This is a genomic window from Pseudodesulfovibrio karagichevae (genome assembly GCF_041414475.1).
Classification (GTDB): domain Bacteria; phylum Desulfobacterota; class Desulfovibrionia; order Desulfovibrionales; family Desulfovibrionaceae; genus Pseudodesulfovibrio; species Pseudodesulfovibrio karagichevae.
In genome coordinates this window covers 1-55,551 of record NZ_JBGLYH010000003.1, presented here as the reverse complement: position 1 = coordinate 55,551, position 55,551 = coordinate 1, and the positions used below count along the sequence as shown (strand labels likewise).

57 protein-coding genes (1 of these 57 only partly in view) are annotated in these 55,551 nt (G+C 63.6%); 31 read left to right on the top strand and 26 right to left on the bottom strand.

Translation table 11 applies throughout. The features are described from left to right. The 3 genes from AB6M95_RS01895 to AB6M95_RS01885 form a co-directional block, all read right to left on the bottom strand. Nucleotides 1–209: the 5' portion of a peptidylprolyl isomerase gene (locus AB6M95_RS01895; protein WP_371385037.1), read on the bottom strand. It extends 901 nt beyond the left edge of the window; 209 of the gene's 1,110 nt are visible here — the first part of the coding sequence; the start codon lies at nt 207–209; its stop codon lies beyond the left edge, outside the window. A gap of 9 nt (nt 210–218) precedes the next feature. Next, nucleotides 219–3,704 (bottom strand): transcription-repair coupling factor, encoded by a 3,486-nt coding sequence (gene mfd / locus AB6M95_RS01890; RefSeq protein ID WP_371385036.1) that lies wholly within the window; start codon nt 3,702–3,704, stop codon nt 219–221. Nucleotides 3,705–3,807: 103 nt separating this feature from the next. Continuing rightward, complete coding sequence (locus AB6M95_RS01885) at nt 3,808–4,308, bottom strand: chemotaxis protein CheW (protein ID WP_371385035.1); 501 nt, start codon at nt 4,306–4,308, stop codon at nt 3,808–3,810. 324 nt (nt 4,309–4,632) lie between these two features. Between AB6M95_RS01885 and AB6M95_RS01880 the strand changes: the two genes are divergently transcribed. Further along, nucleotides 4,633–4,848, top strand: coding sequence for a hypothetical protein (locus AB6M95_RS01880; RefSeq protein WP_371385034.1), 216 nt, complete (start codon nt 4,633–4,635; stop codon nt 4,846–4,848). 75 nt (nt 4,849–4,923) lie between these two features. Here the strand turns inward: AB6M95_RS01880 and AB6M95_RS01875 are convergent, their stop codons facing one another. Continuing rightward, a complete protein-coding gene (locus AB6M95_RS01875; protein ID WP_371385033.1) occupies nt 4,924–6,261 on the bottom strand; it encodes a UDP-glucose dehydrogenase family protein in 1,338 nt (445 codons plus the stop codon). 178 nt (nt 6,262–6,439) lie between these two features. On the opposite strand from AB6M95_RS01875, the gene AB6M95_RS01870 reads away from it, so the two are divergent. The 7 genes from AB6M95_RS01870 to cimA are packed head-to-tail and all read left to right on the top strand — an operon-like array spanning nt 6,440 to nt 12,923. After that, nucleotides 6,440–7,165 carry a pyridoxine 5'-phosphate synthase gene (locus AB6M95_RS01870; RefSeq protein WP_371385032.1) on the top strand — a complete coding sequence of 242 codons (726 nt, stop codon included), beginning with the start codon at nt 6,440–6,442 and terminating at the stop codon, nt 7,163–7,165. A 19-nt stretch (nt 7,166–7,184) separates the two neighbouring features. Continuing rightward, nucleotides 7,185–7,559 carry a holo-[acyl-carrier-protein] synthase gene (locus tag AB6M95_RS01865; protein ID WP_371385031.1) on the top strand — a complete coding sequence of 125 codons (375 nt, stop codon included), beginning with the start codon at nt 7,185–7,187 and terminating at the stop codon, nt 7,557–7,559. A 24-nt stretch (nt 7,560–7,583) separates the two neighbouring features. Further along, a complete protein-coding gene (locus AB6M95_RS01860; RefSeq protein WP_371385030.1) occupies nt 7,584–9,134 on the top strand; it encodes an NAD(P)H-hydrate dehydratase in 1,551 nt (516 codons plus the stop codon). Next, nucleotides 9,128–9,577 carry a CBS domain-containing protein gene (locus tag AB6M95_RS01855; RefSeq protein WP_371385029.1) on the top strand — a complete coding sequence of 150 codons (450 nt, stop codon included), beginning with the start codon at nt 9,128–9,130 and terminating at the stop codon, nt 9,575–9,577. The genes AB6M95_RS01860 and AB6M95_RS01855 overlap by 7 nt, the downstream gene beginning before the upstream one ends. 16 nt (nt 9,578–9,593) lie before the next feature. Next, nucleotides 9,594–10,067: a tRNA (adenosine(37)-N6)-threonylcarbamoyltransferase complex ATPase subunit type 1 TsaE gene (gene tsaE, locus AB6M95_RS01850; RefSeq protein ID WP_371385028.1), complete on the top strand. Its 474-nt coding sequence runs from the start codon at nt 9,594–9,596 to the stop codon at nt 10,065–10,067. Nucleotides 10,068–10,097: 30 nt separating this feature from the next. Continuing rightward, a complete protein-coding gene (locus tag AB6M95_RS01845) occupies nt 10,098–11,327 on the top strand; it encodes an aspartate kinase (RefSeq protein WP_371385027.1) in 1,230 nt (409 codons plus the stop codon). Nucleotides 11,328–11,330: 3 nt separating this feature from the next. Then, complete coding sequence (gene cimA, locus AB6M95_RS01840) at nt 11,331–12,923, top strand: citramalate synthase (protein ID WP_371385026.1); 1,593 nt, start codon at nt 11,331–11,333, stop codon at nt 12,921–12,923. A gap of 379 nt (nt 12,924–13,302) precedes the next feature. Here cimA and gap read toward each other — a convergent pair whose 3' ends face one another. Together gap and surE are read right to left on the bottom strand one after the other, a co-directional pair. Next, complete coding sequence (gene gap / locus AB6M95_RS01835; protein WP_371385025.1) at nt 13,303–14,283, bottom strand: type I glyceraldehyde-3-phosphate dehydrogenase; 981 nt, start codon at nt 14,281–14,283, stop codon at nt 13,303–13,305. 91 nt (nt 14,284–14,374) lie between these two features. Next, the gene (gene surE / locus AB6M95_RS01830; protein ID WP_371385024.1) at nt 14,375–15,127 is read right to left on the bottom strand and encodes a 5'/3'-nucleotidase SurE; all 753 of its coding nucleotides are present in this window, start codon (nt 15,125–15,127) and stop codon (nt 14,375–14,377) included. A 147-nt stretch (nt 15,128–15,274) separates the two neighbouring features. Here surE and AB6M95_RS01825 point away from each other — a divergent pair, with 147 nt between their 5' ends. The 7 genes from AB6M95_RS01825 to AB6M95_RS01795 all read left to right on the top strand — a co-directional run bounded on the left by AB6M95_RS01825 (nt 15,275) and on the right by AB6M95_RS01795 (nt 20,465). Continuing rightward, nucleotides 15,275–16,315, top strand: a complete 1,041-nt coding sequence (locus AB6M95_RS01825) for a 3'-5' exoribonuclease YhaM family protein (RefSeq protein WP_371385023.1) — start codon at nt 15,275–15,277, stop codon at nt 16,313–16,315. Then, nucleotides 16,291–16,932, top strand: coding sequence for a dTMP kinase (gene tmk / locus AB6M95_RS01820; protein ID WP_371385022.1), 642 nt, complete (start codon nt 16,291–16,293; stop codon nt 16,930–16,932). The genes AB6M95_RS01825 and tmk overlap by 25 nt, the downstream gene beginning before the upstream one ends. Nucleotides 16,933–17,044: 112 nt before the next feature. Continuing rightward, nucleotides 17,045–17,860, top strand: coding sequence for an amino acid ABC transporter permease (locus AB6M95_RS01815; RefSeq protein WP_371385021.1), 816 nt, complete (start codon nt 17,045–17,047; stop codon nt 17,858–17,860). Nucleotides 17,861–18,013: 153 nt separating this feature from the next. Next, on the top strand, nt 18,014–18,877 hold the full coding sequence (locus AB6M95_RS01810) for a transporter substrate-binding domain-containing protein (protein WP_371385020.1): 864 nt from the start codon (nt 18,014–18,016) through the stop codon (nt 18,875–18,877). A 13-nt stretch (nt 18,878–18,890) separates the two neighbouring features. Continuing rightward, nucleotides 18,891–19,775 (top strand): amino acid ABC transporter permease, encoded by an 885-nt coding sequence (locus AB6M95_RS01805; RefSeq protein WP_371385019.1) that lies wholly within the window; start codon nt 18,891–18,893, stop codon nt 19,773–19,775. Between the two features lie 102 nt (nt 19,776–19,877). Continuing rightward, entirely contained in the window at nt 19,878–20,129 is a 252-nt protein-coding gene (locus AB6M95_RS01800) for a glutaredoxin family protein (protein ID WP_338666727.1), read from the top strand. A gap of 3 nt (nt 20,130–20,132) precedes the next feature. Next, entirely contained in the window at nt 20,133–20,465 is a 333-nt protein-coding gene (locus tag AB6M95_RS01795; protein ID WP_371385018.1) for a ferredoxin-thioredoxin reductase catalytic domain-containing protein, read from the top strand. Nucleotides 20,466–20,516: 51 nt separating this feature from the next. On the opposite strand, the gene AB6M95_RS01790 is transcribed toward AB6M95_RS01795, so the two are convergent. The 3 genes from AB6M95_RS01790 to trmFO all read right to left on the bottom strand — a co-directional run bounded on the left by AB6M95_RS01790 (nt 20,517) and on the right by trmFO (nt 24,824). Next, entirely contained in the window at nt 20,517–21,632 is a 1,116-nt protein-coding gene (locus tag AB6M95_RS01790) for a S1C family serine protease (RefSeq protein ID WP_371385017.1), read from the bottom strand. 297 nt (nt 21,633–21,929) lie between these two features. Further along, nucleotides 21,930–23,234, bottom strand: a complete 1,305-nt coding sequence (locus AB6M95_RS01785) for an O-acetylhomoserine aminocarboxypropyltransferase/cysteine synthase family protein (RefSeq protein ID WP_371385016.1) — start codon at nt 23,232–23,234, stop codon at nt 21,930–21,932. 261 nt (nt 23,235–23,495) lie between these two features. Beyond that, nucleotides 23,496–24,824, bottom strand: coding sequence for a methylenetetrahydrofolate--tRNA-(uracil(54)-C(5))-methyltransferase (FADH(2)-oxidizing) TrmFO (gene trmFO, locus AB6M95_RS01780; RefSeq protein WP_371385015.1), 1,329 nt, complete (start codon nt 24,822–24,824; stop codon nt 23,496–23,498). A gap of 78 nt (nt 24,825–24,902) precedes the next feature. Here trmFO and AB6M95_RS01775 point away from each other — a divergent pair, with 78 nt between their 5' ends. From AB6M95_RS01775 to AB6M95_RS01755, 5 genes are all read left to right on the top strand, one after another. Then, complete coding sequence (locus tag AB6M95_RS01775) at nt 24,903–25,871, top strand: ABC transporter ATP-binding protein (RefSeq protein ID WP_371385014.1); 969 nt, start codon at nt 24,903–24,905, stop codon at nt 25,869–25,871. A gap of 3 nt (nt 25,872–25,874) precedes the next feature. Next, on the top strand, nt 25,875–26,834 hold the full coding sequence (locus AB6M95_RS01770) for an ABC transporter ATP-binding protein (RefSeq protein ID WP_371385013.1): 960 nt from the start codon (nt 25,875–25,877) through the stop codon (nt 26,832–26,834). Nucleotides 26,835–26,926: 92 nt separating this feature from the next. Next, nucleotides 26,927–27,490 (top strand): HD domain-containing protein, encoded by a 564-nt coding sequence (locus AB6M95_RS01765; protein ID WP_371385012.1) that lies wholly within the window; start codon nt 26,927–26,929, stop codon nt 27,488–27,490. Nucleotides 27,491–27,586: 96 nt separating this feature from the next. Further along, complete coding sequence (gene cbiQ, locus AB6M95_RS01760; protein ID WP_371385011.1) at nt 27,587–28,357, top strand: cobalt ECF transporter T component CbiQ; 771 nt, start codon at nt 27,587–27,589, stop codon at nt 28,355–28,357. Further along, nucleotides 28,354–29,070: an energy-coupling factor ABC transporter ATP-binding protein gene (locus tag AB6M95_RS01755; protein ID WP_371385010.1), complete on the top strand. Its 717-nt coding sequence runs from the start codon at nt 28,354–28,356 to the stop codon at nt 29,068–29,070. The genes cbiQ and AB6M95_RS01755 overlap by 4 nt, the downstream gene beginning before the upstream one ends. Nucleotides 29,071–29,076: 6 nt before the next feature. Here the strand turns inward: AB6M95_RS01755 and AB6M95_RS01750 are convergent, their stop codons facing one another. Beyond that, nucleotides 29,077–29,466, bottom strand: a complete 390-nt coding sequence (locus tag AB6M95_RS01750; protein WP_371385009.1) for a response regulator — start codon at nt 29,464–29,466, stop codon at nt 29,077–29,079. A gap of 216 nt (nt 29,467–29,682) precedes the next feature. Here AB6M95_RS01750 and AB6M95_RS01745 point away from each other — a divergent pair, with 216 nt between their 5' ends. From AB6M95_RS01745 to AB6M95_RS01710, 8 genes are read left to right on the top strand one after another with little or no spacing between them, the layout of a single operon-like run. After that, nucleotides 29,683–31,074 (top strand): MATE family efflux transporter, encoded by a 1,392-nt coding sequence (locus tag AB6M95_RS01745; protein WP_371385008.1) that lies wholly within the window; start codon nt 29,683–29,685, stop codon nt 31,072–31,074. Nucleotides 31,075–31,083: 9 nt separating this feature from the next. Next, entirely contained in the window at nt 31,084–31,965 is an 882-nt protein-coding gene (locus tag AB6M95_RS01740) for a DUF2156 domain-containing protein (RefSeq protein ID WP_371385007.1), read from the top strand. A 3-nt stretch (nt 31,966–31,968) separates the two neighbouring features. Then, a complete protein-coding gene (locus AB6M95_RS01735; RefSeq protein WP_371385006.1) occupies nt 31,969–33,267 on the top strand; it encodes an alkaline phosphatase family protein in 1,299 nt (432 codons plus the stop codon). Next, a complete protein-coding gene (locus AB6M95_RS01730; protein ID WP_371385005.1) occupies nt 33,268–35,412 on the top strand; it encodes an ATP-dependent helicase in 2,145 nt (714 codons plus the stop codon). It abuts the gene before it with no gap. Nucleotides 35,413–35,429: 17 nt separating this feature from the next. Further along, nucleotides 35,430–36,377, top strand: coding sequence for a thiamine-phosphate kinase (thiL, locus tag AB6M95_RS01725; RefSeq protein WP_371385004.1), 948 nt, complete (start codon nt 35,430–35,432; stop codon nt 36,375–36,377). 11 nt (nt 36,378–36,388) lie between these two features. Further along, nucleotides 36,389–36,793 carry a tRNA (N6-threonylcarbamoyladenosine(37)-N6)-methyltransferase TrmO gene (gene tsaA, locus AB6M95_RS01720; RefSeq protein WP_371385003.1) on the top strand — a complete coding sequence of 135 codons (405 nt, stop codon included), beginning with the start codon at nt 36,389–36,391 and terminating at the stop codon, nt 36,791–36,793. Between the two features lie 4 nt (nt 36,794–36,797). Continuing rightward, nucleotides 36,798–37,664: an alpha/beta fold hydrolase gene (locus AB6M95_RS01715; RefSeq protein ID WP_371385002.1), complete on the top strand. Its 867-nt coding sequence runs from the start codon at nt 36,798–36,800 to the stop codon at nt 37,662–37,664. Between the two features lie 9 nt (nt 37,665–37,673). After that, complete coding sequence (locus AB6M95_RS01710) at nt 37,674–38,234, top strand: chalcone isomerase family protein (RefSeq protein ID WP_371385001.1); 561 nt, start codon at nt 37,674–37,676, stop codon at nt 38,232–38,234. A gap of 114 nt (nt 38,235–38,348) precedes the next feature. On the opposite strand, the gene AB6M95_RS01705 is transcribed toward AB6M95_RS01710, so the two are convergent. The 5 genes from AB6M95_RS01705 to AB6M95_RS01685 form a co-directional block, all read right to left on the bottom strand. Continuing rightward, nucleotides 38,349–39,137, bottom strand: coding sequence for a formate dehydrogenase accessory sulfurtransferase FdhD (locus AB6M95_RS01705; RefSeq protein WP_371385000.1), 789 nt, complete (start codon nt 39,135–39,137; stop codon nt 38,349–38,351). A 3-nt stretch (nt 39,138–39,140) separates the two neighbouring features. Beyond that, nucleotides 39,141–40,055 (bottom strand): formate dehydrogenase accessory protein FdhE, encoded by a 915-nt coding sequence (locus tag AB6M95_RS01700; RefSeq protein ID WP_371384999.1) that lies wholly within the window; start codon nt 40,053–40,055, stop codon nt 39,141–39,143. A gap of 77 nt (nt 40,056–40,132) precedes the next feature. Further along, nucleotides 40,133–40,867, bottom strand: coding sequence for a 4Fe-4S dicluster domain-containing protein (locus AB6M95_RS01695; RefSeq protein WP_371384998.1), 735 nt, complete (start codon nt 40,865–40,867; stop codon nt 40,133–40,135). A gap of 12 nt (nt 40,868–40,879) precedes the next feature. Then, entirely contained in the window at nt 40,880–43,921 is a 3,042-nt protein-coding gene (fdnG, locus tag AB6M95_RS01690; protein ID WP_371384997.1) for a formate dehydrogenase-N subunit alpha, read from the bottom strand. Nucleotides 43,922–44,069: 148 nt separating this feature from the next. After that, complete coding sequence (locus AB6M95_RS01685) at nt 44,070–44,459, bottom strand: winged helix-turn-helix domain-containing protein (RefSeq protein ID WP_371384996.1); 390 nt, start codon at nt 44,457–44,459, stop codon at nt 44,070–44,072. A 523-nt stretch (nt 44,460–44,982) separates the two neighbouring features. Here AB6M95_RS01685 and AB6M95_RS01680 point away from each other — a divergent pair. Together AB6M95_RS01680 and AB6M95_RS01675 are read left to right on the top strand one after the other, a co-directional pair. Then, a complete protein-coding gene (locus AB6M95_RS01680) occupies nt 44,983–46,260 on the top strand; it encodes a double-cubane-cluster-containing anaerobic reductase (RefSeq protein ID WP_371384995.1) in 1,278 nt (425 codons plus the stop codon). Next, on the top strand, nt 46,257–47,036 hold the full coding sequence (locus AB6M95_RS01675; RefSeq protein ID WP_371384994.1) for an acyl-CoA dehydratase activase: 780 nt from the start codon (nt 46,257–46,259) through the stop codon (nt 47,034–47,036). Before AB6M95_RS01680 ends, AB6M95_RS01675 begins: the two co-directional genes overlap by 4 nt. Nucleotides 47,037–47,067: 31 nt before the next feature. On the opposite strand, the gene AB6M95_RS01670 is transcribed toward AB6M95_RS01675, so the two are convergent. The 11 genes from AB6M95_RS01670 to AB6M95_RS01620 all read right to left on the bottom strand — a co-directional run bounded on the left by AB6M95_RS01670 (nt 47,068) and on the right by AB6M95_RS01620 (nt 54,669). Next, on the bottom strand, nt 47,068–47,640 hold the full coding sequence (locus AB6M95_RS01670; protein ID WP_371384993.1) for a DUF2179 domain-containing protein: 573 nt from the start codon (nt 47,638–47,640) through the stop codon (nt 47,068–47,070). Between the two features lie 355 nt (nt 47,641–47,995). Beyond that, nucleotides 47,996–48,985: a ketol-acid reductoisomerase gene (ilvC, locus tag AB6M95_RS01665; RefSeq protein WP_371384992.1), complete on the bottom strand. Its 990-nt coding sequence runs from the start codon at nt 48,983–48,985 to the stop codon at nt 47,996–47,998. Between the two features lie 119 nt (nt 48,986–49,104). Beyond that, a complete protein-coding gene (gene ilvN, locus AB6M95_RS01660) occupies nt 49,105–49,596 on the bottom strand; it encodes an acetolactate synthase small subunit (RefSeq protein WP_071547250.1) in 492 nt (163 codons plus the stop codon). A 9-nt stretch (nt 49,597–49,605) separates the two neighbouring features. Then, on the bottom strand, nt 49,606–51,297 hold the full coding sequence (gene ilvB / locus AB6M95_RS01655; protein ID WP_371384991.1) for a biosynthetic-type acetolactate synthase large subunit: 1,692 nt from the start codon (nt 51,295–51,297) through the stop codon (nt 49,606–49,608). A gap of 3 nt (nt 51,298–51,300) precedes the next feature. Continuing rightward, nucleotides 51,301–51,531, bottom strand: coding sequence for a DUF465 domain-containing protein (locus tag AB6M95_RS01650; protein ID WP_371384990.1), 231 nt, complete (start codon nt 51,529–51,531; stop codon nt 51,301–51,303). 29 nt (nt 51,532–51,560) lie between these two features. Then, nucleotides 51,561–51,860: a DUF167 domain-containing protein gene (locus AB6M95_RS01645; RefSeq protein ID WP_371385131.1), complete on the bottom strand. Its 300-nt coding sequence runs from the start codon at nt 51,858–51,860 to the stop codon at nt 51,561–51,563. Nucleotides 51,861–51,869: 9 nt separating this feature from the next. After that, nucleotides 51,870–52,373, bottom strand: a complete 504-nt coding sequence (locus AB6M95_RS01640; RefSeq protein ID WP_371384989.1) for a DivIVA domain-containing protein — start codon at nt 52,371–52,373, stop codon at nt 51,870–51,872. Nucleotides 52,374–52,397: 24 nt separating this feature from the next. Further along, complete coding sequence (locus tag AB6M95_RS01635; RefSeq protein WP_371384988.1) at nt 52,398–52,715, bottom strand: YggT family protein; 318 nt, start codon at nt 52,713–52,715, stop codon at nt 52,398–52,400. Between the two features lie 85 nt (nt 52,716–52,800). After that, nucleotides 52,801–53,481, bottom strand: coding sequence for an HAD family hydrolase (locus AB6M95_RS01630; protein WP_371384987.1), 681 nt, complete (start codon nt 53,479–53,481; stop codon nt 52,801–52,803). 17 nt (nt 53,482–53,498) lie between these two features. Continuing rightward, nucleotides 53,499–54,281, bottom strand: coding sequence for a hypothetical protein (locus AB6M95_RS01625; RefSeq protein WP_371384986.1), 783 nt, complete (start codon nt 54,279–54,281; stop codon nt 53,499–53,501). A 16-nt stretch (nt 54,282–54,297) separates the two neighbouring features. Then, the gene (locus AB6M95_RS01620; protein WP_371384985.1) at nt 54,298–54,669 is read right to left on the bottom strand and encodes a hypothetical protein; all 372 of its coding nucleotides are present in this window, start codon (nt 54,667–54,669) and stop codon (nt 54,298–54,300) included. A gap of 242 nt (nt 54,670–54,911) precedes the next feature. On the opposite strand from AB6M95_RS01620, the gene AB6M95_RS01615 reads away from it, so the two are divergent. Continuing rightward, complete coding sequence (locus AB6M95_RS01615) at nt 54,912–55,112, top strand: twin-arginine translocase TatA/TatE family subunit (RefSeq protein WP_371384984.1); 201 nt, start codon at nt 54,912–54,914, stop codon at nt 55,110–55,112. The last annotated feature ends 439 nt before the right edge of the window (nt 55,113–55,551 follow it).

Genomic DNA, 55,551 nt, shown 5'->3' with positions numbered 1-55,551 from the left:
ATCTCGCCGTACTCCCTGCGCAGCTTGGCCACGCTGGGGACGTAGGCCCCGACGCTGTCCTCCTGGAACTGGTCGTGCTGGAACTCCAGCTGGCTCAGGTAGATGGGCGCGCCGTTGACCCGGGCCACGATGCCGATGTCGTCCGTGTCGCCGGAGCATCCGGCCAGCAGAGCCGCCAAAATAAAGATTATCGCAATGTGACGTTTCATATTCACTCGTTATCGGCCGTCCGGCCGCACGGTTTCGGCATCGAGCATGCCTTCGAGGTCCGCGGCGGTGGATTCCAGCGCCTCCCGCATGGAGTGCGCGTCGTCGTATCGGATTTCCAGCTTGGCCGGGGGAATGAGCCGGGCCGTCTCCCCACGGTCATTGACCCAGCGGATCAGCTTCTCGGGGTTGACCGCGATGGCGTTGTCCTTCCAGGTTATGACAGCCCGGCCGGGATAGAGCTCGGCCCTGGCCGCCTGGAGCCGGGACAGGGTGCGCTTGATGCGCAGCACCCCGAAAAAGGTGTCCAGCGGTTCCGGCAGCGGCCCGAAACGGTCGCGAATTTCCGCCTCGAATTCGCGCAGTTCCATGTCCGTGGCGGCCGAGGAAAGGGCCTTGTAATAGCGCAGCCGCTCCCGCGAATCCGGGATGTATCCGCCGGGGATATGCGCCTCGAACACGAAATTGAGTTCCGTGTCCGACGCCCTGACGTGCTCCTCGCCGCGCAGCCTGGCGACCTCTTCCTCGAGCATTTCGAGAAAGAGCTCGAGGCCAATCTTGGCGATCTGCCCGGACTGGGCCTCGCCCAGGATATTGCCTGCGCCGCGAAGGCGCAAGTCCTCCATGGCCACCTTGAATCCAGCCCCCAGATAATCCATGTCCAGAATGATGCGCAAGCGTTTGCGGACGATTTCGGAAATATCCTTGATGGACGGGACCACGAAATATGCATAGGCCTGCCGCTCGCTGCGCCCCACCCTGCCCCGCAGCTGATAGAGCTGCCCCAGGCCGAAGAGCTGGGCCTGGTCCACGACCAGGGTGTTGGCGTTGGGGAAGTCCAGGCCGGACTCCACGATGGAGGTGCACACGAGCACGTCCAGCTCGCCGTGCCAGAAGCCGCGCATGGCGTCCTCCAGCCCCTTCTCGCTCATCCGGCCGTGAGCCATGCCCACCTTGGCGTCCGGGACCAGGCCGCGCACGTACTCGGCCACCCGCTCCAGGCCGTTGACCCGGTTGTACACCCAGTAGACCTGGCCGCCCCGGTCCAGCTCCCGGCGCAGGACCGCCTTGAGCTCCAGCTCGTCGCGCTCCATGATGCCCGTTTCCACGGGCTTGCGGTCCACGGGCGGGGTCTCGATAACGGACAGCCCGCGGATGCCCGAGAGCGACAGTTGCAGAGTCCGGGGGATGGGCGTGGCCGTCAGGGTCAGAACGTCGATGTTCTGGCGGAAATGCTTGAGCTTTTCCTTGTGCTTGACCCCGAACCGCTGCTCCTCGTCCAGAATGAGCAGGCCGAGGTTGGGCAGTTCCACGTCCTTGGAAAGAATGCGGTGCGTGCCGATGAGGATGTCGATCTCGCCCCGGGCGGCGGCCTCGAGCACGGTCTTCTGCCGCTTGGCCGTGACGAACCGGCTGAGCAGCCCCACGCGCACCGGGAACCCCTCCATGCGCTTGGTGAAGGTCTGGTAGTGCTGTTCGGCCAGCACCGTGGTCGGGCACAGCAGGGCCGTCTGGCGGCCATCCAGCGCCGCGCGGAAGGCGGCGCGCAGGGCCACCTCCGTCTTGCCGAAGCCCACGTCGCCGCAGACCAGCCGGTCCATGGGCTCGGCCTTCTCCATGTCGCGGAACACGTCGTTCACGGCCTTTTCCTGGTCCGGGGTCTCCTCGAAGCCGAAGGTGGCCTCGAACTCGGCATACATCTCGTCGAGCGGGCCGTAGCCGTACCCCTTGGCCACCCGGCGGAAGGCATACATCTCCACCAGTTCGAGGGCTATCTTCTCGATGGCCTTGCGGACCTTGGCCGTGGTCTTGGCCCAGCGCGAGCCGCCGAGCTTGTCCAGGGACGGCTGCTTGGCCCCCTCGGGCCCCTTGAAGCGCTGAACCAGATTGAGCCGGTCCACGGGCAGGTAGAGCTTGTCCTCGCCGGAAAAATACAGGAGCAGGTAGTCGTTGGCCCCCTCGCCGATGGCCATGTGGTGCAGGCCGCCGAACTGGGACAGGCCGTAGTCCCGGTGGACCAGCAGGTCGCCCTCGGACAGGTCGTCGTAGCGGTCGAGCCCCTTGAAGGCCTTGTCCCGCCCGGCCTGGGCCCGGGGCGCCTGGGGCTGGATGACCTCCTCGCCCAGGATGCGGGTCCGGTTCCAGCCGATGTCCATGCCCTTGCGCAGGGGCGAGACCAGGGCGTAGAGGCCCTGGCGGTCGGGCACGTATTCCAGGGTAATGGGCAGGCTTTCCTGCTCGGCCAGGTTCAGGAACTTGGCCCGCGAGCGCTGGGTGCGGAAACTCAAAATGGTGGTCTCGCCCGCGCTCTGCCACTCCTTGATCCCGGCCATGAGGGCCGCCCACGGCCGCCTGGTGGCCTCGGGCCGCCAGAAGATATCCGTGAAATCGCTGTACGGGGTCTCGGCCAGGTCGATGCCGCTCTTCTCCCGGCCGATGGTCAGCTCTTCGAAGACCAGCTGGCGGGCGGAGCTCCACGCCTTGCGGGCCACGTCGTGGGAGCGGACGATGAACCGCCGGGGCAGGCTGACGCCCTTGTCGCGCTCCTCGTCCTTGAGGTAGTCGCGCCACGACTGCTCGCGGTCCTCGAGCCGGGCCCGCAGGGTTCCGCCCGAGGAGAGCAGCCAGGCCGCGTCCCTGGGCAGGTAGGTTTCCAGGCCCACGGGCGCGTCATAGTACAGACCGGGCCAGACGAACCCGTCGTTGGCGTCCAGACGCTCGGACAGCGCCTGCTCCTGCGCGGCCGTGATCTCGCCGGTCCGGCGCAGCTTGTCCCACTGGTCGCGGGCGCGAAAACCCCGGTCCGGGGTGGTGATGGCCGGGGCCACGGGCAGGAGCACGGCCTCGGCCAAGTCCGCCTTGGAGCGCTGGGAGGCCGGGTCGAACAGCCGGATCTCCTCGAGCACGTCGCCGAAAAATTCAAACCGGAGCGGCAGCTCGTAGCCCGGCGCGTGGATGTCCAGGATGTCGCCGCGCATGGCCATGTCGCCGGGGTCCGAGACCAGCTTGCGGCGCACGTACCCCCAGGAGACGAGCTGTTCCAGGAGGATGTCCGGGGACATCTCCTCGCCCTTGGTCAGGGTGGCCCAGTTCTCGCGCAGGACCGTCTCGTCGGGCCAGTGCGGCAGGAGGTTGTCGGCGGTCATGAGCACGCCGCGCGGACCGTCCCGGTAGACCAGCCCGTACAGGGCGGCCCACCGCTCGCTCCACCCCTGCGACTCGGGCGTGCGCGGATGGTACGGCGGCAGGAAGACCCATTCCCGCTCCCAGGCGGGCTGTTCCGATCCGCCCCGCTCGCCGCGCGACAGCAGGGTCAGCAGGGCCTGCATCTCCCGGAACTCGGCCACGCCCGGCACCACCAGGACCACGTCGGTCCCGCCCGCCAGCAGAGACCCCGCCAGCAGGGCCTGGGAGCCCGGTCCGCTCTTGAAAATCCGGACCGAATCAACGGTCCCCTTCATGAAGTCGGCTATGTCCTTGGGGTAATTGGCTGGCATGGATTCGCTGTGAAAAGGGTTTCTCGGCCTCGCGTGAAAAAATGGAAAAGCCGCCTCTTCCCTAGCGGGACCAGGACGGCTTGTCACCAAGATTCTGTCGGGCCTAGACGGTGCCCAGGGCTTCCTTTTCCTCGTTGTCCAGAAGCGAATCCAGGTCGAGCAGGATCAGCAGGCGGTCTTCGAGCTTGCCCACGCCGTCGATGTAGTCGGCATCCATGCCCGCCACCACGGGCGGCGGCGGCTGGACCGAGTTGGCCGGAATGCGCAGGACCTCGGACACGGAATCCACCACGAAACCAACGATGATCATTTCGATCTCGATGACGATGATCCGCGTGTACTTGTCGTGCTCTTTCGACTGAAGCCCGAAGCGGCGGCGCATGTCCACGATGGGAATGACCTTGCCGCGCAGGTTGATGACGCCCTCGACGAACTCGGGAGCGCGGGGGACGTTGGTGATCTCCATGGTCCGGATGATCTCCTGGACCTGGAGGATGTTGACCCCGAATTCCTCGTCGCCGATGCTGAAAGTCACCAGCTGGGTCAACTCCTGATCGACTTCGCCCTCTTCGACGTCGGTGATGTCTTCAACTTCCATTCTCATGGCTACCCCGTCTAGGATGACCGGATGCGCCGAAGGCGCGTCCCGTTTTACAAGGTCCGAATCTGTCAACCAAGCCTGTTTTTGTCAATGAGAATATCCAGCCGGTCGAAATTGTTGGAAAGAAGTCGCCCGCACCCCCCTGCGGGCCGGCCATTTCGCCCGTCCTTCATTTTTCACCAATGAAAAGGCTTTGTTGTGGTTTTTCTCACGCTCCGGCCGCAAAGTGTTGTTGACGCTCTTGAGATAAAGGGCTAACGTAGGTCCCACTTCGACTCTATATGTTTGATTTATTTCACCTTTTGGAAAAGAGGCAGGCCATATCGCATGGGTCAGTACGCCAATTTCAAGGACCACGACACCCTGGAGGCCCAGGTCAAGAGCCTGGCCGATGATGAACTCCTGGATTTCTGGGAAGAAACGCAGCAACTTGCCAAAATGCTGGACCAAGCCGAGCAAACCGACCTGGAATACAATCCCGAATACGAACGGGTCATCCTCCAGGAGCTGCAGTACCGGACCTGCTTCAAGGGCCGCATCTGATTTTCCGGACACGAACGAAAAAACTCCCCGCCTCTGCCGAGACGGGGAGTTTTTTTTCATGCCTGATGGCGCCCTCTATTTCACCGGGGTGCGGCCGATGGAGAAGTAGGCGAACCCGGCCTTGCCCATGCGCTCGGGCAGGTACAGGTTGCGGCCGTCAAAGACCAGCGGCGCGGTCAGGGCGGCCTTGATGCGCTCGAAGTCCGGGTTGCGGAACTGGTTCCAGTCCGTGACCACGGCCAGGGCGTCCGCCCCTTCCAGCACGTCGTACTGGCTGTCCATGATCTCGAGGTTCTCCAGGTGGCCGATCTCCTCGCGGGCGCGGGTGTTGGCCACCGGGTCGAAGGCCCGGACCTTCATGCCCAGGCCGGTCAACGCCTTGATCACCTGGATGGCCGAAGCCTCGCGGATGTCGTCGGTGTTGGCCTTGAAGGCGATGCCCCACATGGCCAGGGTCCGGCCCGCCACGCCGCCCTGGGGCTCGAAATAGGCCTTGATCTTCTCGGCCAGGACGAGCTTCTGGGTGTTGTTGACCTCGTCCACGGAGCGGATGAGCTTGGCGTCGTAGCCGTGCTCGGCGGCCGTGTCGATGAGTGCCTTGACGTCCTTGGGGAAGCAGGACCCGCCGTAGCCCACGCCGGGGTAGATGAAGGAGTAGCCGATGCGCGAATCCGAGCCGATGCCCGCGCGGACCTCGGAGACGTCCGCCCCGACCCGCTCGCAGATGTTGGCCACTTCGTTGATGAAGGATATCTTGGTGGCCAGCATGCAGTTGGCCGCGTACTTGGTCATCTCGGCCGAGCGCACGCCCATGACGATGAGCTTCTCGCGGCTGCGGGCGAACGGGGCGTACAGGGACTTGATGGTCGTGGCCGAGTTCGCGTCGCTCGTGCCCACGATGACCCGGTCCGGCTTCATGAAATCGTTGATCGCGTCGCCTTCCTTGAGGAACTCCGGGTTGGAGACCACGTCGAAGGGAATGGACTCGCCGCGCTTCTCCAGCTCACCGGCGATGATCCCGCGCACCCGGTCGGCGGTGCCCACGGGCACGGTGGACTTGTCCACCACGATCTTGGGCGAGGTCATCCTCTGCCCGATCTCGGCGGCCACGGCGTCCACGTACTTGAGGTCGCAGGAGCCGTCCTCGCGCTGCGGGGTGCCCACGGTGATGAAGACCACCTCGGCATCCTTCAGCCCCTCGCCCAGTTCGGTGGTGAAGTGCAGGCGGCCCTGCTCGGTGTTGCGCTTGACCAGGTCCTCCAGACCAGGCTCAAAGATGTGGACCTTGCCGCTCTCCAGGGTTTTCACAACCTTGGGGTTGACGTCCACACAGAAAATATCGTTTCCCATTTCGGCGAAGCAGGCCGCGGAAACCAGTCCCACGTAGCCGGTGCCGACGATGCATACGTTCATATGGCATTGCTCCAGATTGAAAGTCTATTTCATAACAGGCCATGCGGATACCGTGTACGCGCACGCGCGTCAATTATGAATGCAAAACGTCACCTGGAGGCCGTGGCTATTGCCATTCCGCCCCAGGTATCTTAATCAATGAGGATATTACGCAATTACGCACTCGGAGGATGATACAATGCCGGTACTCGTTGTCAACGTCGATCATGTGGCCACCCTGCGCCAGGCCAGAATGGGCATCGAACCCGAGCCCGTGACCGCCGCCTACATGGCGGAAATGGCCGGGGCCACGGGCATCATCGTCCACCTGCGTGAAGACCGCCGTCACATCCAGGACCGGGACGTGGAGCTGATCAAACAGACCTGCAACACCCGGCTGCACCTGGAAATGGCCGCCACGGACGAGATGCAGGGGATCGCCCTGAATATCGAACCCGAGATGGTCTGCCTGGTACCCGAGAAGCGGCAGGAACTGACCACCGAGGGCGGCCTGAACTGCATCGGCCGCGAGGCGGAACTCAAGGACTTCCTGGCCCCCATCCACGAAAAGGGCATCCGCTCCAGCCTGTTCATCGACGCCGACCCCAAGCAGATCGAGGCGGCCGTGGCCACGGGCACGGAATTCATCGAAATCCACACCGGGCACTACGCCGACGCCAAGGAATACAGGCAGCGCAAGGTGGAGCTCGAAAAGATCCTCAAGTCCATCGCCCTGGCCCGGGACATCGGCCTCAAGGTCAACCTCGGCCACGGCCTGAACTACCGCAACGTCCTGAACTTCAAGGACGTGCCCGGCATCAGCGAATACTCCATCGGGCACGCCATCATGGCCCGGGCCATCTACGTGGGCCTGGACCGGGCGGTCCGGGACATGGCCGAACTGGTCCGGTCCTTCGCGGACTAGCCGGGCGGGACGACGCGGCATGATCAAGGGAACGGGCATCGACCTGACGGAGCTGGACCGCATCCGGGACCTCTGGGATCGGTTCGGACACCGGTTCGCCCGGAGAATCCTCACGGAGCGCGAACGCGCGCAACTCCCGGAGCGCAATCCCGTGCCGCGCCTGGCCGCCCTGTTCGCCTGCAAGGAGGCGGCCGTCAAGGCGCTCGGCACCGGATTCGCCAAGGGCGTGCACTTCAAGTGCATCGAGATCCTCCACAACGAGGACGGCAAGCCGGAGATTTCCTTCCTCGGCGAGGGGCTCGCCCGGTGCGAACGGATGGGCGTGACCGGAGCGCACGTGTCCATGACCCATTCCCGTGACACCGCCGCCGCCACCGTGATATTGGAAGGATAGACAAACCCCCATCCAGGAGAGCTCATGCTGCTGCCCCTTCCGACCCCCGCCGAAATGTCCGTGTGGGACAGGGAAACCATCCACACCGTCGGCATCCCCGGCGTCACCCTCATGGAATCCGCCTCCCGCGAGGCCCTCAACGTCCTGCTCGAGGAGTACGGCGACGTGGACGGCGCGGTCATTTTCTGCTTCGCCGGGTCCGGCAACAACGGCGGCGACGCCTTCGCCATGGCCCGCGCCCTCGCCGACCTCGGGGCCGAGGTCACGGTCTTCCACACCCGACCCAAGAAGGCGTACCGGGGCGAGACCCGGGCCAATCTCCTGTGGGCGCAGAAGCTCGGCCTCCGGCTGGTCCATCTGGCCGGGGTGAACCTCGACGCGCTGCCCCAGCCCGACGTCGTCGTGGACGGCCTGCTCGGCACCGGCTTTCAAGGCACCCTGCGCGAAGACATTCTGAACATGGTGCGGACCGTCAACCGGCTGGGCGAACGCGCCTTCGTCCTGGCCGTGGACATCCCCTCCGGGCTGAACGGACTGACCGGACTCGCCCAGCCCGAAGCGGTCATGGCCGACGCCACGGCCACTTTCCAGTCGCCCAAGCTCGGCCTGGTCATGCCCGAGGCCATGGAATACACCGGCGCGCTGCACGTCTGCCCCATCGGCATTCCGCTGAAGGTCCAGGAAGACAACCCCGTCCGGCACCACCTCATCACCGGCGCGGTCATGGAGACCCTGCCCGCGCCCGCCCGCGACATGCACAAGGGCACCGCCGGGCACGTCCTGGTGGTCGGCGGCAGCATCGGCCTGACCGGCGCGCCGCACCTGGCCGCGCTGGCCGCCCTGCGCAGCGGGGCCGGACTGGCCACCGTGGCCTGCCCCGACGGACTGGCCGACGCCGTCAAGGGGAGCTCGCCGGACATCATGACCCTGCCGCTCGGCTCGGGCGCGGTCTGGACACGGGACATGGCCGCCGAGGTCAGGGAGGAACTCCACCGCTTCGACGCCGTGGTCCTGGGCCCCGGCCTGGGCCGCGCGCCCGGGGCCATGGCCTTCGCCCTGGACCTGATCGCCTCCTGCGAGCTGCCCCTGGTCCTGGACGCGGACGCGCTCTTCGCCCTGGCCGCCAACCCCGAGCACCTCAAGACCCTGCCCGAACGAGTCGTGCTCACACCCCATCCGGGCGAGATGGCCCGGCTGCTCGACGTCTCCATCGCCGACATCCAGGCCGACCGGCTGGGCGCGGCGGACCGTTTCCTGGTCGTCTGCGACGCCACCCTGGTCCTCAAGGGCGCGGGCACGTTGGTGGCCGACCCGGACACGACCTGCGTGTCCCCCTTTGCCGAACCCAACCTGTCCGTGGGCGGCTCCGGCGACGTCCTGTCCGGCGTCGTCGGCACGCTCCTGGCCGGAGGGCTCGCCCCCCTGCACGCGGCCTGCGCCGGCGTCTTCTGGCACGGGCTGGCCGGGCGCGCCCTGAACAACGAATTTCCCGCACGCGGCAACCTCGCGTCCGAAATCGCCAACATGCTGCCCCACGCGGCGGCATCCTTCACCAAGGAGCTTGAACCATGCTGACAGCCAAAGACATCATGACCACCGACTGCATCACCCTGACCCCGGACACCGACATCACCGCCGCCGCCACGCTCCTTCTCGAGAAGAAGATCAACGGCGCGCCCGTGCTGGACGGCGACCAGGTGGTCGGCGTGCTCTGCCAGTCCGACCTGATCGCCCAGCAGAAGAAGGTCACCCTGCCCTCCTTCTTCACCCTGCTGGACGGCGTCTTCCCCCTCTCCTCCCACGACCAGCTGGAACGCGAGATGACCAAGATCGCGGCCCTCAAGGTCGGCGACGCCATGACCCCGGCCCCGATCTTCGTGCACCCGGACACCACCATAGAGGACGTGGCCACCATGATGGCCAACGAGAAACTCTACACCCTGCCCGTGGTCGAGAACGACAAGCTTGTCGGCGTGGTCGGCAAGGAAGACATCCTCAAGACCCTGGTCAAGGCCTAGGGACCGGACCCGGAACGTGAGCCTGAAACTGCACCTTCCCGACAGCGACGCCACCGTGGCCCTGGGCCGCGCCCTGGCCTCGATCCTGTCCCGAATGGACGCCCCACCGGCTTTGCTCTTGCAAGGCGACCTCGGATCGGGCAAAACCACGTTGGTCAGGGGTTTCGTGGAATCCCTGCCCGGCGCGGAGGCGGCGGAGGTCTCGAGCCCGAGCTTCAACATCTGCAACCTGTATCCGACCACGCCCGGCGTGGCGCACTTCGATCTCTACCGGCTCGAAGGCATGCCCCCGGACGACGCCCTGTTCGATTCCCTCGAGGACGCGGACACGATCACCATCGTGGAATGGATACAATTCCTGCCCAGGGGAATGTGGCCAGACCAGGCCCTTTTCCTGGAGTGGACCCCGTCGGACACTGGACGAAGCCTCGTATTGCATGCGATGGGAGGTGCGGCGCGGGACGTCGTCGACGCCCTGCGACCCAAGTGACAACCGTTTCCAGAGAGCAGAATCTAAAAAATGAACATCGTCGTACAAAAGTTCGGAGGCACATCGGTCCGCAACCTGGAGTGTCAACGCCAGGTCATGCAGAAGGTCCTGCGCCCCTACCGTGAGGGCAACAAGGTTATCGTGGTCCTGTCGGCCATGTCCGGTGAGACCAACCGCCTATTGGGCCTGGCCGAGGAGTGGTCGGACAATCCCGACCCCGCCGAAGTGGATTCCCTGGTTTCCACCGGTGAACAGATTTCCTGCGCCCTCTTCGCCATGCTGCTCAAGCAGCAGGGCGTCAAATGCCGTTCCGTGCTCGGCTTCCAGGCCCCGGTGAAAACCGACTGCTGCTACGGCAAGGCCCGCATCACCGCCATCGACGAGTCCCGGCTCAAGGGCATGCTCCAGGAGTACGACATCCTCGTGGTCGCCGGATTCCAGGGGTGCGACGACAGCGGCCGCATCACCACCCTCGGACGCGGCGGCTCCGACACCTCGGCCGTGGCCCTGGCCGCGGCCCTCAAGGCCGACGTCTGCGAAATCTACACCGACGTTCCGGGCGTGTTCACCACCGACCCGAACCTCTGCACCGACGCCCGCAAGATCGACCGCATCTCCTATGACGAGATGCTGGAAATGGCCAGCATGGGAGCCAAGGTGCTCCAGATCCGCAGCGTCGAGTTCGCCAAGAAATACAATGTAACCGTTCATGTCCGCTCCACCTTTTCCGACGAGCCGGGCACCATAGTCACGCAGGAGGATGAAAACATGGAAGCCGTCATGGTCTCTGGCATCGCATACGACAAGGATCAGGCTCGCATCACGCTGATACACGTCAAGGACAACCCCGGCGTGTCGGCCCAGATTTTCTCCCCCCTGGCCGAGAAGAAGATTCTCGTGGACATGATCGTCCAGAACCCGTCCAAGGACGGCTTGACCGACATGACCTTCACCGTGCCCCGCGCCGACGTGAAGCCGACCATCAAAACCCTGGAAAAGCTCCAATACGAAATCGGCTACGAAGAGCTATCCAGCAATCTCAACGTCGCCAAGGTGTCGATTATCGGCGTCGGCATGCGTAACCATTCCGGCGTGGCCTCCAAGGCCTTCCGGGCGCTTGCCGATGAGAACGTGAACATCCTGATGATCAGCACCTCGGAGATCAAGATCACCTGCTTGATCGACGACAAGTACACCGAACTGGCCGTACGCACACTCCATAAAGCCTTCAACTTGGAGGAAGGCAAACACATCGAGTAGCCGATGCAAAACATCACCATATATGACACGACCCTGAGAGACGGAGCCCAAGCCGAAGAACTGAACCTGACCACCCAGGACAAGGTCCGCATAGCGCAGAAGCTGGACGATCTGGGCATTCACTACATCGAGGGCGGCTGGCCCGGCTCCAACCCCACGGACAGGAGATTCTTCGAAGAAATAAAGTCCTGCACCTTCAAGAACGCCAAACTGGCCGCCTTCGGCTCCACGCACATGGCCAAGTTCACGCCCGAAAAGGACCCGAATCTGGCCGGGCTGCTTGAGGCCGAGACCCCGGTGGTGACCATCTTCGGCAAGACCTGGGACATCCACGCCACCATCGCCCTCGGCGTCCCGCTTGAGCGCAACCTCGAACTCATCGCCAACTCCGTGGCCTATCTCAAGGCGCGGGTGGACGAGGTCATCTTCGACGCCGAGCACTTCTTCGACGGGTTCAAACGCAACCCGGAATACGCCATCAAGGCCCTGACCGCCGCCTTCGAGGCCGGGGCCGACCGCCTCGTCCTCTGCGACACCAACGGCGGCTCCCTGACCAGCGAAATCGGCCGGGCCGTGGGCGAGGTCCGCAAACTCCTGCCCGAGGCCAGACTGGGCATCCACGCCCACAACGACTCCGAACTGGCCGTGGCCAATTCCCTGGAAGCGGTCCGCCTCGGCGCGGTCCAGGTCCAGGGCACCATCAACGGCTACGGCGAGCGGTGCGGCAACGCCAACCTCTGCTCGGTCATCCCCAACCTGGAACTCAAGATGGGCTTCGAGGTCATCGGCAAGGAAAATCTCGCCCGGCTCCTGCCCGTCGCCAACTTCGTCAGCGAAATCGCCAATCTGCGGCCGTTCATGCGCCAGCCCTTCGTGGGCGCATCCGCCTTCGCCCACAAGGGCGGCATCCACGTCAGCGCCATCCTCAAGGATGCCCGCACCTACGAGCACATCCCGCCCGAGACCGTGGGCAACGAGCGCCGCGTGCTCCTCTCGGACCAGGCGGGCAAGTCCAACATCCTGTTCAAGGCCCACGAGCTGGGCTACAAGCTGGCCAAGGACGACCCCACCGTGGACCGCCTGCTCAAGGAGCTCAAGATCAAGGAGTCCATGGGCTACGAATACTCCGTGGCCGACGCCTCCTTCGAACTCATGCTCCGCGAGGCCCTGGGCAAGCCCCTCGACTACTTCCACTTCCGCCACTTCTTCGTGGTGGACGCCAAGCGCGAGGAAGACGCCGAACCCATGTCCGAGGCCACGGTCATCGTGGACGTCAAGGGCCAGCAGGAACACACCGCGGCCACCGGCATGGGCCCGGTCAACGCCCTGGACAGGGCCCTGCGCAAGGGACTGGAACTGTTCTACCCCCGCCTGGGCGAAATCCGCCTGCTCGACTTCAAGGTCCGCGTCCTGTCCGGCGCGGTGCGCGACACCGGCGGCACCGCCTCCTTCGTCCGCGTCCTGATCGAATCCGGCGACGGAACCGACCGCTGGACCACCATGGGCGTGTCCCACAACATCATCGAGGCCTCCTGGCAGGCCGTGGTCGACGCCATCAACTACAAGCTCTTCAAGGACGAAATGGCGGAGGCGTAAGCAGCCTCCGGCGGCCGGGAGAAGGGGAAGAAAAAACCTTTCGAGAAAGGTTCTTTCCTTCCCCTTCCCCCGGACCCCCATCCCCATCCTTTTCCAAAGCTTTTTATAGCCGCTTCGCGAGGCGACAGCACAAAACAAGGCCCCCGACTCAGATTGAGTCGGGGGCCTTTTCTTGATTCTTTCTTTGGAGCGATTCGGGTGGCAAAGCCACCCGACAGCAGCTCTCTCCCCTGCCGCCAACCCACTCTCGGAATAGGCTTTCGAGAGTGGGTCAGCTGTGCATTTTCTTCCGGTGGGCTTTCACCGCAGTGTAGCCTTCTACATGAGGATGAAAGCCCGCCGGAAAAAATGTGCAGATGGCCCGCTATCGGAAGCCGCCCTACATCTTCGCAGCTTTCTTAATCAACCGCAGGAGCTGGTTGGTGAAACCGGCTTCATTGTCGTACCAGGCGATGACCTTGACCTGGGTGCCGCCCATGACGCGGGTCAGGGCGCTGTCGACCACGCCGCCAAAGGTGGAGCCCATGAAGTCCACGGACACCAGCGGTTCCTCGGTGTAGCCCATGGACTCGTTGGCCGCCGCCTTGAGGGCCGCGTTGACCTCTTCCACCGTGGTCTCCCGCTTCAGCTCGCAGACCAGGTCGATGAGCGAGACGTTGGGGGTGGGCACGCGGATGGACATGCCGTCCAGCAGGCCGTTCAGCTCGGGAATGACCAGGCCGACGGCCTTGGCCGCGCCGGTGGTGGTGGGGACCATGTTCACGGCGCAGGCGCGGGCCCGGCGCAGGTCCTTGTGGGAACCGTCCAGGATGCGCTGGCTCATGGTGTAGGAGTGCACGGTGGTCATGATGCCGTGCTTGATGCCGAAGGCGTCGTGGATGACCTTGGCCACCGGGGCCAGGCAGTTGGTCGTGCAGGAGGCGTTGGAAATGATCTTGTGCTCGGGCTTGAGTTCGTCGTCGTTGACGCCGATGACCACGGTTACGTCCGAATTCTTGCCGGGCGCGGAGATGATCACCTTCTTGGCGCCGCAGGCGAGGTGCTTCTCGCAGCTCTCGCGGTCGGTGAACTTGCCGGTGGACTCGACGACCAGGTCGCAGCCCATCTCACCCCAGGTCCATTCGCCGGGCGCGTTCCGGGTCACCTTGACCGGCTTGCCGGCCATGACGAATCCGTCCTCGGTGGGCTGCACGTCCGGGAACCGGCCGTGCACGGAGTCGTATTTCAGCAGGTGGGCGAGGTCTTCGTTGGAGGCGCGGGCGTTGACGGCCACCAGTTCCAGATCGGTCTCCTCCGCCAGCAGCCGGGCCAGATAACGGCCGATGCGTCCAAATCCGTTCAAACCTATTTTCGTCGCCATGCCGGGTCCTCCTGTGAGTATGCGATTTGTCTCTCGTACGGGTTTATAAGGCAACAACCATACTGTGCCTATGGTTTCACGTCAACGGGGTTCACGAAATCGTATGCCTGAGCATGTCCAGGGTATCGCGGTCCGTGAAATCGAAATGCAGCGGGGTCAGGGTGATGTGACCGGCCGTCAGCAGCGCGCGGTCGCGGTCCGGGCTGATGCGGCCCGGGGGGATGGCCCCGCTGAGCCAGTAATACGGCCTGCCGCGCGGGTCCTGGCGGGTGTCGTAGACGTCGTCGTAGGACGCCCGGGTGTGCGGGCAGAGGATCATTTCCCTGGCCTCCTCGATGGGGCAATTGGGGAAATTGAGGTTGAGCACGCGCTTGCGCGGCAACTCCGCCCAGGGAATCTTGGGCAGCAGCTCGGCGCAGAACCGGGCCTGGCCGCTCAGGTCCTCGGGGTTGAAGTTGTCCATGGACACCGCCATGGCCGGAATCTCCATGAGCGCCCCCTCGGTGGCTGCGGACACCGTGCCGGAATAGAGGATGTCCACGCCCACGTTGGCCCCCGCGTTGATCCCGGACAGGACCAGGTCGGGCTTTTCGTCCAGCAGCGTGGACAGGCCGAGCTTGACGCAGTCCACGGGCGTGCCGTAGACGCCCTGCCCCACGAAGCCGTTCTCCCTGAACTGCTTGACCCGGATGGGCAGGGCCAGGGTCACGGCGTGACCCACGGCCGACTGTTCGGTGACCGGAGCGACCACGTGCACGTCGTGGCCGGCCTCCTTGAGGGCGAAATACAGGGCGCGCAGGCCGATGGCCTGGATGCCGTCGTCGTTGGCGAGCAGAATGTTCATCGAATCTCCGCCTGCAAGCTAGGATTTGACAATACGTGTGAAATCAGGTTCATAACCCTGAGCGGGCCGAGCGACATTCGCGCCGGTCCGTTTTCCGCACATACTGTAGTGATACGCGTATGGGCGAGGTACCTCAACATCTCACCAATGGCAAGATCAGTGGGCAAAAAGTCGCAATATATCCAGTCTCTGTCGCCGGGCCAAACCGTGGACGACATCTTTCTCCTGGCCGGGGCCAACCAGGCCCAATCCAAGAACGGACCTTACTGGAACCTCTCGTTCCAGGACGCAACCGGGTCCATCGACGGCAAGATATGGAGCCCGAAGAGCCTTGAATACCCCATCCTCGAGCCGGGCAGCATGGTCCGCGTCCGGGGCTTCGTGGAGAGCTACCGCGACAAGAACCAGCTCAAGGTGGACCAGATGGAGGTGCTCGACGCCCCGGTGCCGGGCATCGACCTGTCCGATTTCATGCCCGCCTCCAAGACCCCGCCCGAGGAGTTGCTGGAGGCCCTGGAAGACATGATCACCGAGCACATGCGCCACAAGCCGTGGAAGACGCTCTGCCGCAAGGTCCTGGACAACGAGGACATCCGCGCCCGGCTGCTGGCCGCGCCCGGCGCCAAGACCGTGCACCACGCCTATGTGGGCGGCCTGCTCGAGCACACGCTGGGCGTGGCCCGGGCGTGCATGGCCCTGTGCGACGTCTACCCGAATCTCGACCGCCAGACCCTGCTGGCCGGAGCCATCTTCCACGACCTGGGCAAGGCGTGGGAGCTGTCCGGCGGACTGACCAACGACTACACCGACGAGGGGCGGCTCTTCGGCCACATCCAGATCGGCATGGAGAAGCTGGAACCGTTCCTGGCCCGCTGCCCGCGCCTGGAAGCGGGCCTCAAGATGCACCTCAAGCACCTGATCACCAGCCACCACGGCGAGCACGAATTCGGCTCCCCGGTGCGGCCCAAGACCCCGGAGGCGTTCGTCCTGCACTTCGCGGACAACATGGACGCCAAGCTGAACATCATCGACCAGGCCTACGCCGACATGGACAAGACCGGGGCCGACTGGTCGCCCTACATGCGCTTCCTCGAACGCAACGTGTTCCGGCCCGAGCCCACCCCCGACAACGCCAAGAAACAGAACGCGAAAGCGGAGAACCAATGTTTATTACCTTTGAAGGCATAGAGGGGACCGGCAAATCCACCCAGATCGCCCGAGTGCGGGACTATTTCGAGTCCCGGGGCCGGGAGGTCTTCCAGACCCTGGAGCCGGGCGGCAGCCGCATCGGCCGGGACCTGCGCAAGATGCTCCTGCACGTGGACAACAAGGAGATCACGCCCATCACCGAGCTGTTCCTGTATCTGGCCGACCGCGCCCAGCACGTGGGCCAGGTCATCCGGCCCGAGCTTGATGCGGGCAGGGTCGTGCTCTGCGACCGGTTCGCGGACTCGACCATCGTCTACCAGGGGTACGGGCGCGGCCTGGACACCGTCATGCTCCGGGAGCTCAACGAGGTGGCCGTGGACGGGCTGTGGCCGGACCTGACCATCGTCCTGGACATCGACCCGGAGATCGGCCTGAAACGGGCCACCCTGCGCAACATCGAGGACGGCAAGGCCAAGGAGGAGGGACGGTTCGAGGCCGAACACCTCTCCTTCCACAAGCGCATCCGGGAAGGCTACCTGACCTGGGCCGCCTTCAACCGGGAGCGCATGCGCGTGGTCAACGCCTCGGGCACGCCCGACGAGGTCTTCGAGCAGATCAGGGCCGTCATCGAGGCCCACGGGACCGGCGCGGCCTGATCCGTAGCCGGCCTTTTTTTGCATAATCGTTCCTGGAAACTTCCGGGCTTTGTGCTATGGTGCAACCAGAATGGCGGTTGTTCCTTTTTCGCCAACCAACCACCGGGACCGCATGTCGGCTGAATTCCTGAACAAGAAAATCGGGCCCCTGTCACTCTCCGCCATGGCGGACACGGCCAAAACGCTGCTGCTCCTGACCGGCATCGTCTGGCTGCTCGTCCTGGGCTCCCAGCGCCTGGGCTACAACTGGCAGTGGTACCGCATCCCGCAATATCTCTGGACGTTTACGGACCAGGGCTTCACCTGGGGGCCGCTCATGGAGGGCCTCGGGGTGACCTTCAAGATCACGGGCATCAGCCTGGTCCTCATGCTGGTCATCGGCCTGACCACCGCGCTCATGCGCATGTCGACCTCCTGGGCCGCCCAGGGCGTGGCCAGGGCGTACATGGAGCTGATCCGCAACACCCCCCTGCTCATCCAGATTTTTTTCATCTACTTCGTCATCGCGCCCATCCTGGACATCTCCGCCTTCCACTCGGCGGTCATCGCCCTGAGCCTGTTCGAGGGGGCCTACGCCTCGGAAATCTTCCGGGCGGGCATCACCTCCGTCGACAAGGGCCAGTGGGAGGCCGCCCAGAGCCTCGGCATGGGGCCGTACGCCATGTACCGGTACATCATCCTCCCCCAGGCCGTGCGCCGCGTCCTGCCGCCCCTGACCAGCCAGGCCGTGTCCCTGGTCAAGGACTCGGCCCTGGTCTCGACCATCGCCATCCTGGACCTGACCCAGCGCGGGCGCATGATCGACGCGGAAACATTTCTGACTTTCGAGATATGGTTCACCGTCGCCGCCATCTACCTCGTGGTCACCCTGGCCCTGTCCGGGGTGGTCTGGCTGCTGGAGCGACGGTTCAACGGCCTCAAGGCCTAACCGCAAAGGAGCTCGCATGACCATCTGGAGAGCCATGAAGATAGGCGGCGTGATCATCATCGCCATTCTCGGCGTGTCGCACGTCACCTTTGCCCAGGAATCCTGTAAATAACCCTCTGACCCGGCTTGAGACGCCGACCAAGGAGAAGCCCCATGAAACGCCTTCGCATCCTGGCCATCGCCACACTTTTCATCCTGCTCGCATCCGCCTTCGGGTGCAGCCAGGAACCCCTCCCGCAGAAAACGGACAAGAACGAAGCGGCCGCGACCGCCACAACCCCGGAATCCGGCAGCCAGCTTGACGTCATCCTCAAACGCGGCACCATCCGGGTCGGCTTCGACACCTTCAAGCCCTGGGCCATGAAGGACAAAAACGGCGACTACATCGGTTTCGAAATCGAGGTGGCCCGCCAGATCGCCCAGGACATGGGCGTCAAGGTCGAGTTTGTGCCCACCAAGTGGTCCGGCATCATCCCGGCCCTGCTGACCGGCAAGTTCGACATCATCATCGGCGGCATGTCCGTCACGCCCCAGCGCAATCTCAAGGTGAACTTCTCCCTGCCCTACGAGTATTCGGGCATGTCCATCGTGGCCAGCAAGAAGCTCGCCGAGGGACGCTCCACCATCGAGGACTTCAACAATCCCGGCACGACCATCGCCGTGCGCCTGGGCACCACCGCGGCCGAGGCGGCCAAGAACTTCCTGCCCAAGGCCAAGATCCTCTTCTTCGACGAGGAGTCCCAGACCATCCAGGAGCTGCTCAACGAGCGCGTCCACGCCGTGGTCGCCTCCAACCCGCTGCCGCTGAACCTGTCCAAGGAGTACGCGGATCAGCTCTACCTGCCGCTCAAGGACGACTTCACCAGAGAGCCCATCGCCTTTGCCGTGAAAAAGGGCGACCTGGACTTCCTGAACTGGCTGAACAACTGGGTCCGGGTGACCATGAGCAAGGGCTGGCTGCAGAACCGCTACGAGTACTGGTTCTTCACCAACGAGTGGGAAAATCAGATCCAGTAGCCGAGCCGACTACTTGTCTTCGAAAACTCAAAAACACCTGAAGATCACCCTGCTGGACGCCGTCATCCTGGCGGCTCTGGCAGGGGCCTTCGGCTACATCGTCTTCAAGGCCGCCACCGGGCTCAACTACCACTGGAACTGGTCGGTCCTCCCGCAGTTCCTGGTGCGCTTCGACCAGAAGAGCGGATCGTGGGCGCCCGGCCTGCTGACCCTCGGCCTGTTCACCACCATCCGCCTGTCCGTATGGTCCGGCATCCTGGCCGTCGCTCTGGGCGTCTTCATCGGGCTGTTCCGGGTCAGCCCGAGCCTGTTCAAGCGACAGGTGGGCGCGGTCTATGTGGGGCTCATCCGCAACACCCCGCCGTTGGTGCTCATCTTCGTCTTCTATTTTTTCATCGGCGACCAGATCATGTCCCTGCTCGGCGTGGAGCACGTCATCTACGGCCTGTCCGACGGGGCTCGTGAGGTCCTCGGCTGGTTCTTCGGGCCCATGAACCGCTTCCCCAGGTTCCTGTCCGCGCTGATCACCCTGGCCCTGTTCGAGGCGGCCTACATCGCGGAGATCGTCCGCGCGGGCATCGACTCCGTGGAGCCCGGCCAGTGGGAGGCATCGGCCGGGACCGGCATGACCCGTTTCCAGACCCTGCTCTACGTCATTCTGCCCCAGGCCCTGCAGCGGATGTTGCCAGCCCTGGCCGGACAGTTTATATCAATAATCAAGGACTCGGCCATCGTTTCCGTCATCTCCATCGAAGAGCTGACGTTTCAGGCCCAACAGCTCATGACGACCACGTACAGGAGCTTTGAGATCTGGATACTGGTCCTGGCCATGTATTTCGCGCTCACGTTCCTGTGCTCCCTGATAGTCCGCAAACTGGAACTCGCGCTGAGCAGGTGATGCGATATGTTCAAGGCATTGAAGAAAGTATTTGAAAAAAACCATGACGGATTGCCCAATACCGATGCACCCGCCAAACCGTTCGACATGGAGGCGTTTCATATGAACGATATCAAAGTCTATGCCCTCTCTACCTGCATTCATTGCAGGAATGCTAAAAAATATCTGGACGAATGCGGTGTGAAATACGAGTGCGTCCACGTGGACGAACTGACCGGCGACGAGCGCAAGAAGATCGTCCAGGAGGTCAAGGAGCGCAACCCCGCGGTCTCCTTCCCGACCATCGTCATCAAGGACAAGGTCATCGTCGGCTTCCACAAGGACCAGATCGACGAAGCCCTCAAGGAGGACTAGCCCATGGACGCCACGCAGCTCTATGAAATGCTGAAGAAGGTCCAGGAGCCCAAGGGCTACTACTTCAACGCGGACATGGACATGACCATGCCCCTGCTGGAAAGCCTGCTGACCAACAAGGAGCGCTTCGGCTACATGGCCTGCCCCTGTCGGCTGGCCAACGGCGAATACGAGGCGGACAAGGACATCCTTTGCCCCTGCGTCTACCGCGAGGAGGACGTCAAGGAATACGGCGCCTGCTTCTGCGCCCTGTACGTCAGCAAGGAATACAACGACGGCACCATCGAAAAGCAGGTGGTCCCCGAACGCCGCCCACCCGAAAAGATCCTCTTCTAGCCCCGCCGCCGGAGGAAAGGAAAAGGCCCGCTTGAAGCGGGCCTTTTTCATTTACTTGTCGACCATATTGATATTCAAGGCCGACAGCGCTTCCCTGATGGGAATGAACTGGTTGATGCCGATGGAACGTTCCCCGTAGCCGCTGACGCATACGCCGATGACGTTGCCGTTGACGTCGACCAGGGGGCCGCCGCTGTTGCCGGGCTGGATGTCGGCGTCGGTCTGGATGAAGTGCAGGCCGGTGTCCTTGTCCTCGCGGATGGCGCTGACAACCCCGCGCGTGATGGTCGCGCGCAACTCCAGTTCGAGAGGCGTCCCCACCGGGAAGACCGTCTCCATCACTTTCACTCCGGTACGGCGGATGGGGAAGGGTTTGGCCGACTTGACCGCCGCCTTGACCAAGGCGACGTCACGGGTGGGATGCACCTTGATGACCGTGCCGCTCAATTCGAACCCGTTGGAAAAGACCACGGAGACGTCCTTGCTCTGGCCCACCACATGCTGGTTGGTGATGATGTAGCCGTCATCGGTGACGATCAGTCCGGACCCGTGCCCGTAGGCAGTACGGATGGTCACGGTCGAGTCCGTCACCCGTGTGGGATCCTCGGCAAACGGAGTGATGTATTGCTCGACCGCCGGGATACTCATCTCGTCGCCGACGGATTTCTGCATGGTCAGGCTCGCCTTGACGCGCCGCCCGCTTACGAGATCGAAGAAGTCCTTGTCCGTGGACAATTCCTCCGCCGCACTGGCGAAGGACTCGAAGAGCAAAGACGTATACCCGTCGGCGCGCTCTTCCACGGACTTCTGATATCCGGTCGTGGTCACCTGAAGCAGGGTCTTCTTTTCCAGCGGGGAATAGACCGTCCACTGGACCTTCATCCAGACCTCTCCGTTTTCCGTGCCCAGGGAATCCCCGGACCAGAAGTCGTACAGCCTGCAGATGTTCGTCTTGATGTCCTTGATGTCCGCCGCCACCAGGTAACGAGCCCTGGTGAGCTCCTCCTGCCGGTCGAATATTTTCTTCGGATCGCCGACCACGTTGTACCCCCGAGCCGTCAGGGACTCGTAGAAGTACCGGGTGAATTCATCGTCGATGCCGCCGATGGTGGACCGGGACGACGTCCAGAAGATATCGGCCGAGGTATTCAGATTACACAGCTTCATGCTGCTGTCTGACTGCCCTGCGTAATATGCGCCTATCTTCTCCCCCCGTTTAACGGAAACTATGGTCTTGCTGAGACCTATGGGCTCCAGCCGGATATCGGGATCGATCTTCAATGCGGCATTGGTGGTGTGCTCGGGGATAGGGATTCTCTTTTTCCCGCAGGCAGGCAGAATCAACAGACAAATAGATAGAAAGACTACGCAGATACGCAAAACAAACTCCTCCGTTGAACGATAATGTACCGTTCATACACGGAGACAAATAGTTGTTCAACGAATTAATCCGCGTAGTTTTCCCTACCGCTGCGACAGCGCCAGCGCCCGGTCCAGGTCGTCGATGATGTCGTCCGCGTCCTCCAGGCCCACGGAGATGCGCACCAGGTCCAGAGGGACGCCGGCGGCCGCCTGCTCTTCCGGGGTGGACTGCCCGTGGGTGGTGGACGCCGGGTGGATGACCAGGGTCTTGGCGTCGAGGATGTTGGCCAGGTGCGAGCAGAGCTCCACGGACTCGATGAACTTGCGGCCCGCTTCGAGCCCGCCCTTGACCCCGAAGCCGAAGACCGCGCCCGGCCCGAGGGGGAAGGTGTTCTTGGCCCGGTCGAAGTCCGGATGGCTCGGCAGCCCGGCGTAGTTGACCCACTCCACGGCGTAGTGCCCTTCCAGGAAATCGGCCACCTTGCGGGCGTTCTCGCAGTGCTGGCGGGCGCGCAGGGGCAGGGTCTCCATGCCCTGGAGGATCAGGAAGGCGTTCTGCGGGGCCATGGCCGCGCCCGTGTCGCGCAGCATGCCGATGCGCACCTTGGTGGTGAACACGGGGCACGGCGCGCCCGAGGGGCCGCCCAGGGCCTCCCACAGATTCAGGTTGTTGTAGGTCGGGTCCGGTTCGGTCAGCTCGGGGTACCGGCCGCCTGCCGCCCAGTCGAAGCCGCCCTTCTCCACAATGGCTCCGCCCATGGCCGTGCCGTGGCCGCCCACGATCTTGGTCAGGGAATAGACAGCGATGTCGCAGCCGAAGTCGAAGGGATTGAAGATCGGCGGCGGAGCCACGGTGGCGTCGAGGATGAACGGCAGGCCGTGGCCGTGGGCAACCTTGGCGATGCCGAGCAGGTCGTCCACGTTGCAGCGCGGGTTGCCGATGGCCTCGGAATAGACCAGCCGGGTGTTCTCGTCGATGGCCGCCTCGAAGTTGGCCGGGTCGGAGGAATCCACGAAGCGCGCCTCGATGCCGAACCGCTTGAGGGTGTGTTCGAACAGGGTCTGGGTCCCGCCGTACAGGTTGGCCCCGGTGACGATGTTCTGCCCGGCGGACACGATGGTCGCGATCGCGTAGAAGATGGCGGCCATGCCGCTGGCCGTGGCCACGGCTCCGGCCCCGCCGTGCAGGGCGGCCAGCCGCTTTTCGAGCACGTCCGTGGTCGGGTTGTTCAGCCGGGTGTAGATGTAGCCCGGCTGCCGCAGGGCGAACAGGTCGGCCGCGTGTTCCGTGTCGCGGAACAGGTAGGCGGTGGTCTGGTATATGGGCACGGCGCGGGCGCCGGTCTCGTCCGGGGTGTGTCCCGCGTGCAGGGCCACTGTCTGGGGTCCGTAGTGATGATCGTTCATATTCTCTCTCCTTGGTCAGGGCGTAAACAACGCCCGTTTGACCCGTAAAATGCGCCTTCACCCCTGCCTTGGCAAGGGTGCGACACATAGCGATTCTTTATCCGGGCCATAAGGACCGGGGTATGGAACGGGTTTTGCCGATGTCCGGGGCGGGAACGATTTTCCGACGCGGCGCGCGGAGACCGTGCGCAAACGTTTCATATTCCGCCAACATGGAGGGCAGCGAAAGGCTCCCGGGTGCGGAGCGGACCGGAGCGGGGATCAGTCCTTCAGGCCGACCTGCTCGATCCAGGCCGCGAACGCCGCCTGGGCCCGCTTGCCGTAGGCTTCCTTCCTGAACTTCTTCTTGATCCTGCCCTCGAGGCCGGGCATGAGCCCGAAATTGACGTTGGACGGCTGGAACTGCTTGTCCGGCCGGGTCCGCAGGTGGTTCAGGAGCGCGCCCAGGGCCGTCTCCACGGGCGGCTCGGCCAGGGTTTCCCCGTGCAGCCTCCGTCCCATGGACAGCCCGAGCCACAGCCCGCAGGCCGCCGATTCCAGGTACCCTTCCACCCCGGTGATCTGCCCGGCCAGGTACACGCCGGGCCGGTTCTTCAGCTGCAGGGTCCCGTCCAGGACCTCGGGCGCGTTGACGTAGGTGTTGCGGTGGATGGACCCGAGCCGCAGGAACTCGGCGTTCTCCAGCCCCGGGATCATGCGGAAGATGCGCTTCTGTTCCGGATACTTGAGCTTGGTCTGGAAACCCACCAGGTTGAAGGCGGTCCTGTCCGCGTTCTCGGTGCGCAGCTGGACGATGGCGAAGGGCCGCTCGCCGGTCTTCGGGTCCGTGAACCCCACGGGCTTGAGCGGGCCGAAGGCCAGGGTCATCTCCCCGCGCTCGGCCATGGCCTCCACGGGCAGGCAGGCCTCGAAATGGACCTCCTTCTCGAACTCGCGCGGCTTGACCTTCTCGCCCGCCAGGAGCGCGGCCACGAACGCCTTGTACTCGGCCTCATCCATGGGGCAGTTCAGGTAGTCGTCGTCCTCGGGCTTCCAGCGGGAGCCCCAGAACGCCTTGTCGAAATCTATGGAGTCGCGCGACACGATGGGCGCGATGGCGTCGTAGAAGTACAGCCGCGCGTCGCCCACCGCAGCCATGAGGCTCTCGGTCAGCTCCGGGCTGGCCAGGGGACCGGCGGCAATGACCACCGCGTCGCATCCTTGAAGCGCGTCGTCGTCCAGGGAGGCTATCTCCCGGCGGACCACGGTGATCAACTCGTGATCTTCGATCTTTCCGGTAATGTATTCGGAGAACAGGGCGCGGTCCACGGCCAGGGCCCCGCCGGCGGGCACGCGGGTGGCGAAGGCCGCCTCCATGACCAGACTGCCCAAACGCTCCATCTCCTCCTTGAGCAGGCCGATGGCCGCCGCCGGGCCCGTCGCCCGGAAGGAGTTGGAACAGACCAGCTCGGCCAGCCCGTCCTCGGTGTGCGCTTCGCTGCGCTTTTCCGGCTTCATCTCGAAAAGGGTCACCGGCACCCCGGCGTTCGCCAGCTGCCAGGCGCAGTCGCAGCCTGCCAGGCCGCCGCCCACGATCACCACATGTGCCATTTTCCCCTCCCCGATATCGTTTACGTCCGCCGCAATATGCCGTATAGGTGGCCTGATGGCGAACCTGCGGAATTTCTTATGACAAAACCACTGCTGGACATACGCGAGCTGACAACCTGCTTTTCCTCCGCCCAGGGCATTGCCAAGGCGGTGGATAACGTCAGCCTTTCCTTTATGCAAGGAGAAACCCTGGCCATCGTCGGCGAGTCCGGCTGCGGCAAGACCGTGCTCGCCCTGTCCATCCTCGGGCTCATACCCGATCCGCCGGGCCGCGTCACGGACGGGACCATCCTGTACCGGGACAAGGACCTCCTGGAGATGTCCGAGCACGAGCTCATGCACATCCGGGGCAACGCCATCTCCATGATCTTCCAGGAGCCCATGACCGCGCTCAACCCGGTCTTCCGCATCGACGACCAGATCGCGGAGCCGCTGCGGCTGCACCAGGGGTTCGGCAAGCGGGAAGCGCTGGACAAGGCCGTGGACGCGCTGAAGCTGGTGGGCATCCCCAATCCGGCCAAGATCGCCAAATCCTACCCGCACGAGCTGTCCGGCGGCATGCGCCAGCGGGTCATGATCGCCATGGCGCTGGCCTGCAACCCGGACATCCTCATCGCGGACGAGCCGACCACCGCGCTGGACGTGACCATCCAGGCCCAGATCCTCGACCTCATGGACGAACTCAAGGCGCGCATGAACGGCTCGCTCATGCTCATCACCCACGACCTCGGCGTGGTGGCCCGCATGGCCCAGCGCGTGGCGGTCATGTACTCGGGCAAGATCGTCGAGCTGGCCGGGGTGAACGAACTCTACGCCGAACCGCTGCACCCCTACACCAAGGGGCTGCTCGCCTCCATGCCGTCCCTGGGCGAGACCAGGGAGCTCAATCCGATCCCCGGCATCGTGCCGTCCATCTTCGACCTGCCCGAGGGGTGCCGGTTCCATCCGCGCTGCCCCAAGGCGTACAAGAAGTGCTCGCTCATGCTCCCCCCACTGTACGAACCGAAGCCGGGCCGCAAGGTCCGCTGCTGGCTCTACGAGGACTAGGCAATGGCCCTGCTCGAACTGATCAACGTGACCAAGCACTTCAAGGTCTCCGGCGGGCTGCTGGGGCTGACCACCGGCACCGTGCGCGCCGTGGACGGCGTAACCCTGAGCGTGGAGCGAGGCCGGACCCTGGGGCTGGTGGGCGAATCCGGGTGCGGCAAGTCCACCCTGGCCAAGTGCATCATGGGGCTTTTGCCGGTCACCTCCGGCGAGGTCATCTTCGGCAACCGGTCCATCTCCGCCTGGGACGAAAAGAAGCTGCGCTCCAAGATACAGATGATCTTCCAGGACCCGTACTCCTCCCTGAACCCGCGCCAGAAGATCGGCTCCATCATCCGCGAGGGGCTGGACATCCACAACATCGGCACCAAGGAGGAGCGGCGCGAAAAGGTCCGGCACCTGCTCAAGCTGGTCGGCCTGCAGCCCGAGCACGGCGACCGCTACCCCCACGAGTTTTCCGGCGGCCAGCGGCAGCGCGTGGCCGTGGCACGCTGCCTGGCCCTGGATCCCAAGCTGGTGGTCTGCGACGAGCCGGTGTCCGCCCTGGACGTGTCGGTCCAGGCCCAGGTCCTCGGCCTGCTCAAGGACCTACAGCAGCGGCTGGACCTGACCTACGTGTTCATCTCCCACGACCTGTCCGTGGTCAGCCACATCTGTGACCGGGTGGCGGTCATGTACCTCGGCCGGATCATGGAGATCGGCGAAAGCCGGACCCTGTTCGCCGACCCCAAGCACCCGTACACCAAGGCGCTGCTGTCCGCCGTGCTGAGGCCCGACCCGACCGACCGGCCCGAGCGCATCGCCCTGACCGGCGACCTGCCCAGCCCCATGAATCCGCCCGCGGGCTGCCCATTCCACCCCCGCTGCCCCGAGGCCTTCGACAAGTGCCGCAACGGCCGCCCCGAGCTCATGGATCAGCCCGACGGCGTGCGCACCGCCTGCTGGCTCTACGGCGGACAATAACTGTACCGCCCCGCGCGCCCGCCATCTGTATCTGGACCGCGCCGCGCTGTTGGGGCATGATGCCCCCTCAACCCCTGCGCCAAGGAGCGAACATGATAACCCGAGACGAAGCCTTTGCCCTGCTCAAGGCCCACAACAGCGAAATCAGCCTGATCAACCACGCCCTGGAGTCCGAGGCCGTCCTGCGCGGCCTGGCCCGCAAGCTGGGCAAGGACGAGGAGCTGTGGGGCATCACCGGCCTGCTGCACGACCTGGATTACGCCGTGACCAAGGAACTGCACGATCGCCACGGCCTGGACACCGTGAAGCTGCTCGACGGCAAGCTCCCGGCCGAGGCCCTGGACGCCATCCGCCGGCACGCGGCCGAGATGAACGGGGCCGAGGCCCCTCAGACCGATTTCGACTACGCCCTGCGCTGCGGCGAGACCGTCACCGGCATGGTCCACGCGGGCGCCCTGGTGCGGCCCACCAAGATCGAGGGCATGAATCCCAAAAGCCTCAAGAAGAAGATGAAGGACAAGGCGTTCGCCGCCTCGGTCAATCGCGACTGCATCCGCGAGTGCGACAAGATCGGCCTGGAGCTCGGCGAATTCCTGCAGATCGCCATCGACTCGGTGTCCGGCATCGCCAGCGAAGTGGGGCTGGCCGAGGACTAGCCCGGTTGCACGGCCACCGGTTTTGTATTACTCCTGTGACCCCGGTCCGAGTGCCGGTTTGAACATCCCCAACATGCACCCGAAACAGGAGCTTGCGTGGCCTCACTGACCGAGCCGTTCGCCTCGGGCGATTCCTTTCTGCACGGCATGGACCCGCGCATCCGGCTCCTGGCCGCGCTGGTCCTGACCGTGCCCGTGGCCGTGCTGCCCGCGCTCCGGCCCGCCTGGCTCGCCCTGGCCGCCGGGCTGATCCTGGTCAAGATGGCCCGGCTGAACATGCTGCACGTGCTGAACCGGCTGGCGGTGGTCAACCTGTTCATCGTCTTCCTGTGGCTCTTCCTGCCCTTTTCCGTGTCGGGCGAGCCGGTCTTCGACCTCGGCCCGCTGCACGCCACGGCCCAGGGCATCGACCGCGCCCTGCTCATCACGGTCAAGTCCAACGCCGTCGTGGTCAGCCTGATGGCCCTGCTCGGGACCATCTCCATCCAGAACCTCGGCCCGGCCATGCAGCAGCTCGGCATGCCCGACAAGCTGTGCCACATCCTGCTCTTCACCCACCGCTACATCTTCTCCATCTACCAGGAGTACACGACCATGCGCCAGGCCATGCGGGCGCGCGGATTCAAGCCGCGCACGGACACGCACACCTACCGCGCCTACGCCTGGTTGGTGGGCATGCTCCTGGTCAAGAGCTGGGACCGCGCGGAACGGGTCCACGGGGCCATGCTCTGCCGGGGGTTCCGGGGCCGCTTCTACAGCCTGGCCGCCTTTAAGACCCGGTCCGCCGACTACCTGTTCCTGCTCGCCTGCGCCGCGCTGAGCGCAAGCCTGATCTATATGGGATTCATTCAAGGGAGACCGCTGTGAGCCACGCCGTCATCGAGCTATCCAATATTTCCTATGCCTTCCCGGGGCGCGGGGAGACCCTCAAGGGGCTGACCTTCCACCTGCATCCCGGCGAAAAGCTCGGCCTGTTCGGGCCCAACGGCGCGGGCAAGTCCACCATGCTGCACATCCTCATGGGGCTGCTCACCCCGGACCGGGGCGAGGTCACCCTGTTCGGCGCGCCCATGGCCGACGCCAAGGCGTTCGACGCAGCCCGGCTGCGGATCGGCTTCCTGTTCCAGCACTCGGACGACCAGCTCTTCTGCCCCACGGTCCTCGACGACGTGGCCTTCGGCCCGCTGAACCAGGGGTTGAGCCGCGAGAAGGCAAGCGAGCGCGCCCGCGAGGCGCTTGAGACCGTCGGGCTGGCCGGGTTCGAGGACCGCGTGCCGCACCGGCTCTCCGGCGGCGAAAAGAAGCTGGTAGCCCTGGCCACGATCCTGTCCATGCGCCCCGAGGTCCTGGTCCTGGACGAGCCGACCACCGGGCTCTCGCCCGAGGCCAAGGATCGGCTGGTGGATATCCTGAAGAGACTGGACATGGCCCGGCTGGTGGTCTCTCACGACCCGGACTTCCTGGCCGCCACCACGGACCGGCTGCTGGCCATGCGCGACGGGCGCATCCGGCCCGGCGAGCTCAAGCCGCACAGTCACGTCCACGTGCACGCGGAAGGGGACGTGCCCCATCAGCATTGAGGTGAATCAGCAGACCGCGCCGCAGACCTTCTCGATCTTTTCCCGCAACTGCTGGGCGCTGAAGGGCTTGACCACGTAGTTGGAGACCCCGAGTTTGATGGCCCGCAGGACGTTCTCGCGGAAGGCTTCGGCCGTGACCATGATGAAGGGCAGGCACTTGTAGTCGGGGTGCTTGCGGACGAGGATGAGCAGATCCTGGCCGGTCATGCCGGGCATCTTGTGATCCGACAGGATAAGGTCGATGGAATCCCGCTGGATGATCTCCCAGGCCGAACGGCCGTCGTCGGCGGTGATCACGTTCCGGAACCCCAACTCCTTCAAGTCATTCTTTATGATCCGCCGCATGGTGCTGGAATCGTCCACCACCAGAATCCGCATGTCCATGTTCAAATTCATTTTCCCCATCGTCATCCGGGCCCGCCCGAAAGGCGCGCCGCCCCCCCTTTGGAATGGAAATTTCATCGTACAATGAATTGTCTCCTCGAACAAGCCAATTAGAATCCCGCGCGGAGCAAAAAAATAAGCCCAGAACCCTTGGCTTTCTGAAATATGAACCTATTATGAAGCAGCGGCCCGCCAAATCCGGTCAGCCCGAAAACGAAACCCCACACCATGGCGAACAACGATCTCACTGCGCAGATGTCGCACTCCCCTACCCGAACCATCTGGAAGCTGGCCTGGCCCCAGCTGATCATGACCATGTTCCACGTGCTCATCGGCATGACGGACGTGTGGGTGGCGGGGTACATTTCCCGTGAGGTCCAGGCCTCGCTGGGCATCATCACCCAATCCCTGTTTTTTCTGCTGGTCGTGGCCATGGCCGTGGCCAACGGCGCGGTGGCGGCCATCAGCCAGTCCATCGGGGCCGGGCTGGAGAAGCGGGCCATGCGCTACGTGGGGCTGTGCCTGATCCTGGCCTGCCTGCTCGGGGCCGTGTTCCTGGTCGTGGGCCTGCCGCTCAAGGACCTGCTCCTGTCCGCCCTGCAGGTGCCGGTGGCCATGCGCCCGGTGACCCACTATTTCCTGACCGTGTTCCTGCTCCTGCTGCCGCCCTACTACATGCTGCTCATCACCAACGCGATCTTCCGGGCGCGCAAGCAGGTCTTCTACCCGCTCTATTGCATGATCATCGTCACCAGCCTGAACACCGTGCTCGACCTCGGCCTGGGGCTGGGCTGGTTCGGCCTGCCGGACATCGGCTACAAGGGGCTGGCCTGGGCGACCTTCGGCTCGGTCACCTGCGGCGCGTTCTTCAACCTGGCGCTGCTGGCCTGGCAGGGGCAACTGAACCCCTCCTGTTTCGCGCCCTGGCGCTGGATGAAGCGGGCCACGCCCTACCTGGTCAAGGTGGCCTGGCCCTCCGGGCTCATGCAGGTCGTCTGGCAGTCCGGCTATCTGGTCCTCTACGCCATCACCGCCAGCCTGCCCGGCGGCGCGGTCAACGCCCTGGCCGGCATGTCCATCGGCCTGCGCATCGAATCCCTGCTGTTCATGCCCGCCATGGCCTTCAACATGACCGCGAGCATCCTCATCGGCCACTATCTCGGGGCGCGGCAACCCCTGGAGGCCAAGCGGTTCGGCTTCCGCATCCTGGCCCTGGGCCTGGTGTCCATCTCTCTTTTCGCCCTGGTGGTCTGGCAGTTCATCAACCCGTGGGTGGCCCTGCTCACCCGCGACCTGACCGTGGCGGCCCAGGCAGTCAGCTACCTCAAGTGGAACATGCTGGCCATCCCCTTCACCCTGACCAGCATGATCCTGGCCGGAGCCTTCAACGGGGCGGGCGCGACCATGTACAACATGCTCATCATGGGCGGCGCCACCTGGGCCCTCAGGCTGCCCCTGGCCTACCTCCTGGGCCACGAGGTCATGGATGGGGCCGAGGGCATCTGGATCGCCATGTTCTGCTCGCAGGTGGTCCAGTCGTCCATCCTGTTCTATTTCTTCACTTTCAAAAACTGGCAGCGTTTCGCCATGATCAAGCACAGAAACGGCCAAAAAGGATAAGGATTGTCCATGACCCTGAACTTCGAACCCATCTCACTGGACCGGCAGGACGAATACCACGAGGCCCTGACCGGCTGCCCCCAACTGCTGACCAGCGACTTCTCCTTCGCCAACATCTTCGGCTGGGCCGACCACTACGGCCTGGAGTGGGCCTTCCACAGCGGCCTGTGCTTCATCCGCCAGACCAAGCCGGAAACGATCTGCTGGGCGCCCGTGGGCCCGTGGGAAGACTATGACTGGGCCGGTTGCCGGGCCATGACCGAAGGGAAGAAATTCGTCCGCGTGCCCGAGGCCCTGACCCGGCTGTGGTCCATCGCCTACGGCAACAAGATGACTATCACCGAGAGCCGCGAACACTGGGACTACGTCTATTCGGTGGAGGAACTGATCTCCCTCAAGGGCAAGGCCTTCCACAAGAAGAAAAACCTGCTCAACCAGTTCAAGAAGAGCTACCTGTACACCTACGAGTCCATGGCCCCCGAGTGCGTGGAGGAGGTCCTGGAGATGCAGGACGAATGGTACAAGTGGTACGAGGAGAACAACCCGTCCGAGGCGCTCAAGGCCGAGAACCACGCCATCACCCGCGTGCTCCAGCACATCGACCAGATCAAGGGGTTGATGGGCGCGACCATCCGGGTGGACGGCAAGGTCATCGCCTACACCGTGGCCGAGCCCCTGTGCGAGGACTCCCTGGTCATCCACTTCGAGAAGGGCGACATCCGCTTCAAGGGCGTGTACCAGGCCATCAACCAGATGTTCCTGGAAAACGACGGGGCGGAGTACACCAACGTCAACCGCGAACAGGACCTCGGCGACGAGGGGTTGCGCAAGGCGAAGATGTCCTACAATCCCTCATTCTTCCTCAAGAAATTCGAGGCGGAACTGCTCTAGGCCATGTCCCTGCTCCTGCCCTCCGAGCCACGCCCGAGGCTCGTCGTCCTCGGCCTGGACGGCCTGCCGCTCGACCTCGCCCGCTCCCTGGGCGCTTCCCTGCCCAACCTGCGCAGGCTGGCCGAGGACGCGGTCACGGTCCGGGCCGAGCTGCCCGAGCTCTCCCCGGTGAACTGGACCTCCTTCCACACCGGGGAAGGCCCGGAGGCGCACGGCATATTCGGCTTCTCCCACCTGGACCCGAAGACCTACGCCCTGCGCGTCACCCAGGCCACGGACGTGGCCTGCCCGACCCTCTTCGACCGCCTCGGGGAGCGCGGCCTGGTCTCGCGGGTGGTCAACCTGCCCAACACCTACCCGGCCCGCCCCCTGCGCGGCATGCTCGTGGCCGGGTTCGTGGCCCCGGAGCTCAAGGGCGCGGCCTATCCGCCGTTTTTGGCCGACAAACTCCACGAGGCGGGCTACAAGCTCGAGGCCTACACCAGCCGGGGCCGGGCCGACCTTGAATATCTCCTGAGCGAGCTGCGCGCCACCCTCGACTCCCGACTGGCCGCCCTGGACATGCTCTGGCCCGACCTGGCCTGGGACCTGTTCGTGCACGTCTTCACCGAGACCGACCGGCTCTTTCATTTTTTCATGGACGCGGTGCTCCACGCCGACCACCGGGACCATTTGGCGTGCATGCGCTTCCTTGCGGCCTGGGACCACGCCCTGGGCCGGTTCCTGGCCCGATACGACGAACTCCCCGGCCCCAAGCGGCTCCTGGTCCTGGCGGACCACGGCTTCACCGAGTTGAAAACCGAAGTCTGCCTGAACACCTGGCTCATGCGCGCCGGGCTGCTCTCCCTGTCCGGGCCGCCGCTGGACGAATGGGACGCCTCCAGGATCACCCCCGAGTCCAAAGCCTTCGCCCTGGACCCCGGCCGTATATACCTGCATGAGCGGGGCCGGTTCGCGCGCGGGCACGTGGAGTGCGTCGAACGCGAAGGCCTGCTCGCACGCATCACGGACGGGCTCATGGAACTCAACTACGAGGGCGAACCGGTCCTGAGGGCGGTGCACCGGGGCACGGACCTCTATCCGGGCGCGGCCTCGGACCAATGCCCGGACCTGGTCGTCGAGGCCCGGCCCGGCTTCGACCTCAAGGCCAAATTCGACCGTCGAAATATTTTTGGTTTGCATGGACGCACCGGGACACATACGGTGGACGGAGCCATTTTCGCCGACACACGCGGCGCGCGCCCCGAACGGATGCGGGACGTCGGGCGCATCATACTGCAACACTTCGACATCATGGAATAAATGAATATCGACTTCGAGAACGAACTGAACGAGGCGCAACGCGAGGCCGTGACCGCCACCGAGGGGCCGGTGCTGGTCATCGCCGGAGCCGGATCGGGCAAGACCCGGACCATCGTCTACCGGCTGGCCCACCTGGTGAACCAGGGCGTGGACCCGGCCCAGATCCTGCTGCTGACCTTCACCCGCAAGGCCGCGCAGGAGATGCTCGCCCGGGCCGAGGCCATCCTCGGCCGCTCCCTCCACGGAACCTCGGGCGGCACCTTCCACTCGTTCGCCTACGCCACCCTGCGGCGCAACGCGGCGGACATCGGCTTCGACGGGGGCTTCACCCTCATGGACCGGGCGGACAGCGAGAACATCTGCAAGGAGGTCCGGGACGTCCTCAAGCTCGGCAAGGGGGACCGCTCCTATCCCAAGAAGGCCACCCTGCTGGACATGATCACCAAGTCCCGCAACAAGGAGCTGACCATCGAGGCGATCATGGAGCGCGAGGCCTACCACCTGAGCCCCTACCTTGAAGACATCCAGCGCATCAGCGACGGCTACGCCCGGTTCAAGCGCGAGCACGCCCTGGTGGACTACGACGACCTGCTCTTCCTCCTGGACGAATTGCTGGCCAAGAACGAGCCCCTGCGCAACCAGTTGCAGGCCCGCTACCGCTACATCATGGTCGACGAATACCAGGACACCAACCTGGTCCAGGCGCGCATCGTCAAGCACCTGGCCGGGACCAAGGGCAACGTCATGGCCGTGGGCGACGACGCCCAGTCCATCTACGCCTTTCGCGGGGCCAACGTCGCCAACATCCTGGAATTTCCAAGGATATTCGAAGGCGCCAGGGTCATCCGGCTGGAAAAGAACTACCGTTCGGTGCAGCCCATCCTGGATTTGACCAACGAAATCCTGAAAGGCGCGACCACCAAGTTCGACAAGCACCTGTACTCGGACCTCAAGAGCGACAAACTGCCCCAGGTCGTCCATCCCCTGAGCGACCAGACCCAGGCGAGGCTGGTGGTGGACCAGATCCTGGAACTGGGCCGCAAGCACATGCTGCACGACGTGGCCGTACTCTTCCGAGCGGGCTACCAGTCCTTCCCGCTGGAAGTGGCCCTGACGCGCATCGGCATCGACTATCAGAAATACGGGGGCATCCGCTTCCACGAGGCCGCCCACGTCAAGGACGTGCTCTCCTACATCCGGCTGATCCTCAACCCCCACGACCTGCTCGCCTGGCAGCGGGCCATGGAGCACATCAAGGGCGTGGGCGCCAAGACCGTGGCCAAGATCTACCAGGCCATGCACTCGGGCGACAAGAAGTACATGGCCAAGATGGTCACGAAGCACGAGCAGCTCAAGGAGCTGCTGACCGAACTGGACCGGCTGCGCGGCGGGCCCATGAAGCCGTCGACCATCCTCGAGGCCGTGCTCGCCTTCTACCAGCCCATCCTCATCGAGAAATACCCGGACGACTACCCCAAGCGGCAGGCCGGGCTGGAACAGCTCAGCCAGATCGCGGCGGGCTACCAGGACATGGAGCAGTTCATCGGCGACCTGTCCCTGGACGGCGACCCCGAGGACGAGAAGCGCAAGGAGAACGCGGTGGTCCTGTCCACGGTCCACTCGGCCAAGGGGCTCGAATGGGCGGCTGTGATCATCATCGACCTGGTGGAGGACCGCTTCCCGTCGCGCAAGGCCATGCAGCGGGCCGAGGACCTGGAGGAGGAGCGACGCCTGATGTACGTGGCCTGCACCCGGGCCAAGGAGGAGCTCAAGCTGTTCGTGCCCGGCTCGGTCTACAACCGGGCCAGCGGCATGTCCGACCCGACCCTGCCCAGCCCGTTCGTGCTGGAGCTGCCGGACACGGTCTTCGAACGGGTGAACGAGTCCTACGGCGGCAACCTGGAGACCCGGCGGCGGTCCGTGTACACCCTGCCCGAACCTGCCGTGCCGTTTGATGACGGCGAGAATCCGGGGGGCGCAAAAACCGCGCGGCCCAAGGTCGATCCGTCCAAGCTTGGGTTCTGCAAACACAAGATTTTCGGCAAGGGCAAGATCGTCGCCCAACTGGAACCGAACAAGTACAGGGTCAATTTTCCCGGTTTCGGCCTCAAGGTCATCATCGGGGACTACCTGGAATTCCTCTGATGGAGTATGAATAGACCATGCGAAGCGAAGCACACTTTCTGGAACTGATCGACAGCCACTTTTCCCGCGAGCACGATTTCCTGGCCCTGGGCCGGGGAGACGACTGCGCCGTGCTCCGGGGCGGCACTGACTACTGCGTGACCTCGGACCTCTTCCTGGAGGGCGAGCACTTCCGGCGCGACTACTTCTCTGCGGCCGACATCGGCTACAAGGCCCTGGCCGTGAACATCAGCGACATCGCGGCCATGGGGGCGAAACCCGTGGCCTTCACCATGGACCTGATGGCCCCGGTGGACCTCCCCGACGAGTTCTGGGACGAATTCCTCAAATCCATGGCCGGACTGGCCCGGCAGAACGACATGGTCCTGGCCGGCGGCGACCTGAGCCGCTGCGACCGGCTGGGCATCTCCATCTCCGCCTTCGGCGCGCCCGGCTCCAACGGGTTCCTGCGGCGCGGCAACTGCGCCTTCGGCGACATCCTGTTCACCGTGGGCGACATCGGCCTGGCCCGGACCGGGCTCATGGCCCTGGAGGCCGAAGGCATCAAGGCGCGCGAGACTATGCCCGCCGCGGTCATGGCCCATCTGCGGCCCAAACCCAAGGTCATGATCGGCACCCTGCTCAACGCCGCGGGCGTCAAGGGCCTCATGGACCTGTCCGACGGCCTGGCCCGCGACCTGCCCCGCTTCACGGGCCCGGACCTCGGCGTCAACCTGACCATCGACCCCGAAAGCCTGCACGGCGACGTGCACGCCTGGTGCAAGGGAGCCGGCCTCGACCCGGTGGAGTTCGCCGTGCTCGGCGGCGAGGATTACGCCCTGCTCGGCGCGGTCTCCCCATTCGAAGCAGGCAAGGCGAAATCCGTGCCCGGCTTCATGGAGATCGGTACGGTCACCAGGGAACCCGGCATCATCCTCAACGGCAAACCGTTCGACAACCCCGGATTCGACCACTTCAGCCAATAAACGGAGGCCCCATGGACAAGGAACTGGTCATCATCGGCACCGTTCAATCAACGATCAAGGATCTCGACTCGGCCCCCAAGATGGAGACCGAGGCCGGGGCCGTGCGCGCCCGCATCGTCATGGACCCGGCCTATGCCGAGGCCATGGACGGCCTTGAGCCGGGCGACAGGCTCGAGCTCTTCACCTGGTTCCACAAGTCCGACCGCACGGTCCTCAAGGTCCACCCGAGGGGCATCAAGGACAATCCGGTGCGCGGCGTGTTCGCCACCCGCTCCCCGGCCCGCCCCAACCCCATCGGCCTGCACCGCGTTACCCTGGTGGCCATGGAGGAACCCCTGACCCTGGTGGTGGAGCCGCTGGAGGCCATCGACGGCACTCCGGTCATAGACATCAAGCCCAAGCCTCGGGAAAAGTAGCCGGATGGACCGGTTCGAGGCCGTGGAGACCACCGGCGAGAGCCAGGTGGGCGGATGGGTGCGGACCACCGACGGCGTGCGCCTGTGGGTGGAGATTCGCGGCACGGGCAGGCCCGTGATCCTGCTCCATGGCTGGACCATGAGCTCCCTGTTCTGGCGGCGGCAGACCCAGTTGGCCGACGCCTGCCAGGTGGTGACCATCGACTTTCGCGGCCACGGCCGCTCCCAGACCACGCCGCGCGGCCACAACGTCCCGCGCTACGCCCTGGACGTACGCGAGGTGATCACCGCCCTGGGCCTGACCCGCGCCCTGCTCCTGGGCTGGTCCATGGGCGGCTCTGTGGCCCTGGAGTACTGGCAGCGGTTCGGACCGGACCGGCTGGCCGGGCTCGGCCTGGTGGAGACCGGCCCCTATCCCATGTCCTCGGCCCCGTGGAACGTGCACAAGTGCCACGGCCACAACGAGGAGGCCATGCGCGAGGACCTGAACGCCATGAAGGCGGACCGCAGGGGCTTCGCCGAGCGGTTCGTCAACGCCATGTTCCTGCCGGGGCACGCCCCGGAACACGCCCTGAAGTGGATGGTCGCCGAGCAGCTCAAAGCCGCCCCGGACACGGCCGCCGCCATCTACGAGGACTACGCGCAGCGCGACTACACGCCCGTGCTGCCCTCGGTGAGCCTGCCCGCCCTGGTCCTCTACGGCCGCTCCCTGCACATGTGCTACGGGCCGTCCACCGGCCGGTTCGTGGCCGCGTCCCTGCCCGATTCGCGCTTCGTCATCCTGGACAAGAGCGGCCATATGCCGTTTTATGAACAACCCGAAGAGTTCAACCGGACCGTTTCCGGGTTTCTGGACACCCTGGACGCCTGAGGAGGCCCCATGAAACGACTTGTCGCCGCCCTGCTGCTGACCCTGCTCTGCCTGACCCCGGCCCGCGCGGCCGAGCTGGCGGGCGTGACCCTGCCCGACACCGTGGACGTTGGCGCGCACAAGCTCGTCCTCAACAGCATCGCCCTGCGCGAAAAGTTCGTCTTCGACGTCTATGTGGCGGGCCTGTACCTGCCGGAGAAATCCAGCGATCCCGAGGCGATCCTGCAAAAGGAAGCGCCGCGCATGATGGTCATGCACTTTGTCCGCGACGTGGACGCCAAGGCCATCCGGGAGGCGTGGATCGAGGGGCTCGAGGCCAACGTGAAGGACATCACCCCGGAACTGCGGGACAAATTCGACCAATTGAACGACATGATGGCCGACATCAAGGACGGCCAGGAGATGGGCTTCACCTATGATCCGGGCACCGGCACCGACGTCATGGTCGCCGGACAGGCCAAGGGCGGCATCCCGGGCAAGGACTTCGCCGACGCCATCCTGGCCACATGGATCGGCCCCAAGCCGGGCCCGGGCAAGTCCTTCAAGAAACAGATTCTGGGCGAGAAATAGCCCGCGCGCAACCGCAAGAAAAGGCGTGCTAGGACCTCCCCTAGCACGCCTTGATGAAATCATCCGTCAATCGCCGCAAAGCGGCCGTCCCTCCCTCATTCCCCTCCAACCCCTTCAGCGGAACCGCCAGCCGTTGGCGTAGACGTTGAAGGAATTGTCCCGGATGCGCCCGACCAGGCTCAGGTTGTTGCGCTCGGCGTAGGTGATGGCCGAACTGGTCGCCGCCGAGAAACCGCACAGCAACGGGATGTTGGCCGTGGTCGCCTTGGTGGCCAGTTCCAGGGCCAGCCGGGACGAGAGCATGGCGATAGTCGCCGACTCCAGGGTCCCTTCGAGCAGGGCCCGGCCCACGGCCTTGTCAAAGGCGTTGTGCCGCCCCACGTCCTCCCCGTAGGAGATCAGCTCCCCTTCCACCGAAAACAGGGCCGCCGCATGGGTGGACCCGGTGTTCTTGAACAGGCTCTGCCGCCGCTCGAAGAGCGCCTTCAGTTCGAAGAGCAGCTCCGGGGCGATGTGCACCGGCCGGGGCGAGGGATAGATGCGCCGCACGGCCACCGGGGTCTTGAGGACCACGTCCACGCGCGACGGGCCGTGGTAGGAGAAGGCGATGTTCTGGATGTCCTCCGGGCACATGACCCGGGACAGGGAGAACAGGTAGCCCGCCACCAGGTTCAGGTCGTCGCCCGGGGTCCGGGCCAGAACCGCCTCGGCCTGGCCGTTGACGGTCAGGCGGATATCCGCCTCCTCGGCTATCTGGTCGTCCTTGAAGGACAATTTCCCGTCCGAATACCGCTGGATGGTCACCGGGCAGGCCAATTGCAGCGGCCGGACCTCGGCCGGACGTTCGGTCCGCCTGGGTTCCGCCTGGCCGTTCACGGCCCTGAGATGCGACGTGGGGGCCATGGTCTACTCCAGGCTGTTCCAGAGGGTCGAGGAAATGGGGGTCAGGTCCTGTTCGCGGGCGAAGATGTCCAGATGGATCAGCCCGATCTGGACGGCGTCCAGGTCCGGCAGGGGCTCGCACTCGCGCATGTCGATGCTCAGGCAGTACTTGCCGCACTTGTGGCACGCCTCGATGCGCTCGAACTTGGCGCTCTCCTGGTAGTAGACCTCGCGCGACTCGTTTTCGTCGTTGCCGCAGGCCGGGCAGGCGTTGCGCTTGTAGCGCCAGTCGTGGCCGCACAGGGAACAATGCAGAAACTTCTTGCCGCCGCCGCCCACCAACTGATCCAGGTCGGTCACCTCTCTGGGCGAGAGCTGGGCAATGGAGGGCGTGGATCCGCAGACGGGGCAGTAGCCCTCATCCCAGGCGAGCGTGGAAAGGGGTTCGCCCAGACCGTCCACCAGGGCGCGCAGGACGGGCCCGAAAACGGTCTCTGAAACATACAGCAGCGTGGTGTACGGTGTGATGCCGAGCTCTGCGGAGGTCTTCTCAAAGAGCTTCCAGTTGCCCTCGATGCGAGCCTGGGCAAGCCCCGCGATATTGCCGGGGTCGTCCATGAATTCCCCGAGCTTCCGCCACGCGTCCTCGTCGGGCTTCAGCGCGTCGAAGAGCAGGGGCAGTATGGCCGCCGCCGACTTCCTCAGGCTCTCGGCCCAGGGGGCGAGGTCCGCGTCCACCAGGACGGGCACGCCCTGGTTGGTGCGCGCCTCGTCGATTGCGGGCAGGGACAATCCCTCGGCCGCGAATTCGTCGCACAGCCGGGCCTTTTCCACGAACAGCGGGCCGAACCTGTCGGCCAGTTCGGAATAGGCGGGAACACGTTTCTTGATGGCGTCGAGGGTCGAGACTACGGTTTTGCTGTCGGAAGCCGATTTCATGGAGTACTCCGGTTCCCCGCTTCGGGCCGGAGCGCCCATTTCGGGACGCTCCGGCCGCCTGCGGAGACAGTTTCAGGTTACGCCTTCATGGCCTTGAAGGGTCTTGCCAGGGTGGCAAGGAACTGCTTCTTCGACATGGGGCCGATATTGGCCTCGGCCACCGCGTGATCAAAGTAGTTCACGGGTTCGTCGATGAGCAGGTAGATGACGTTGACGTCGTCGGGATCGGCCAGCATGGCCTTGGGCCACTTCTTCTTCAGGACGGCCAGGCGCTTTTCGGCCAGCTTGAGCATGTCCTCGCGCTCGCCGAAGTTCATGGTCCCGGTGGGACAGACCTTGACGCAGGCGGGCAGCATGCCCGCGTGCACGCGTTCGTTGCACATGGTGCACTTGCTCATGAGCCCGGTCTGGTCGTTGCGCCGCGGGATGTTGTACGGACACGCATCCCGGACCTCGCCGGCCTCTTCCTTCGAGAATTTTCTGGTCTTCTCGGTGAAGATGACCGCACCGGTCTTTTCGTCCTGGACGATGGCCTCCTCGACGTACACGTCACCCAGTTCCTTGCACGGGGGGACTACGCAATGGCGGCACTGTTCCGGGAAGAAGTTCCAGCGGATCACGCCGTCCTCGAGGTGTTCGCTGAAGCGGACGAGCTTGTAGTTGTTGGGGTTCAAATCCTGCGGATTCTGGTGGCTGCCCCAATGGTACTGGGTCGTCTTGTTGGCGGGCAGTTCGTTCCACTCCTTGCAGGCGATCTGACAGCCGCGGCACGCCGTGCAGCGGGATGTATCTATCAAGAATGACTTAGGCATGGCGCATCCTCCTTAGGTTGCCAGCTCGGTGAGCTTGTCTGCCTTGCGGATGTTCACGCAGCAGGCCTTGAATTCCGGAATGGAGGTGTTCGGGTCACCGACGGAAGGCGTCAGCCTGTTGGTGGAATCACCGGTTCCGGGCGTCGTCCAGCCGAAGCAGAACGGCATGCCTATTTCATGGATGATCTGTCCGTGCACCTTGAGCGGGCGCATGCGGACCGTGACCATGGCTATGGCTTCGACCCGACCGCGGATGGACTCCACGATCACGCCGTCGCCGTTCTTGATGCCCTTTTCCTGCGCCAGTTCCGGGCTCATCTCCACGTAGAGCTGCGGCTCGGCCTCGAGCAGGTTGGGGATGTTCCGGGTCTCGCCGCCGCCGCACCAGTGCTCGGTCAGGCTGTAGGTGGTCAGCACGATCGGGTAGTTGGGATCGGCGGGCTTGGCCAGCTTGTCCATGTTGGACGAGACGAACTTGTACACCGGGCTGTTGAGCTGCCTGGAGAACAGGTTCTTGTCCACCGGCGTCTCCACGGGCTCGTAGTGCTCGGAGAACGGGCCGTCCTGCCGTCCGGGACCGTAGATCTGGCCGAAGCCGTCCTTGGTCATGATGAACGGGTATTTGCCCTTGCCGGTGGCGATGGGCGGCCAGCCGCCGTCGGGCACGTCGCCGACCCACTTGCCGTCCTGCCACTCGATGACGGCCTTGGCCGGATTGTACGGCTTGCCGTTCAGATCGACCGAGGCGCGGTTGTAGAGGATGCGGCGGTTGACGGGCCAGCACCAGGACCAGTTCGGGAACAGGCCGATGTTGGCCTGCATGGCCGTCTGCTTGGTGGAGCGGCGCTTGGCCTTGTTGCCGTCTTCTTCGGTGTAGCTGCCCGCGTACAGCCAGTTCAGGCTCATGGTCGAGCCGTCGTCCTTGAGCGCGGTGAAGGAAGGCACCTGCTGGCCCTTCTTGTACTGCTTGTCGCCGACCTTCGAGTCGACGGTGAAGCGGCCGTTGATCCGGGCGCACAGGTCTTCCGGGTCATAGGTCTCTGGGTAGTCGAGCCAGGTGACGGCCTCGGGCAGCTTGCCGCCCTCCTTCTCGTACAGTCCCTTCACGCGGCCCATGAATCCGCAGAACATGTCGCCGAAGGACCGTGCCTCGAAGGCGGGCTTGATGACCTGGTGATGCCAGAGCAGCCAGCGGCCGGAGTTGGTCACCGAGCCGCCCTTTTCCAGGCGGTGCGCCGAAGGCAGGAGGAAGACCTCGGTCTTGACCTTCTTCGGGTCCACGCCGGGCCGATGCCAGTTGTCCGTGGTCTCGGAGTGGTGCAGCTCGGAAGTGACCAGCCACTCGAGATTGTCCAAGGCTTTGCGCAGCTTGTTGGAGTTGGGCACGGAGTTCATCGGGTTCAGGCCGATGATGATGCCGCCCCGGATCTTGCCCTGATACATGCGGTCGAAGAGGAAGAGGTAGGAATAGTCCTCGCCCTTCTCGATCTTGGGCAGCAACTCGTAGCAGAAGCCGTTTTCCTTGGTGGCGTGATCGCCGTACCAGGCCTTGAGCAGGCTGGCGAAGTACTTGGGCTTGTGCTGCCACCAGTTGGCGGACATGGGATCGTTGCTGACCGGGGTGTTGGCCTTGATGTACTCGTCGTAGGTCTGCCAGCCGTTGTGCGGCATGGCCATGTAACCCGGGATGATGTGGTACAGCAGGGTGTGGTCCGTGGACCCCTGGACGTTGGGCTCGCCGCGCAGGGCGTTGATCCCGCCGCCGGCCACGCCGATGTTGCCCAGCAGGAGCTGGATGATGCCGGCCGAGCGGATGTTCTGCACGCCGACGGTGTGCTGGGTCCAGCCCAGGGCGTACATGACGGTCCCGGCCTTGTCCGGCTTGCCGGTGGCCGCGAAGGTCTCGTACACCTTGAGCAGGTTTTCCTTGGACACGCCGGTGGTGGCCGAAACGGTTTCCAGGTCGTAGCGGGAATAATGTTCCTTGAGAAGCTGGAACACGCAACGGGGATTCTTCAGGCTGGCGTCGCGAACGGGAACGCCGTTCTCGTCCATCTCGAAGCCCCATTTGCTCTTGTCGTAGGAACGGGTCTTGACGTCATAGCCGGTGAACAGACCGTCCTTGAACCCGTAGTCCTTGCCCACGACGAGCGCGGCGTTGGTGTACTGGGCCACGTATTCGTGGAAGTACTTCTCATTGTCGACGATGTACTTGATCATGCCTCCCAGGAAGGCGATGTCCGTGCCGGACCGCAAGGGGACATGGAAATCCGAGCGCGCGGAGGTGCGGGAGAACTTCGGGTCCACGTGCATTACCGTGGCGCCCTTGTCCTTGGCTTCCAACACCCACTTGAACGAAATCGGATGGTGTTCGGCAGCATTGCTGCCCATTATAAGGATGGAATCGGCATTCTTGATGTCGATCCAGTGGTTGGTCATCGCACCGCGTCCGAACGACTCTCCCAGAGCCGCAACTGTGGCGCTGTGTCAGATACGCGCCTGGTGGTCCATGTGGACGACACCCAGGCCGCGCATCGCCTGGTGGGCGATGGCACATTCCTCGTTGCCCGCGTGGGAGGTGCCCAGCAGGAACATGGATTCGAGACGGTTGACGGTTTTGCCCTTGTCATCCTTGAGGATGATGTCCTTGTCGCGGGTGTCCTTGATGCGCCGCGCGATGCGATCCAGCATCCAGTCCCAGTCCTTCTCTTCCCACTTGTCGCTGTAGGGAGCGCGGTACAGGGGCTTTTGGAGCCGGTGATGGCTGGTGGTCATGCTGAACATGGCCGCGCCCTTGGCGCACAGTGAGCCTTCGTTGATGGGGTAGTCCGGGTCGCCCTCGGTGTTCACGAGCTTGCCGTCCTTGACGTACCCGATGATGTGGCAGCTCACCGAGCAGAACGGACAGACCGTCACAACCTCTTTGGCGCCGGAGATCTTGAGCTCCGCCGCGTAGGCCTTGATCGGAGTCAGACTGACTCCGAGCTGCCCGAGGGTGAGACACGCCGCTCCGGAGCCTGCGAGCTTCATGAAGCTTCGGCGGTCGAGTTTCATACCTTTGGCCTCCTTGCTATGCGCCGGACCATGAATTCGGCCCGGCTGTTGCTGTCCCGGGCGAAATGCCCAGGCACGGCAATAGTAGCATTAAATTCAATTAATTCAATGTGTTATTATTAGCACATTGAAGGCCGAAGGAATCCGCTTATTTGTAACGGTCCAAAGGAAAAGGCAGGAATTCCTGGCTCTTGGACAGAGCGAAGGCCTCGACCTCGCGGTACCACTGGTCGTAGCACTTGGCGATGGACTTCCCGAAGGCGGTCAGGTGGTATCCGGCCCGCCGGTTGGGTGCCCGCTCGATGAGCTTGCGGCCGATGAGCTCCTCGGTGGTCTTGATCTTGCCCCAGGCGCCACGGTAGGACATGCCCAGGGCTTCGGCGGCCGCCTTGAGGGAGCCGTGCTCCTCCACGCATTTCAGCAGCTGCAACCGGCCGAGGCCGAACAGGACGCCCTCTTCGGTCTCGAACCACAGATGCATGCGCATGGTGGGATTGCTCTTGCCGCAAGCGTTCTTGGTCGATCTCGCATCCAGCATGGTCTACCTCCCCGTGGGCGCGGTGGAAATGCCCCTTGTCCGTCCGTCGCCGACTACGGGCCGTACCCGAGCCCGACATGGCCGACCGGCACTGCCACCGCACGCCGCGGTGCCGAACTCGACGAACTCAAACGAACAAATGGTCATGGGTGATCCTCTCGCTTATTATGCCCAACTTGACATAACGAATCTCTAGGTGACTAGAGGGCTCCCCACAACACATTCACGACTACATCATGTTTTGGCACCAAATGTCGTCAACACGCTAAAATAAAACGATAAAAAAATATGCCTACGAGGGGCGGGGGTATGTGCATTTTCCCCTCGTTGATTTTTCGATCTAAAAACCGGCACGTTACCGACTCACATACATTTTCGTAGCCGGTGACAAAAAAAGTGCCGGATCGTTGATAAGAGCATTTTCCTGTTGCCATCACGGTTTTAAAAATAGAAAAACGCACTGGGTTAACATCACAAAAATCAATACCGATCAATCCACAACGTCCATCCCGGGGAGTACGGCATGTCCGAAAGCACGCATCACGAAATGTGGGAAAAACTGAATATGGACCTCGAAGCGCACGACGGCCTGCTCGAGGTGCTCGGCAAATTTTACGGGGACATCTACCTGTCCCAGGAGAACCGGCTCAAGGGCGCTGAATACCTCGACTTCGTCCTGTCCGAGGTGCACGGACTGCGCATCAAGGAGCTGCAGGACGCCAAGGCGCAGGGCCGCAAGGTCGTGGGCACCTTCTGCGTGTTCGTGCCCGAGGAGATCACCCTGGCCGCCGACGCCATCCACGTCGGCCTGTGCGCCGGGGCCGAGGCGGGCAGCGAGCTGGCCGAACAGCTCGTGCCGCGCAACACCTGCGCCCTGATCAAGTCCTTCATCGGTTTCAAGATGGCCAAGCTCTGCCCCTACATCGAGTCCTCGGACATGATCGTGGGCGAAACCACCTGCGACGGCAAGAAGAAGGCCTACGAGGCGTTCAACGAAATCGCCCCCACCTACATCATGGAAGTGCCCCAGACCAAGTCCGAGGCCGCCCGCGACCTGTGGAAGTCCGAGGTCCTGCGCTACATGAAGGCCGTGGAGGAGCTGACCGGCGTGACCATCACCGCCGAGAAGCTCAAGAAAGGGATCGAGGTCACCAACGGCAAGCGCCGCGCCCTGCAACGGCTGACCCGCCTGCGCGCCGCCTCCCCGGCCCCCATTTCCGGCCGCGACGCCCTGCTCGTCAACCAGATCAGCTTCTACGACGACCCGGTCCGGTTCACGGCCAAGATCAACGAGTTGTGCGACGAGCTGGAAGCGCGCATCGGCAAGGGCGAAGGCGTGGCCCCGGCGAACACCCCCCGGCTGATGCTCTCGGGCTGTCCCATGGCCGTGCCCAACTGGAAGCTGCCCTACGTGGTGGAGAGCTCCGGCGCGGTCATCGTGGGCGAGGAATCGTGTATCGGCACCCGCAACTCGCGGGACCTGGTGGACGAATCGGGCGAGACCCTGGAGGCGATGATCGACGCCATCGCCGACCGCTACATGAAGATCGACTGCGCCTGCTTCACGCCCAACCAGGAGCGGCTGGAGAACATCACCAGCCTGGCCAAGGACCTCAAGGCCGACGGCGTGATCCACTACAGCCTGCTCTTCTGCCAGCCGTACACCCATGAATCCATGAAGGTGGACAAGCGGTTGCAGGCCGAGGGCATTCCCATGCTGTCCATCGAGACCGACTACTCCATGGAGGACGTCGAACAGCTCAAGACGCGCATCGAGGCGTTCGTGGAGACCCTTGCATGATCGCGGGCCTGGACATCGGGTCCCGCTCCATCGAGCTGGTCACCCTGATTGACGGCCGGGTGGCGGAGGCGAGAAAGCTCCCCACCACCTTCGATCCCGTGTCCCAGTGTTTCAAACTGCTGGATGGATTGCGCCCCGCCTCCTTGGTCGGGACCGGCTACGGGCGCAATCTCATCCAGCGGCTTGGCCTGGACTGCGAATACTCGACCATCACCGAGATCAAGGCGCACGCCCTGGGCGCGGCGCACCTCTTCCCCGAGGCACGCACGGTCCTGGACATCGGCGGGCAGGACACCAAAGCCATGTCCCTGGCGGGCGGCCGGGTCCTGAAATTCGAGATGAACGACCGCTGCGCGGCCGGGACGGGCAAGTTTCTGGAATATACGGCCGGGGTCTTCCAGATCCCGGTGGAGGAGTTCGGGCCCTACGCCCTGCGCGGCGAGAACCCGCCCGAGATCAGCTCCATCTGCACGGTCTTCGCCGAGACCGAGGCCACCTCGCTCATGGCGCGCGGCGAAAAGCCCGAAGCCATCGCGCTCGGCCTGCACAAGGCCATCGTCAAGCGCACGGCCAACATGCTCCGCCGCGTGGGCCTGAACTTCCCCATGGTTTTCACCGGCGGCGTGGCCAACAACCCCTGCGTGCTCGACCTGCTGGCCAAGAGCGTGGGCGGCGAGATCGGCCGGGACATCCTGGTCCCGGACAACCCCGACCACATGGGCGCGCTGGGCGCGGCCCTGCACCGCCATCAAGGCGATACGGCCGACGCCCGCTAGCCCCCCTTCAGGCGACAGGAAAAAACGGAATCTAGAACTGTGGGACGAGCCGCCGGATGGGCCGCAGGAACTTGTCCATGCGGCTGACGGTCGGGCTGGGCACTTCGCTGGCCCCGCCCGCGGTCTCGAAGGTGTAGAACAGGTCGGGGTCGATCTTGCGCGCCTCGGCCAGCACCAGTTTCATGTCCTTGCGCTTGCAGACCACGAACTGGACCGTGACCGCGCCCTCGGAGCCCTCTCCGGCCACGGTGGTGATCATGAACCCGGCCCGGCGGACCGCGTGGGCGATATCGGTGCCGTGCCAGGCGCTGATGATGCGCACCACCACGTTGCCCAGGGCCAGCTTCTTCTCGGCCATGATGCCGATGACGTTGCCCGCAGCGAACCCGACCGCGTAGAACAGCCCGAGCACCGGCGTGTCGCCCACCTTGGTCATGACCGCCGAGGTCCCGAAGACCCACAGGGTCATCTCCAGGCAGCCGAGAAGAAAGGCGGCGCGCGACTCGCCGAGCATGGTCACGATGGTCCGCACGGTGCCGATGGTCAGGGCCATCACTTCCAGGAGAAATATGGCCAAGCCGAGAAACAGGACATCCAAAGTCATTATCTCACCCTCGAATTCGATTTTGGAGAGCGAGCACTATGCATCTTTGACCCATGGGTCAAGGGAAAATCAGGGGGAAAAATGTGACAATTTCACACTCATTTTTCGGCCTACAAAAATGTATGGACCACAGCCTTTGAAGACAGCCCTTCCCACAGCAAAGAACCTACTGAAAATAAAAACAAACCGCGCCGCAGGCGCAGCATGGGATGCAAGGGTGTGAACCCTTGCCCGCCGGAGGCGAAGTCACCCCGAGAAAACGCCGCGAAGCGGCCTTCAGTTTCAGCCTTAAAATCGACCGAAAAAAAGGCGGCCCCGATCGGGACCGCCCTTGAATAGCCATTGCGGGACGAGCTTACTTCTTGAGCCAGCTCATCATCTTGCGCAGGCGGCCGCCGACTTCCTCAAGCTGGGTCTCGGCGCCGATGCGGCGCATGGTCTTCAGACCGACCTGGCCGGCCTGGTTGTCCAGGATGAAGTTGCGGGCGAAGGTGCCGTCCTGGATCTCCTTGAGCACGCGGCGCATTTCCGCGCGGGTCTCGTCGGTGATGATGCGCGGGCCGGTGACGTAGTCGCCGTACTCGGCGGTGTCGGAGATGGAGTAGCGCATATTGGCCAGGCCGCCCTCGTACATGAGGTCGATGATCAGCTTGAGCTCGTGCATGCACTCGAAGTAGGCCATTTCAGGCTGGTATCCGGCCTCGACCAGGGTGTCGAACCCGGCCTGGCACAGGGCGGTCAGGCCGCCGCAGAGCACGGCCTGCTCGCCGAACAGGTCGGTTTCGGTCTCTTCCTTGAAAGTGGTCTTGATCACGCCGGAGCGGGCGCCGCCGATGCCCTTGGCGTAGGCTAGGGCGATGTCGGTGGCCTTGCCGGAGGCGTCGGCCGCAACGGCCACGAGGCAGGGCACGCCGCCGCCCTCGGTGTAGGTGCGGCGCACCAGGTGGCCGGGACCCTTGGGGGCGATCATGACGCAGTCCACGCCCTTGGGCGGGGTGATCTGCTGGAAATGGACGTTGAAGCCGTGACCGAAGGCGATGATGTTGCCTTCTTCGAGGTACGGGAGAATTTCATTCTTGAAGACTGCGGCCTGATACTGATCGGGCAGCAGGATCATGATCATGTCGGCCTTCTTGGAGGCGTCGGCTACGGACATGGGCTCGAAGCCGTGCTCCTTGGCCAGGTCGTAGTTGGGGCCACCGGGGCGCTGGGCCACGATGACGTTGACGCCCGAGTCGCGCAGGTTCTGCGCATGGGCATGGCCCTGGCTGCCGTAGCCGACCACGGCCACGGTTTTGTCTTTCAGAAGGCTCAGGTCCGCATCTTTCTCGTAATACACTTTCATGGGAGTTTCTCCTCGATATTGTTTGCCCCACTTGGGACACAACGGCTTGAATTATATAAACATGCGAAAAAGCCGGGCGAGGAGCGAACTCCTGGCCCGGTGACTCGCCTGATTGCAAATTATAGGTCGATCTGCATGGAGCGGCGCATGGCCACGTTGCCGGTGCGTGCGACTTCCTTGATGCCGAAGCGGGTGAGCAGATTGACGAGTGCGCCGATCTTGCCCTGGTCGCCTGTAACCTCAATGGTCAGCTCGTCGACGCTCACGTCTACAACCTTGCACCTGAAGATGTCAACAATACGCAGGATCTCCGCGCGTTTTGAATCCTCGGCATTGACCTTGAGCAGGACCATTTCGCGTTCAACGGACTTCAGTTCGGTGAGATCCTTGACCTTAATGGTGGGTACCAGCTTGCGCAGCTGCTTGACGATCTGCTCGACGATGGCGTCGTCGCCCTCGGCCACGATGGTCATGAGGGAGACGCCCTTCTCCAGGGTCGGGGCCACGTTCAGCGAATAGATGTTGAAGCCGCGGCCGGAGAAAAGCCCGGCCACGCGGGACAGGACGCCCGGTTCGTTCTCAACCATCACGGAAAGAGTGTGCTTGCTCATCACGGCCTCCTAAACCAACAGCATCTCGGTCAGCGACGCTCCGGCCGGGACCATGGGATAGACGTTTTCTTCCTTTTCCACGCGGATGTCCACGATGACCGGCTTGTCCACCTTGAAGGCTTCGCGCAGGGTCTTCTCCACGTCCTTCTTCTCGGTCACCCGGAAACCGGCGGCCCCGTAGGCCTCGGCCAGCTTGACGAAGTCGGGCTGCGCGTCCATGCAGGTGGCGCAGTAGTTCTTCTCGTAGAAGAGCTCCTGCCACTGCCGGACCATGCCGAGATAGCCGTTGTTGAGGATGACGATCTTGACCGGCAGCTTGTTGCAGACCACGGTCATCATCTCCTGGATGCACATCTGGATGGAGCCGTCGCCCGCGATGTCGATGACCAGCTTGTCCGGGAAGGCGCGCTGCGCGCCCATGGCCGCCGGAAAACCGTAGCCCATGGTGCCCAGGCCGCCGGAGGTCAGCAGCGTGTTCGGCCGGTTGTACTTGTAGAACTGGGCGGCCCACATCTGGTTCTGGCCCACCTCGGTGGCGATGATGGCGTCGCCCTTGGTGATCTCGTAAATCTTCTCGACCACGTACTGCGGCTTGATGCTGTCCGCGTCGTCCTTGTAGGTCAACGGGTGCTCCTTGGCCCAGCCCTGGACCTTTTCCACCCACGCCTTGTGGTCGGCGGCCCAGTCGTACTCGTCGAGCGTGCCCTCGGTCTCGGCCTTGAGCGCGGCCAGGGCGGGCTTGCAGTCCGCCACCAGGGGCACCTGGACCGAAACGTTCTTCTGGATGGAGGTCGGGTCCACGTCGATGTGCACGATGGTCGCGTTGGCCGCGAAGGTGTCCACCTTGCCGGTCACGCGATCGTCGAACCGCGCGCCCACGGCCAGGAGCAGGTCGCAGTTGTTCACCGCCATGTTGGCGGCATAGGTGCCGTGCATGCCGAGCATGCCCAGGAACAGGTCATCGTCGCCCGGGAACGCGCCCAGCCCCATGAGGGTGGAGGTCACCGGGATGTGCAGCGTCCGCGCGAGCCAGGTCAGCTCCTCGTGGGAGCCGGAGGTGATCACCCCGCCGCCGGAGTAGATCAGCGGCCGCTTGGCCTTCTTGAGCAGCTTGACCACCTTGCGGATCTGGCCGATGTGCGGCATCTTGGTCGGCTTGTAGCTGCGCATGGACACTTCTTCGGGATATTTGAACTCGGCCACCTGCTGCTGGATGTCCTTGGGCAGGTCCACCAGGACCGGGCCCGGACGCCCCGTGCGGGCCAGATAGAAGGCCTGCTTGATGGTCTTGGCCAGGTCGTTGATGTCCTGGACCAGATAGTTGTGCTTGGTGCAGGGCCGGGTGATGCCGACGATGTCCACTTCCTGGAAGGCGTCATTGCCGATCAGGGCCCGGGGCACCTGACCGGTGAAAATGACGACCGGAATGGAATCGGCGTAGGCCGTGGCGATTCCGGTTACGGTATTGGTCGCACCGGGACCGGAGGTGACTAGACATACCCCTACCCGGCCAGTGGCCCGGGCGTAACCGTCGGCGGCGTGAATGGCCCCCTGTTCGTGGCGCACCAGGATGTGCTCCACGGACGACTTGGGTATCTCGTCATAGATGTCGATCACGGCTCCCCCGGGGAAACCGAACATGACATCAACACCTTCCTCTTCCAGACACTTGAGCAGGATCTGGGCCCCGGTCAACTTCATTTGCTATGCCTCCAATTGGCGGTATTTCTCGAGGAGCGACGACAGGGTCGTCTTCCCCGCCAGCTTCTTCTTCTTGAGCTCCTTCACTTCCTGCATCTCCGTGGGAGAAAGGTAGGACTTGGACTCGAGCTTATCCAGCATTTTCTCATAATTGATATGTTGATCCCACAGCGCCTTGAGTTGCGAATCATCGGCCCCGTACTTCTCAATGAGTTCAAGGTCCTTGGCTTCCATGTGCTGCTCCTTTTTACAGGTTAACGCGGTTACATGCCTGAAAGAAGACTTCCCCAGTCCGGCTCTCCCGCTGTATTCAGTGCCAAGTGTTTCTTCCGGCTGGAATGCCCGGAGAGGATTTCCACCTGGCTTTTTTTCAACCGCAACAACCGGGCGATATACGCGACCAACCCCTTGTTGGCCTTGTTGTCCACCGCCGGAGCCCTGAGGCGAACCTTCAGGCACCCCTGGTACTCGCCGGCGACTTCGTCCTTTCTGGCGCCCGGCTGGGCCCAGACGTCGAGGGCCCACCCCGACTCCCGCTTCGAGACGAACGCCGGCCTTGAAATACGCGCCCCCTACTCGACCTTCTTCAGGTACTTGAGCTTGGACTCGATCTCCTCGACCTTTTCCCGCTCGGGGTCGCTGCGTTCGAGCATCTCCAGATGCGCGTTGAGCATGCCCTTGAGCTGGACCTCGAACTGGGTGCGGGTCCGCTTCAGGGATTCGATTTCCTCGTGAATCTGGGCGAGCCGGTTGTGGCCCTTGCGCACGGTGTCGTCCGCCTTGGCGCGCGCCTCGTCCAGAATGAGCTGGGCCTCGCGCCCGGCCGCGACCTTCAGGTCGTCGACCATCTTCTGGGTGGACATGAGGGTGTCCCGCAAGGTCTCGTCGCGCTGACGGTACTCCTTGAGGGCGCTCTCCAACCGTTTGATCTTCTTGCGCATGCCCTTCTGTACATCGGCCGCGTCGCCCAGGACTTCGGCCAGTTCGAGCATGAACTGGTCGACCTCCAGGCGCGAATAGCCGAGCAGGCCGCGCGAAAACTGCTTGTTGAGCAAATCGATCTTGGAAACGGTCACCTCGGTCCTCCTTTGGTCAAAGGGCTACATGGGCATGCCTGTAGACATGGAGAATGCCAATCTCTCCAAATTCGCGACCACTACGATTTTGCAAACCTGAATAGCGAGCAGAACAACGATCGGCGACAAATCGAAACCGCCGACCACGGCGAAAGGAATCCAACTACGAATCTTGTAGAAGACAGGCTCCGTGACACCGCGCAAGAAACGGACGATGGGGTTATAAGGGTCTGGATTTACCCAAGAAAGTAAAGCGGAAACAATGACAATCCAAAAATATATTTCAAGAACAGCGCTGATGACGAAGGCCGCTGCATGGACTAACGAGCCCAAAAATTCCATAAAACCTCCAAAAAGCCCAGTGCATTACACTGGAGATTAGTATCAATGTTGGTAATTTCGCACACGGGATTGCAAGAATCAAGTCCTAAAACGCGGGAGCACACCCTTTGTAGCAGCGCTGCATGGCCGCCCGGATGTCCCAGAAATTCTCCACGTGCACATCGGCGTCCAGGGCCGGGTCCCGGTAGGCCCAGAATCGCACCCCGGCGGCCCGCGCCGCACGCTGGTCCACGATGGAATCCCCGATGTAGGCCACCTCGTCCGGACGCACGCCGTGGGCGCGCATTATCCGGAACACCCCCTCGGGATGGGGCTTGGGCTTGCTGACCACGCAGGAGGTGATGATCGGGTGGAAGAAGTCGTCCAAGTCCGTGAGCTTGAGGACCAGGCTCATGGACTCGCCCCGGCTGGTGTTCACGGCCAGGTTGAACCCGGCCGAGCGCAGCCACCACAGGAACTCCCGGATGCCGTCCGAACGCTTGAAGTACGGAGCCAGGTCCGCCTGGTTCATGGTCGCGCCGATGGCGAAGGCCTCTTTCAGCCTGTCCTCGGGCACGATGTGCCGCACGGCCTCGTCGTGGGTGCGCGAATGCACGAAATATCGCTCCGCGTCGTCCATGGGCGGCAACCCCAGCCGCTCGCGGATGGTGCCGTAGTAGACCATGTTGGCCTCATAGGAATCGATCAGCACCCCGTCGTTGTCGAAAATGATGGTCTTGAGGCCCTCGACAAGACGGGGATTCATCAACGGATTGGCGATCGCCATGTATCCTTCTCCGGAGTTTACTTGAGAATTGCGACGGTCAGTCGTTTCAGAGCCGCAGGCATGCCCTGGGGCTCACGGCGGCGGCAGCCGAACTTCCAGGCCGGGGCCGTGGCCCGCAACAGCCCGTCCTCCCCTTCCTCGAAGGCGATGCCGAACTCCTCCCAGACCTCGAAGATCTCGGGATCGGCGCAGACCAGGACCGTGTCCTCGGGAATAAAGGCGGGCAGGGCTTCGACCACCCGCTGCCAGGGCAACTGGATTTCCTGGCCGTCGGACGTCCCGCCGGTGTGGCTGAGGGTCTCGCCCAGGGCGGTCTCGCGCTCGCCCAGGCTGTCCTCCTCGTCCACGCCGATGGTCCGGTCCATGGCGTCCCAGCTGTCCCGGATGCCCGCTTCCAACCCGGCGAGCTCCAGTATGCGTTCCTCGAACGCCCAGGCCAGGAGCAGCACGAACTGGGCCTTGGACGCGGCCTCGCGCTCCTCGCGCTCCTGCTTGGAGCCCCGGCCGTCGTCGAACTGGCGCGACAGCTGGGCCTGGATGGACATGGACGAGCCCTCGTAGAAGTCGTCGGCGGTCACGGCCCCGAAATAGGCCATCTCGCCGGGGTCCTTGAACTGCTCGCCGAAGCGGATGCAGTCGTTGATCAGCGCCCCGGCCGTATTCGGGTCAAGCAGCAGCCCCTCGGGCCGGAAGGCGTGGGGGGCGGCTTCGGCGGTCAGGCCGGGATCGAAAAAAGTCAGTCCGTCGAGGTCGTCGCCGGACCACAGTTCGGGATGCATGTAGGGAAAAGCCAGCAGCATGCTCAGTCTCCTTGCTCTATTCGTCGGTAGCCGGGCCGAAGTGGCGGCAGCGCCCCTGGCAGCGGGGCAGTCCCATGACGCAGACCCCGCCCAGATGGTGGCCGCATCCCGGCGCGGGCGCGCCCTGCCTGTACGTGTACATCCCGCAGTGGAACGTATCCCGGGCCAGACGCTGGAACTGGCGGCCCCACAGGTCCGGGACCGCGTCCTCCGCCACGCCGAAATACTCGGCGCGGCGCAGAAAGTCGTCAAATGAGGACTCCCACCGGGCCGTGACCTGGCAGCGCCATGACTTCGTGTATCCGGGATTGAGCCACTCCTCGTACAGGCAGCGGCCATTGATGTGGTGCCGACAATCGGTGCCCGGCAACCGGGAAATCTTGCCCATTCCTACCTTTTGTTCAATGCCTTCGGAACGACCAATGCCGTCTCCGGCCAGTCCTCCAGTGCCGATGGGACAGATGTAAGGCCCGAACATTCAATTGTAAAGCCAAACCGCCCTTTTCCAGGAAGCACTCAAACCGGGGCCTCCTGGTGCAAATGATGCACCATCCTTGACTGGGCATGGTGGCGGGTGTATAGCGACTAACACAAATAATCGTGAAGTCATTCACGCAATTGGAGGCTTATATGTTTGGCGGATTCGGTGTTTGGGAACTCTTGATCATTCTCTTGATTGTATTGGTCATTTTCGGCGCCAAAAAGCTGCCGGAAATCGGCGGCGGCATCGGCAAGGCCATCAGCAATTTCAAAAAGGCCACCAGCGAGCCTGACGAAATCGACGTGACCCCCAAATCCTCCCCCTCCGACGACGAGAAGAAGGACAGCTAGCCCCTGCCTTCTCAACAAGCCCCTCCACCCGGTTGCCAGCGCAACCGGGTTTTTTTGTGCCGTGTTCCGGCGGGCGTCTCCGACGGTTAGGGAACCTTTTGAAAGAGGTTCTTGGGAATCTCCAAAACTTTTTAGCGCCGCTTCGCGGATGTTACGGACGCATCCATTCTTCATTCTTTCCTTCAACAATTCCCCTCTGCCTGCCGCCATTTCGCGAAGAAACGGGCATTCTCAAGCCCCACCGCCCGCGCGGATGCGCATACAAAAGGTTTAGGAAGGAAAGGGGGATGGGGGTCCGGGGGAAGGGGGAAAGGGGTACAGCCCGGGTACATAGGTAACACATTAGCCCGGGAACATGGGTAACACTTTGGGCATGAGAGCCTGGAGGTGCCCATGCCCTGGAATGAGGTCAAACCTATGGATCAGCGATGGTTGTTCG

Excerpts from the sequence above, each read along its gene's own strand:
- mfd (WP_371385036.1), bottom strand. The coding sequence starts at position 3,704 with ATGCCAGCCAATTACCCCAAGGACATAGCCGACTTCATGAAGGGGACC.
- AB6M95_RS01885 (WP_371385035.1), bottom strand. The coding sequence starts at position 4,308 with ATGAGAATGGAAGTTGAAGACATCACCGACGTCGAAGAGGGCGAAGTC.
- AB6M95_RS01880 (WP_371385034.1), top strand. The coding sequence starts at position 4,633 with ATGGGTCAGTACGCCAATTTCAAGGACCACGACACCCTGGAGGCCCAG.
- AB6M95_RS01875 (WP_371385033.1), bottom strand. The coding sequence starts at position 6,261 with ATGAACGTATGCATCGTCGGCACCGGCTACGTGGGACTGGTTTCCGCG.
- AB6M95_RS01870 (WP_371385032.1), top strand. The coding sequence starts at position 6,440 with ATGCCGGTACTCGTTGTCAACGTCGATCATGTGGCCACCCTGCGCCAG.
- AB6M95_RS01865 (WP_371385031.1), top strand. The coding sequence starts at position 7,185 with ATGATCAAGGGAACGGGCATCGACCTGACGGAGCTGGACCGCATCCGG.
- AB6M95_RS01860 (WP_371385030.1), top strand. The coding sequence starts at position 7,584 with ATGCTGCTGCCCCTTCCGACCCCCGCCGAAATGTCCGTGTGGGACAGG.
- AB6M95_RS01855 (WP_371385029.1), top strand. The coding sequence starts at position 9,128 with ATGCTGACAGCCAAAGACATCATGACCACCGACTGCATCACCCTGACC.
- AB6M95_RS01845 (WP_371385027.1), top strand. The coding sequence starts at position 10,098 with ATGAACATCGTCGTACAAAAGTTCGGAGGCACATCGGTCCGCAACCTG.
- cimA (WP_371385026.1), top strand. The coding sequence starts at position 11,331 with ATGCAAAACATCACCATATATGACACGACCCTGAGAGACGGAGCCCAA.
- gap (WP_371385025.1), bottom strand. The coding sequence starts at position 14,283 with ATGGCGACGAAAATAGGTTTGAACGGATTTGGACGCATCGGCCGTTAT.
- surE (WP_371385024.1), bottom strand. The coding sequence starts at position 15,127 with ATGAACATTCTGCTCGCCAACGACGACGGCATCCAGGCCATCGGCCTG.
- AB6M95_RS01825 (WP_371385023.1), top strand. The coding sequence starts at position 15,275 with ATGGCAAGATCAGTGGGCAAAAAGTCGCAATATATCCAGTCTCTGTCG.
- tmk (WP_371385022.1), top strand. The coding sequence starts at position 16,291 with ATGTTTATTACCTTTGAAGGCATAGAGGGGACCGGCAAATCCACCCAG.
- AB6M95_RS01815 (WP_371385021.1), top strand. The coding sequence starts at position 17,045 with ATGTCGGCTGAATTCCTGAACAAGAAAATCGGGCCCCTGTCACTCTCC.
- AB6M95_RS01810 (WP_371385020.1), top strand. The coding sequence starts at position 18,014 with ATGAAACGCCTTCGCATCCTGGCCATCGCCACACTTTTCATCCTGCTC.
- AB6M95_RS01800 (WP_338666727.1), top strand. The coding sequence starts at position 19,878 with ATGAACGATATCAAAGTCTATGCCCTCTCTACCTGCATTCATTGCAGG.
- AB6M95_RS01795 (WP_371385018.1), top strand. The coding sequence starts at position 20,133 with ATGGACGCCACGCAGCTCTATGAAATGCTGAAGAAGGTCCAGGAGCCC.
- AB6M95_RS01790 (WP_371385017.1), bottom strand. The coding sequence starts at position 21,632 with ATGAAGCTGTGTAATCTGAATACCTCGGCCGATATCTTCTGGACGTCG.
- AB6M95_RS01785 (WP_371385016.1), bottom strand. The coding sequence starts at position 23,234 with ATGAACGATCATCACTACGGACCCCAGACAGTGGCCCTGCACGCGGGA.
- trmFO (WP_371385015.1), bottom strand. The coding sequence starts at position 24,824 with ATGGCACATGTGGTGATCGTGGGCGGCGGCCTGGCAGGCTGCGACTGC.
- AB6M95_RS01775 (WP_371385014.1), top strand. The coding sequence starts at position 24,903 with ATGACAAAACCACTGCTGGACATACGCGAGCTGACAACCTGCTTTTCC.
- AB6M95_RS01770 (WP_371385013.1), top strand. The coding sequence starts at position 25,875 with ATGGCCCTGCTCGAACTGATCAACGTGACCAAGCACTTCAAGGTCTCC.
- AB6M95_RS01765 (WP_371385012.1), top strand. The coding sequence starts at position 26,927 with ATGATAACCCGAGACGAAGCCTTTGCCCTGCTCAAGGCCCACAACAGC.
- AB6M95_RS01750 (WP_371385009.1), bottom strand. The coding sequence starts at position 29,466 with ATGAATTTGAACATGGACATGCGGATTCTGGTGGTGGACGATTCCAGC.
- AB6M95_RS01745 (WP_371385008.1), top strand. The coding sequence starts at position 29,683 with ATGGCGAACAACGATCTCACTGCGCAGATGTCGCACTCCCCTACCCGA.
- AB6M95_RS01740 (WP_371385007.1), top strand. The coding sequence starts at position 31,084 with ATGACCCTGAACTTCGAACCCATCTCACTGGACCGGCAGGACGAATAC.
- AB6M95_RS01735 (WP_371385006.1), top strand. The coding sequence starts at position 31,969 with ATGTCCCTGCTCCTGCCCTCCGAGCCACGCCCGAGGCTCGTCGTCCTC.
- AB6M95_RS01730 (WP_371385005.1), top strand. The coding sequence starts at position 33,268 with ATGAATATCGACTTCGAGAACGAACTGAACGAGGCGCAACGCGAGGCC.
- thiL (WP_371385004.1), top strand. The coding sequence starts at position 35,430 with ATGCGAAGCGAAGCACACTTTCTGGAACTGATCGACAGCCACTTTTCC.
- tsaA (WP_371385003.1), top strand. The coding sequence starts at position 36,389 with ATGGACAAGGAACTGGTCATCATCGGCACCGTTCAATCAACGATCAAG.
- AB6M95_RS01715 (WP_371385002.1), top strand. The coding sequence starts at position 36,798 with ATGGACCGGTTCGAGGCCGTGGAGACCACCGGCGAGAGCCAGGTGGGC.
- AB6M95_RS01710 (WP_371385001.1), top strand. The coding sequence starts at position 37,674 with ATGAAACGACTTGTCGCCGCCCTGCTGCTGACCCTGCTCTGCCTGACC.
- AB6M95_RS01705 (WP_371385000.1), bottom strand. The coding sequence starts at position 39,137 with ATGGCCCCCACGTCGCATCTCAGGGCCGTGAACGGCCAGGCGGAACCC.
- AB6M95_RS01700 (WP_371384999.1), bottom strand. The coding sequence starts at position 40,055 with ATGAAATCGGCTTCCGACAGCAAAACCGTAGTCTCGACCCTCGACGCC.
- AB6M95_RS01695 (WP_371384998.1), bottom strand. The coding sequence starts at position 40,867 with ATGCCTAAGTCATTCTTGATAGATACATCCCGCTGCACGGCGTGCCGC.
- AB6M95_RS01685 (WP_371384996.1), bottom strand. The coding sequence starts at position 44,459 with ATGCTGGATGCGAGATCGACCAAGAACGCTTGCGGCAAGAGCAATCCC.
- AB6M95_RS01680 (WP_371384995.1), top strand. The coding sequence starts at position 44,983 with ATGTCCGAAAGCACGCATCACGAAATGTGGGAAAAACTGAATATGGAC.
- AB6M95_RS01675 (WP_371384994.1), top strand. The coding sequence starts at position 46,257 with ATGATCGCGGGCCTGGACATCGGGTCCCGCTCCATCGAGCTGGTCACC.
- AB6M95_RS01670 (WP_371384993.1), bottom strand. The coding sequence starts at position 47,640 with ATGACTTTGGATGTCCTGTTTCTCGGCTTGGCCATATTTCTCCTGGAA.
- ilvC (WP_371384992.1), bottom strand. The coding sequence starts at position 48,985 with ATGAAAGTGTATTACGAGAAAGATGCGGACCTGAGCCTTCTGAAAGAC.
- ilvN (WP_071547250.1), bottom strand. The coding sequence starts at position 49,596 with ATGAGCAAGCACACTCTTTCCGTGATGGTTGAGAACGAACCGGGCGTC.
- ilvB (WP_371384991.1), bottom strand. The coding sequence starts at position 51,297 with ATGAAGTTGACCGGGGCCCAGATCCTGCTCAAGTGTCTGGAAGAGGAA.
- AB6M95_RS01650 (WP_371384990.1), bottom strand. The coding sequence starts at position 51,531 with ATGGAAGCCAAGGACCTTGAACTCATTGAGAAGTACGGGGCCGATGAT.
- AB6M95_RS01635 (WP_371384988.1), bottom strand. The coding sequence starts at position 52,715 with ATGGAATTTTTGGGCTCGTTAGTCCATGCAGCGGCCTTCGTCATCAGC.
- AB6M95_RS01630 (WP_371384987.1), bottom strand. The coding sequence starts at position 53,481 with ATGGCGATCGCCAATCCGTTGATGAATCCCCGTCTTGTCGAGGGCCTC.
- AB6M95_RS01625 (WP_371384986.1), bottom strand. The coding sequence starts at position 54,281 with ATGCTGCTGGCTTTTCCCTACATGCATCCCGAACTGTGGTCCGGCGAC.
- AB6M95_RS01620 (WP_371384985.1), bottom strand. The coding sequence starts at position 54,669 with ATGGGCAAGATTTCCCGGTTGCCGGGCACCGATTGTCGGCACCACATC.
- AB6M95_RS01615 (WP_371384984.1), top strand. The coding sequence starts at position 54,912 with ATGTTTGGCGGATTCGGTGTTTGGGAACTCTTGATCATTCTCTTGATT.